Here is a 57,224-nt window from a genome sequence, read left to right on the forward strand (position 1 = left end):
CGCCTTGACATCGGCGACGGGATCGACCTTGTCGGCCGCGACCACGCGCGGAGAGGTGAGGGCGAACGCAACGAGCGCGGCGCTGAGCGAGCCAAGCAGGAGGGCAGATCGGGTCTTCATCAGGAAATCTTCGCGGTGGTCGTATCCGACGCACCCTTGTTGTCGGTCCAGGAGATCTTGAGCTCGTCGCCCTTCTTGGCGCCCTTGAAGCTGAATTTGACGTAAGGATCCTTGGAGACCGCAGTGCCCCAATTGGCGACGAAGACGTCCTTGCCGTTACATTCGAACTTCAGCTCCTGGATGAAGTGCGCCGGGATCAGCTCGCCCTTGGGATCCTTGACCAGGCCGGTATCCATGGGGTGCTGGATCAGCGCCTGCACCTCGGTGAGGTCGCCGTTGGCGGTGGCGCGTACGCGAATGCTGGATGCCATCTCGGTTCTCCTTAGCCGCCGCAGCCGCCGACGGTGACCTTCACTTCCTTGGTCGCGCTGTAGAGCTTGCCGTCGGCCTCGACGATGGCGACCAATTTGGTGGTCTTGGCCATTTTCAGCCGGTTGGCGACGCCAGGAATCGTGCCGTCGGCGATCTTGTAGGACGCTGCGAGCGCAAACGGGTTCTCGGCCACGAAGAACGAGATCGAGGTGACCTTGTCGAGCGTCGTCGTCACCGAGACCGGCACCACGCCGCCGTTCTCGGCGATCTCCGGCGCATCCAGCTTGACCTTGTCGGACGGCTCGGCCGCCTTGCCGTAGAGCGCCTTGATCGCGTCGGCCTCGCTCTTCTGCTTGAAGGCCTCTTCCGGATATTTGTCGTTCGCCGCCGCGCGCGCAGGGCTGGCTGCGAACGGCAGGTTGCCAAGGCCGATCAGCGCGACAGAGCCCGCGCCCTGAAGGATCAGGCGCCGCGTCGGATGAGGGCCGGTGGTCGTGGTCATCAGAGGTCTCCTGGCGTGCCGGCCGTTACAGCGTTTGCAGGAAATCAACGATCGCGTTGATCTCCTGCTCGGTCAAAATCCGGTTCCGGCCGAACGGCGGCATCATGGTTTGCGGATTGCGCTTGGTTTCGTCGAAGATGATCGCGGCCAGTTCGTTGCGCTCGGGGTACTTTGCCTTGATGTCCTTCAGCTCCGGCCCGATCGTTCCCGGCAGGTCGCCGCCCTTGATCACGTGGCAGGTCAGGCAATTGCCCTTGCCGCGCTCGAAGGCGAGCTTCCGGCCCTCGGCCACGGCGGACTGCGCCCGCGCCGGGCTGGCGAGGCCGGCGGCAATGGCCAGCAGGAGGAACAGGACGGACGTCCGGGACAAGGCAGTCAAGGCGGTATTCCGAGGCGTTATGGCGATGATCTGATCGCGGAAATAAAGGCGTTCCAAAGCATAAAGGGCATCGCCTGACAATCGAGACTATGCACCGGGGAAAATGGAGTTAATATCTTCCGCATTGTAATTAAAGAGATTATTGGTTCGGCCGATTTGGCCCCAACAATTAGGACAATGGGCGCGGGCCGGCTTTTTCCAGGGCGCTTTGGTGCCCATCCTGTTTTCAACGCGTTCTCGTGTTTTCAAGGGGACCTCACTTGACCGAATATCTCGTCGAATTTGGCAGGGACGGCGGACGGGTCGAGCCGGATGGCCGGCTCGATGCGCCGGCGTTCCATCGCAATCACGAGCCGATCTGGGCGGCGCTGGAGAAACATCTCGCCGGCTTGACCGGCAACGTGGTCGAGCTCGGCAGCGGAACCGGACAGCACGTGGTTCATTTCGCCCGTCACACGCCCGGTCTGATCTGGTGGCCGAGCGACCTCAACCAGCGCCATCTCAAGAGTATCGAGGCCTGGCGCGTTCATTCGGGCCTCGCAAACATCGGCTCGCCCTTACGGATCGATCTGACCGATCCCGACTGGTGCCTGGAGATGAAAAGCGGTCAGGGGCCGACCAGCCTCGCCGCCGTGTTCTGCGCCAACGTCATTCACATTGCGCCATGGAGCGTCGCCGAGGGCCTCTTCGCCGGCGCCGGCCGCTATCTGCGGGCCGACGGCAAACTGTTCCTCTACGGCCCGTTCAAGCGCCACGGCAAGCACACCGCGCTCAGCAACGCCGTGTTCGACACGTCCTTGCGCGAGGGCAATCCCGAATGGGGTGTGCGCGACATCGGTGACGTCGAGACGCTGGCGCAAGGCGCAGGCCTCCGCCTCGTCGACACCATCGAGATGCCCGCGAACAATCTCACGCTGGTGTTTTCGCGGGGCTGAGCGCGAGGCCGTCAGGCCTCCCCATCTTTCCACCCGATCTTGTCCTTCAAGAACCGGAAGCCGAGCACCTCGAAGCCGGCGCGCTCCTTGTTGTCCTTGCCGTAGCCGTGGCCGCCTGCCGCGGGCTCGTACAACCAGGCCTCATAGCCCATCGCCTGAAGCTTGGCGGCCATCTTGCGCGCGTGGCCGGGATGGACGCGGTCGTCGCGCCGCGTGGTGGCGATCAGGATCGGCGGATAGGCCTGGCCGTCCCTCACATTGTGATAGGCCGAATAGGTCTTCAGCCACGCCCATTCCTCCACCTTGTCGGGGTCGCCATATTCCGCGATCCAGCTCGCGCCCGCGAGCAACTTCGTGTAGCGGCGCATATCGATCAGCGGAATGGTGCAGAACAGCGCGCCGAAACGCTCGGGGTAGCGCACCAGCATGTTGGTGATGAGGATGCCGCCGTTCGATCCACCCTGTGCGGCGATGCGCTTTGCTGTCGTCACGCCGCGGCGGACGAGATCGGCGGCGACGGCGGCGAAATCGTCATGCGACAGTTTCTTGCCGGCGAGCCGGCCGGCATCGTGCCAGCGCGTGCCGAACTCGCCGCCGCCGCGCAAATTCGCCTGCACCGTCGTGCCGCCGCGCTCCAGCCACAGCTTGCCGAGCGAAGGGTTGTAATACGGCTTCACCGAATGGGCGAAGCCGCCATAGGCGCTCATATAGACCGGCGCATCGCCGGCCTCGTTGGCGGGGCCGGTTTGCACGTAGGGAATGCGCTCGCCGTCGATCGAGATGGCCTCGTGCTGCGTCACGACGAGACCATCGGCGGTGAACGTCCTCGGCGCTTGCTTCAGCACGGTCGGGCTTGCGACGCCGCGTGCGATCAGCAGCAGCGACGGCGGCGTCAGCGGATCCTGCACATTGGCGAGCAGGTCGCCATTGCTTTCGGACGGGTGGCGATCGAGCGGCCAGATGTCGACGACGCCGATCTGCGGCAGGCCGGGAAGCGTGTCGCGACTCCAGCCGGCGGCGGATGGCGTGCAGATCTCGAAGCGCGGGCGCAGCTCGTCGAGGATTGACAGCACGAGCTTGCCCGCCGCCCAGAACAGACCTTGCAACGCGCGCCGCGGCGCCGGCTCGAACAGCACCGAAAAATCGCGGCTGCCGGCGAGAAACGCCGACAGCGCGATGCCGAGCACCGTGTCAGCGGTATAGGTCCGGCCTTCGATCGACCAGTCCTTGCGCAGCTTGATCGCGAACCAGTCGCCATGCGCCTGCATCCAGATGCCGGTCGGCAGGTCGAGCTTCGTCGTCGCACCAGTCGCATCGCGCAGCCAGATGGCGTGATTGAAGAAGTCGATCTGATCGACGAGCCAGACCCGCGGCTCCGCGCCGGTGTCATCGGCGCTGCCATAGATCATCATGTGATCGGCGGCGGTCTCGATGATTGTTTGCGCCTGATCGACAGGCTGGCCGCGACGCCACAGCCGCACGGTCCGTGCATATCCCGAGCTCGTGGCCATGCCTTCGCCATGGGCGCTCGACAGCAGCAGCGTGTCCGCATCGAGCCAATCCACGCCGCCCTTCGCTTCCGGCAGCGTGAACCCGCCGGCCACGAAGCTCCTGGTGTCCATGTCGAACTCGCGCAACGTCACGGCATCACTGCCGCCGCGCGACAGGCTCAGTATCGCCCGCGAGTGTCCCGGCATCGTGACGATCTGGCTCAGCAGCCAGTCCTCGCCTTCGCCCGCCGCAAGCTGGTCGATATCCAGCATGGTCTCCCACGCCGGATTGGCTTTGCGAAACTCCGCCAGCGTCGTCCGTCGCCACAGGCCGCGCGGATTGGTGGCGTCCTTCCAGAGATTGTGCAGATCGCTGCCGCGCCGGCTGACATAGGGAATGTTGTCGGGCCGATCGTAGATCGCCGCGAGGATGTCGCGGTCGTGCTCGAAGGCTTTGCCGCCGAACGCTTTGAGCGTCAATTCATTCTGCCGCTCGACGAAATCGAGCGCCTGCGTGCCCTCGATCTCCTCCAGCCACAGCCAGGGATCGTCGTCGGGAGCGCTGAGCGTAGGCCTGTCGTCGACGGTCATGAGCAAAACTCCAGGAAGATCGCGGCGGATAGGATTTGATCGAGCGCAAGCCGTCAAGGGCGCGGCCCGCTATCATCCGTCCGATTGCGTCAGAGGCATGGCCCGCGTCCGTTTGCGCCGGTTGTCCGCCCATCAGCGCCCCTCCATAGTGCCGGGAATCAACGAGAGCCCTTTGGGGCGGAAATACCGATGTTAGATGTGACCGCGACTGCCGAAATCGCTGACGACACGCGCGCGCGTGCCAATGTGGTGCGCCTTGCCGCCGCGCAGGCGCTGACCGGCGCCAATTCGGCGGTGATCTTCGCCACCGGCTCGATCGTCGGCGCCACGCTCGCGCCCGACATGTCGCTCGCGACCGTGCCGCTGTCGATGTACGTGCTCGGGCTCGCCGCCGGCACGCTGCCGACCGGCGCGATCTCGCGCCGCTTCGGTCGACGCGCCGCCTTCGTCATCGGCACGGGCCTCGGCACGCTCACCGGCCTCACCGGCTGTTTCGCGATCCTGCACGCCTCCTTCGCGCTGTTCTGCATCGCGACCTTCCTCGGCGGCCTCTATGGCGCGGTGGCGCAATCCTATCGCTTCGCCGCCGCCGACGGCGCCAGCGCGGCGTACCGGCCCAAGGCGGTGTCCTGGGTGATGGCGGGCGGCGTGTTCGCCGGCGTGCTCGGTCCGCAGCTCGTGCAGTGGACCATGGACGTCTGGCAGCCTTATCTGTTCGCCTTCAGCTTCCTGGTGCAGGCGGCGGTGGCGCTGGTCGCGATGGGCATCGTCGCCGGCGTCGACATGCCCAAGCCCGCGGCGGCCGATCTGCATGGCGGACGGCCGCTGCTCGACATCGTGACCCAGCCGCGCTTCATCGCGGCCGCTTTGTGCGGCGTCATCGCCTATCCCATGATGAACCTGGTGATGACCTCGGCGCCGCTCGCCATGAAGATCTGCGGCCTCAGCGTGTCCGATTCCAATTTCGGCATTCAATGGCACATCGTCGCCATGTACGGGCCGAGCTTCTTCACGGGTGCGCTGATCGCGCGCTTCGGTGCTCCGAAGGTGGTCGCTGCCGGTCTGCTGCTGGAGGCAGGCGCCGCCGGCATCGGGCTTTCCGGGATCACAGCAATGCATTTCTGGGCGACGCTGATCGTGCTCGGCGTCGGCTGGAATTTCTCCTTCATCGGCGCCTCCGCGCTGGTGCTGGAGACACACCGTCCGCAGGAGCGCAACAAGGTGCAGGCGTTCAACGATTTCCTGGTGTTCGGGATGATGGCGATCGGCTCGTTCTCCTCCGGCCAGCTGCTCGCCAATTACGGCTGGTCCGCGGTGAACATGGTGGTGTTCCCGCCGGTGGTGCTCGGCCTCGCCGTGCTGTCGCTGGCGTCCTGGGCGCGTCGCCGCAAGGCGCGTCTGGACGCTGCGATGGGCGAGTTCCCGGATGCGATCTGAGTTGGCAGGAGGCTGTCAGCAGCGTTGATGCTTCGATCGCCGTCGAAGTGATTTTCGGATGGGATTTATTAGATGCGTCATGGCCGGGCTTGTCCCGGCCATCCACGTCTTAGGCGCGCGGATCGAAGAACGTGGATGCCCGGGACAAGCCCGGGCATGACGGAGTAGGTAGCATGCTCGACAACCCTCGGACTCCGGCGATCGACGAATCCACCCTCCGCTACGAAGGCTGGCGTATCGTCGCGGTCTGCTTCCTGCTCGCGACCTTCGGCTGGGGACTCGGCTTCTATGGCCAGAGCGTCTATGTCGCCGAGCTCCAACGCGCGCACGGCTGGTCGGCCTCACTGATCTCGTCGGGCACGACCTTCTTCTACCTGTTCGGCGCGCTGCTGGTCGTCTTCGTCGGCGAGGCCGTCCACAATTACGGTCCGCGGCTCTGCCTGATCGCGGGCACGCTGGCGATGGCAGCGGCCGCTATCACGATCGGCGCGGTGCGCGAACCCTGGCAGCTCTATCTCGCCAATGCGGTGCTCGCCTTCGGCTGGGCCGGCACCAGTCTCGCCATGATCACCAACACGATCAGCCTGTGGTTCGATGCCAAGCGCGGCATGGCGATCAGCCTCGCGCTGAACGGTGCCAGTTTTGGCGGCATCGTCGGCGTGCCGCTGCTGGTGGCGTTGATCGGCCATGTCGGCTTCGCCAGCGCGATGTACGCCACTGCCGGCGCCATGCTGGTGCTGCTCCTGCCGGTGATTCTCGTTCTCGTCGGCCGCTCGCCCGATCTTCACGGCTGGCATGCGGCGGCGAAGCCGAAGCTGCAATCGTCGACGCAGATCCGCGCGCAGGCGCTGCGTGACGTCGGCTTCCTCTCGGTGACGATTGCCTTCGCGCTGGTGCTGTTCGCGCAGGTCGGCTTCATCGTGCACCTGATCTCGTTCCTCGATCCCGTGATCGGCCGCGAGCGCGCGGCTGTCGCCGTCGCCGTGCTGACGGCGATGGCCGTGGTCGGCCGCGTGCTGTTCTCGCTGGTGATCGACCGCCTCAACCAGCGGCTGGCCTCGGCGCTATCGTTCCTCAGCCAGGCCGCGGCGTTGTGTGTCGTCATCAACCTGCACAACGACTATGTGCTGATAGCGGCCTGCGCGGTGTTCGGCTTCTCCGTCGGCAACCTCATCACGCTGCCGTCGCTGATCGTGCAGCAGGAGTTCGATTCCGCCTCGTTCGGCGTGCTGATCAGCCTCAACACCGCGATCAATCAGGTGACCTATGCGTTCGGCCCGGGCGTCGTCGGCTTCCTGCGCGATCTCTCCGGAGGGTACGCGCTGCCGTTCTATCTCTGCATCGCGCTGGAGGTGGCGGCAGCAGCGCTGATCATGGTGCGTGGTAGCCGCGCGAAGACTGCGTAGGGTGGGTTAGCCGGAGGCGTAACCCACCATGCTTCAGCGAATGCGGAGCGAAGTTGGTGGGTTACGGCTTTGCCTAACCCACCCTACGGCATCACGTTTGGCGCTGCCGCAGCAGCGCATCCACGTCCAGCCGTTTCGTGAACATCGCGAGCTTCCCGTCCGGCCCGAACGGCCATTGCTCCCTCGGCTTGTCCCAATACAGCTCGACGCCGTTCTGGTCGGGGTCGCGCAAATACAGCGCCTCGCTGACGCCGTGGTCGCTGGCACCATCCAGCGCAATGCCGGCCGTGAGCACCCGGTGCAGCGCATCCGCCAGCGCCGGCCTGGTCGGATACAGGATCGCGGTGTGATAGAGCCCAGTCGTGCCCGGCGGCGGCGGCGAGCCGCCCTTGCTCTCCCAGGTGTTGAGCCCGATGTGGTGATGATAGCCGCCGGCTGAGATGAAGGCCGCGCCGGAGCCCATGCGTTGCATCAGCTCGAAGCCGAGCACGCCGCAATAGAAGCCGAGCGCACGATCGAGATCGGCGACCTTGAGGTGAACGTGGCCGATCCTGGTGCCGGCGGCGACGGCTTGGTTCTGCGACATGTGGCTGCTCCGTTGATGGACTCCACATAAGGCGAGCCTCGGGACAGTGCTACCGGCTCACCCTGAAACTCTTCGTTTCCGAATGGGAAACTAAGCCAGCTCCGAGACCTCGCCCTCCGGCAGGCCAAACTCGAACGTGTTCAGCGTCATCGACACCAGCGTGTAATAGCCGCACAGCCCGATGATCTCGACGACGCCGCGTTCGCTGAGCAGCTTGACCGCCGCATCATAGAGGCCCTTCTCGACGCTGTGGCCCTCATGCAGCGATTTCGCGACGTCGTAGATCATCTTGCCCTTGGGATCGTCAAACTCAGGCGTGCGGCGGTCGCGGATCGCCTCGATGATCTCAAGCTTCATGCCGCCCGCAAGCGCCAGGCGCTTATGCGCATACCATTCGTAATGCGCGGTCCAGTGCCGCGCCGTGACCAGGATCGCGATCTCCGAGAGCTTGGCCGGGAAGATCGTGTCGAAGCGCAGCACTTCGCCGAGCCGCGTGGCGTGACGCGCCATCTCCGGGCTGTTGAGCCAGGCCATCATCGGCGCCGGCGGTTTGCCGCGCTTGCCGGCAATCGACTCGTCATAGGTCTGGCGCTGGCTCTCGTTCATTTCGCCAGGCGAAAGAAGCTTTAGGCGCATTGTTGTTTCCTCTTTGTTTTCAAGGCTCGCCGTGGCGGCGACTATAGCCGAATGCGGGCTGCGGAAGTGGTTGAATTCCACGAGGCGATGGCTCAGAGTCGGCGCAAACAAGTCGATTTTGATTGATGGAAACGACCCATGACAGATTCTGAGACTGCCGATCTCGAAACATTCCGCAACGAGACGCGCGCCTGGCTGGAAGCCAATTGCCCGCCGGAGATGCGCAAGCCCGCGACGTCGGACGCCGATGTGTTCTGGGGCGGGCGCAACGCAAAATTCTCGTCCGAGCCGCAGCGCATCTGGTTCGAACGCATGCGCGACAAGGGCTGGACGGTGCCTGATTGGCCGAAGGAGTATGGCGGCGGTGGCCTCAGTGCTGCCGAGCACAAGGTGCTGCGCGCGGAGATGGCCAGAATCGGCGCGCGTCCGCCGCTGTCGAGCTTCGGCATCTGGATGCTCGGGCCGGCGCTGCTGAAATACGGCAATGAGGCGCAGAAGAAGGAACATCTGCCGAAGATCGCCGCGGGCGAGATTCGCTGGTGCCAGGGCTATTCCGAGCCGAATGCCGGTTCCGATCTCGCCTCGCTGCAGACCCGTGCCGAGAGCGACGGCGACGACTTCATCATCACCGGCCAGAAGATCTGGACGTCCTATGCCAATTACGCCGACTGGATCTTCTGCCTGGTCCGCACCGATCCCACTGCCAAGAAGCACGACGGCATCAGTTTCATTCTGTTCGACATGACCTCGAAGGGCGTCTCGACCAAGCCGATCCTGTTGATCTCCGGCTACTCGCCGTTCTGCGAAACCTTTTTCGACGGCGTCCGCGTGCCGAAGTCGCATGTGGTCGGCACCGTCAACCGCGGCTGGGACGTCGCAAAGTATCTGCTCCAGCACGAGCGCGCGATGATCTCGGGCATGGGCGAGCGCGGCGTCGGCCGTCCGCTCGGCCAGATCGCGGCGGATTCGGTCGGCACCGATGCGCTGGGGCGGCTCGACGATGCCATGCTGCGTGGCCAGATTGCGCGCTTCGATGTGGATGAGGCTGCGCTTGCGGCCTGTGCCGAGCGTGCGGTCGATCTCGCCAAGGCGGGGCAAGCGCATCCGGCATTCTCCTCCGCGATGAAGTACTACGGCACCGAGCTCAACAAGCGCCGCTACGAGATCTTGATGTCGGCCGGCGGCGTCGATGCGCTGGAATGGGAGAGCGAGCGCTCCAAGCAGGGCGCCCGCCCGCGCGCCTGGTTGCGCACCAAGGCCAACTCGATCGAAGGCGGCACGTCCGAGGTCATGCTCGGCATCGTCGCCAAGCGCATCCTGGATCTGCCGGGGGCGTGAGGCACACTGTCACCACGCGTCATTCCGGGGCGCGCAACGCGCGAGCTACGATGGGCAATTGCGCATCTGAGAATCCATCTCGCGGCCTACGTGCCGCCTGATGGATTCCGGGCCTGGCCCTTCGGGCCATCCCGGAATGACAAACATAGATAGATTTCGAATTCGGAAACAAGAACATGGCCCTCGTCCTCACTGAAGAACAATCGATGCTCCGCGACAGCGCGCGCGGGCTGATCAGCGACAAGGCGCCGGTGTCGCACCTGCGTCACTTGCGCGACAGCAAGGATCCCACCGGCTTCTCCAAGGAGTTTTGGCATTCCTTCGCCGAGATGGGCTTTGCCGGCCTGCTGGTGCCGGAAGAGTTCGGCGGCTCTGGTCTCGGCCACGTCGAAGCCGGTGTTGTCATGGAGGAGATCGGCCGCTCCTTGATGCCCTCGCCCTTCCTCGCCACCAGCGTGGTCGGGGCCTCCGCGCTGAACCGTGGCGGCAACGCGGCGCAGAAATCGGAATATCTGCCGAAGATCGCGAGCGGCTCGCTGCTTGCGGCGCTCGCGATCGACGAGGGCGCAAAGCATCGCCCGCTCCAGACGAACTTGCAGGCCGTGCGCGCCGGCAACGGCTTCAAGCTCTCCGGCGCCAAGGCGCTGGTTATCGACGGCCACGTCGCCGATCTGCTCATCGTCGCCGCGCGCACCGCGGGTGCTGCCGGCGAGCGTGAAGGCCTGACGCTGTTCCTGGTCGACCCCAAGGCGAAGGGCATCGCGGTCGAGCGCACCATCATGGTCGATGCGCACAACGCGGCGCGGATCGAATTCGCCAATGTCGAGGTCAATGCCGACAGCGTGCTCGGCGAGCTCGATCAGGGCGCAAGCCTGCTCGATGGCGTGCTCGACATCGGCCGGGGCGCGGTGGCTGCCGAAATGGTCGGCCTCAGCGACGAGGTGTTTGGCCGCACCGTCGAGTACCTGAAGAGCCGCAAGCAATTCGGCAAGCTGATCGGCGAATTCCAGGCGCTGCAGCACCGCGCCGCCGAGCTCTATGTCGACATCGAGATCACCCGTGCCGCCGTGATGAAGGCACTCCAGGCGCTGGATGCTGATGTCACCAAGGCTGCATCGAGCGTCGCTGTGGCAAAAGCCCGCGCCGGCACCACCGCGACGCGCGCAGTGCAGGAAGGCGTACAGATGCACGGCGGCATGGGCATGACCGACCAGTTCGACATCGGCTTCTTCATGAAGCGCGCGCGCGTGTGCGAGGAATTGTTCGGCGACGCCAACTATCACACCGAGCAGCTGGCGCGGGCGCGGGGGTATTGAGGCGGGGCAGCCGCCTCGTTCTCCGCTGTCATCGCCCGCGAAGGCGGGCGATCCAGTACGCCGCGGCTTCTCCGCATACGATTGGCGTCTCGGAATACTGGATCGCCCGGTCAAGCCGGGCGATGACAGTTGAGAGTGTGGAGAGCGCCTGCCCCAAGCCCGTCATTGCGAGGAGCCTGCGACAAAATTGCGAAGCAATTTTGCGCTGGCGATGAAGCAATCCAGTCCGTCACCGCGGAGGTAGTCTGGATTGCTTCGCTTCGCTCGCAATGACGGCGGCGAGACCGCCGCCTACCGCATCGGCGGTGCGTACTGCACGCCGCCGGCATTCCACAGCTGGTTCATGCCGCGCGGGATCTTCAGCTTCGACTTCTCGCCGATGTTGCGCTCGTACATCTCGCCGTAATTGCCGACGTGGCGGATGATGCGGACGGCCCAGTCCTTGGTGAGGCCGAGCTGTTCGCCGTAATTGCCCTCGGTGCCGACGAGGCGCATCACTTCCGGCTTCTTCGACTTCAGGGCCTCGTCGATGTTCTCCGAGGTGACGCCGAGCTCCTCGGCGTTGATCATCGCATACAGCGTCCACTTCACGATCATCATCCAGTCGTCGTCGCGCTGGCGCACGACGGGGGCGAGTGGCTCCTTGGAGATCATGTCCGGCAGGATCATTTGGTCGCCGGGTTTTGCGAGGTTCAGCCGCAGCGCATAGAGCTGGGAAACGTCGGCGCTCAGCGTGTCGCACTTGCCGGTGTCGTAGGCTTTCACGACGTCGTCGAGCTTGTCGAACTTCACCTCGTCATACTTCATGTTGTTGGCACGGAAGTAATCGGCGACGTTGAGTGCCGTCGTAGTGCCGGACTGGACGCAGACCTTGCTGCCGGTCAGGTCCAGCGAGGTCTCCTTGTTGCGCGAACGCGGCAGCATGAAACCTGCGCCGTCATAATAGGCGACCGCCGGGAAATAGAGATCGTAGTCGAGCTCGCGCGCCATGCTCCAGGTCGAGTTGCGCGAGAGGATGTCGACCTTGCGGCTCTGCAATTCCTTGAAGCGCTCGCTGGCGTCGAGTGCGACGAACTTCGCCTTGGCCGGATCGTTGAAGATCGCCGCGGCCACCGCGCGGCAGAAATCGACGTCGAATCCGGTCCAGTTGCCCTTGTCGTCGGGGATCGAGAAGCCGGGCAGGCCCTTGTTGACGCCGCACAGCACCTCGCCGCGGCGCACGGTGCGCTTCAGCGTGCGGGTGTCGTAGAATTCATAGACGATGGCCAGAACGGCGACCAGCACGGCGACCGCGAGCCCGATCAGCAGGCCGCCTCGAAAAGTGCGCATCATGTTGCTCTCTCGAAAAATCGGGAAATGGAATATTCGCGAAGGCGAGGAAGATTAGAGTTCGGGCTTCTGCCGGATGACGACCTTGGTCCCGACCGGGACCCGATCGTAGAGATCGGCGACGTCATTGTTGACGAGACGGAAGCAGCCCGAGGACACCTTGGTGCCGATCGTGTCAGGACGGTTGGTGCCGTGGATGCGGTAGACGGTCGTGCCGAGATACATGGCGCGGGCTCCTAACGGATTGCCGGGGCCGCCGGCCATGAAGCGCGGCAGATAGGGCTGGCGCTGGATCATCTCCGGCGGCGGCGTCCAGTCCGGCCACTCCTTCTTGTTGGTGATGTTCACCAGCCCCTGCCACTGAAAACCGTCGCGGCCGACGCCGATGCCGTAGCGGATCGCGCGCCCGCCGGGCTGCACCAGGTAAAGGTGACGTTCGGCAGTCGAGATGATGATGGTGCCGGGCGCCTCGGTGGTGCGGAAGTAGACCACCTGCTTCTGCCATTCCGGATCGAGCTGGTAGGCGTCGTCGGCGATCAGGCCCGGCTCGTCGCCGCGGTCAGGCTGCTGGGCGAAGGCTTGCGGCGTCGACAGGATCAGGCCGATCGCAGCCACGAGCATCCCGGTCAGGCGACGAAAATCCGTCATGTAAAGCTCTCCCCGCTGCCACAGCGCAAATCATTCAGCACCATCAAACCTGAGGGGCAAGTTCATGGCAAGTTGATGGCGCGCCGCCCTGATATGTCACGGCAATGCTTTGGTTTTTTGACGCGCCGGGCAATGCCACAAACAGGGGATGGCGCGAAAAGCAGTGATCGTGGCGCCCTGGCTCGGTGCGCTCCCTCCCACGCTTGCGGGGGAGGGCTGGGGAGAGGGTGTCGCCGCGGTGGGATTCCCCAAGAGGAGAGAGCCCTCACCCGCCGCGCGCGGGACGATGCTGCGCATCGCCCGGGACGCGTCGGCCTCTCCCGCAAGCGGGAGAGGCGGAGCAAACTCGCGGTGAGATCAACTTCGACAATTGGCGCTAGACGCCAATCAGATCCGGTTGCTCTCCGCCGCGATCCCGAGCCGCCGGACGATTTCTGCGCCTACGGCGCGGGCCTCGAGCCGCGATCCGATGCGGGGGCTGCGAAAGCGCCGTCCGGAGTGCAGCCGGATCACCACGATGCAATGCTCGTCCTCGGACCGGCCGCGGCGCTCGACCGTGATCGTCTTCACGTCGTGCCCCGCGATATGGTCGGCGCGCGGCGTGCCGTCGCCCCACAGGCGTTCGATGCGAATGTCCCCTTGCCGGATGATCCAGAAGGCGCCGGTCACGAGGTTGGCATATCTGTGCACGGCGAACGCGGCGATCGCGCCAACCGGCAGCAGCATGATGTCGATCGGGCCGGGCGGCAGGCCGCGCCAGAGCTTGTAGGCGTAGGGAACGGCGCACAGTGCGACGGCGATCAATGCAACGATGCGGATGTCGCGCGTGGGAAACGGCTCGAGAGGTTCGCCGAGATGCATCTCGGGATTGCTGGCATCGAGCGGATTGCGAGGTGCCTCGACGTTGGGAACGCCGAATTGCGCGGCGATCCGGGCGACGGTGTCGCGCACATGCGTGACGTCGGAGATCGGCGGGGACGTCAAGCGTTCCCCGGAGGCCAGCGTGAAGGCCAGCTGGAAACGGGCTTTCGCCCGCTTGCTGCCGGGAACCTGCAATTCCCTGACGTCGTCCTTGGCGACGACCCGCGTGCGGAGCTTTCCGAAGGGACGCTGTTGCCCGATCAGGATCTCGTTCGGGGTGATGATCCACACCACCGCCGGCGCCAGCATGATGCCGCAGACGAATGCCGCGCCCAGGAGGAGAGCGGCCACCGAGATGATCTCTTCCAGTGTGTCGTGCGTGAACAGGCCGGGCGTGAAGCACAGCGCAACCGCGGCCGCAGAGCCGGCCATGATCAGCCGCTGCGCGATCGAGGAGCCTTCACGAAGGCGGATGTCGTTGCTGGTGGTCGCGTCGTCCATCACGGGCGGCTGATTTCGTCGATGCGAAACTCCACGGACGGGTCCGTGGAGTCAAGCAACAAGGACGACAGATAAATCCGGCCGCGCGATGTCGGCGCGGCATCAGCTGTTCACGTTCAGGAGCCGCGCCACCGTACCGTCGATCTGGTCGTAGCTGCCTTCACCTTCGTGCTGGAACACGATCTTGCCGGTCTGGTCGATGATATACTGCGCCGGCCAATATCGATTGCGGTAGGCGTTCCAGGTTTTGGAAGCATTGTCCTGCGCCACCGGATAGGTGATGCCGTGGCGTTTCAGTGCAGCCTGCAAATTGGAGGCGGAACGCTCGAACGGGAATTCCGGCGTGTGCACGCCGACCACGACGAGACCTTTGTCCTTGTACTTGGCGTAGAGGTCGGTGACGTGCGGCAGTGTATTGACGCAGTTGACGCAGCCATAGGTCCAGAAGTCGACCAGCACGACCTTGCCGCGCAGGTCGGCCATGCTCAGCGGTTTCGAGTTGAACCAGTTGTTGATGCCGGTGAAGTCGGGCGCGGTCTGCTGGCTCGCGGCGGCGGTGACGATGGCGGCGGCGCGCGCGGCCTCGTCGCAGATGCCGGGGATGACGGCGCCTGATCCGGCCATGCCGATCAGGGCGGCGGCCACGGTGAGCAATTTGAAAGTCATGGACGAGTCCTCCGGTTGAGATGCGCGATGATCACAGGCCGATCTGGCCGGTGGGATAGAAGCCGGTGAGCCACGCCACGAACAGCGTGTCGTATTGGAAATAGGCGGCGACCGCGAAGGCGATCACAACGATTCCAAAACCCTGCTGCAGCCGCGGCGAGATGCGGGCGAGGCTGCGCACCCGCGTGGTCGCGGCCTGGCCGCCATAGGCGATCGCGAGCATCGGGATCGCCGCGCCGATGGCGTAGGCGACCAGCAGCGTGCCGGCCCAGGCCAAGTTCTTCGAGGTCGCAACCAGCGTCAGGATCGAGCCGAGCACGGGGCCGGCGCAGGGCGTCCAGACCAGGCCGAGCGTGGTGCCGAGCACGAGCCCGCCCAGCGCGCCCTCGCGCTGGGTGGCGCTGGAATTGCCGAGGTCGAGCCAGCCATTGAGCCGGATCGACAGCCATTCGAACGGCGCCGGCCACAGCATCAACAGGCCGAAGCCGAGCAGCAGGATCGACGCCGCCTCGCGCAGCACGTTCGGATCGAAATCGAACAGCCGCGTGATCGCACCGAGCAGCAGCGCGGTCGCCGAGAACGACATGACGAAGCCGAGCGCGATCATCGCCGGCCGCAAGTGCCCCGCGCGCCCGATCGAGGCGCCGAGCAGAATCGGCAGCATCGGCAGCGTGCACGGCGCGGCGATGGTGAGGATGCCGGCAAGGACGGCGAAGAGAAGTTCGAGCATCGGGCACTCGTGGAGGAAGTCACGAGGGCTGTTCGGGATGGATGCGTGGATCGTTACGCGCCGTCACGCGCTCGTGACGAAGCCGCTGTCTTTGTAGGGCAATTGCGTCGGCGACAACGGGGGGAGGGTTGGGGAGAGGGTGTCTCCGCAACGGGACACTCCCCAAGATGGAAAAACCCTCACCCGCCGCACGCGGGACGATGCTTCGCATCGCCCGGGGCGCGGTCGGCCTCTCCCGCACGCGGGAGAGGCGGGAGCCTGCCGCCGCACCTTCCGGCAAACACAAAACGACCCGGAGGGGGGCATCCCGTCCGGGTCGTTGGAGGTCCTTGGGAGGTTTAACCAAAACCGTATGTGAGCTTTATAGGAGGGAAGTTTTTCCGCCTGATGTTGTGCTTTGTTTCAATTGTTTCGTCGGCGGTAACACTTCCGTGTCCGGGGACAGAGCCAAAGGCGCGGCCCTATCCCATTGAATCCGTTGAGTTTAGGCGGCGAAGCGATCGACGCCGGCGCCCTTAAGCAAATCGGCCAGTTGCTTGCGGGCGTAAAACATCCGCGTTTTCACCGTGCTCTGGGGGATGCCGATGATCTGGCCGACCTCCTCCACCGACTTCTCATGGTAATAGACGAGGTTGATGATCTCGCGATGCGCAGGCGACAGCTTCTGCACGCAGGCGCGCAGGATGGCGCTGGTGTCGCTGCGGTCGAGCGAGGTCTCCGGCGTGTCGGAATCGTCGGGGATCTGACGCACATCCTCCTGGTCGATGTCCTCGAAACGGCGCTGGCGCATCGCTGTCAGCGCCTTGAAGCGGGCGATCGAGAGCAGCCAGGTCGAGACCTGCGAGCGGCCCTGGAATTGGCCGGCGGTCCGCCACACGTCCAAAAACACTTGGCTGACGAGGTCTTCCGCCGTGGTGGCATCGCGCACGATGCGCAGGATGAAACGGTAAACCCGCACATTGTGCCTGCAATAGAGGATATGCATGGCCGTCCGGTTGCCGCCGGCAATGCTTTCGAGAAGCATGTCGTCCGAAGTCGCCTGAACGGCAATGATGCTTTGGCTGGCCTGGGCGTTGATGGCAATGACGTTCGGCATGAAACTAGCTCCCCGTAGCGCCGCGACCGAGCGGCGTTTCCTTGAGGGAAAGTGTTAATCAGCCAACGTTTCGGGACGTCTGCACGAAAAGCGGAAAATGGTTTCGTGCGCTGCCAAATTGTTTCGTCGAAAGGGGTGTGACGAAACATTCGGAGCAAAAAAGCGTGGAATTTCAATGTACGGGAAATACGGGGGTGGGGATTGGCGGAGTGAGGAACGAATTTGGGGGTGTTGCGTTCGCTGCCGCCTCAAGCGTCGTCCTGGCGAAAGCCAGGACCCATAGCCACAGGATTGGGTTTGGCGAAGACTCGTGGTTATCAGCCCACGCGCCCAGAGCCTGTTGGGGTAATGGGTCCCGGCCTTCGCCCTAGGGCATGCACATATCTGGTGCGGCGGATTGACTCGGATCGGCCTGGGAGGATTCCAGAATCAGAGTTCTGTGTGATTCGTATTGCGGCACTCCATGATTTGGACGGGGTGCCGCGATGTTGTCACGGATTGACTGGACGCTGGGCCGGTTCGGGGATCGTCGTCTCGATAAAGGGGGGCGGCGTTCGTCGAACGCATGGTTGTGGGCAAAACTGTCTGCCTTCGGCAGCTCTCCAGGGGGAACCGCGCGCTGGAAGTGCGGTTCAACCGCTTTCTTGGCCATGACAAGGTGACGGTGGAGCGGATCATCGAAAGCTGGAGCGAAAGCACGGTCGCTGCGGTAGAGGGCCGCCACGTGCTGGCCATCCAGGACACCAGCGAGATCCACTTCAACACCACACCGCAACGCCGGCGCGGGCTCGGAGAAATCGGCAAAGGCAATAACCACGGCGTGCTGCTGCATCCGCTGCTGGCTGTGGATGCCGATGACGGCAACTGTCTTGGACTTTTGAGCGGGCAGATATGGACGCGCACAGGTCGCCGCACGACCTCGCACGACGATCGGGAGTTATCGGACAAGGAATCGCAGCGCTGGATATCCACTGCCATGGCGGCCAAGCCGCTCCTCACCAAGGCCACAGCGGTGACGGTGCTGGGTGACCGCGAGAGCGATATTTTTGCCCTTTATGCCAGCTCGGCCGAGCAACACTTCCACGTCATCGCGCGCAGCATGCATGATCGCAAGCTTGCCGACCGCAGCGGCTTGTATGAGGTCAGCGATGCCATGGCCGCGGTGGATCGGCGTGCGATCCAATTGCCTGCGCGCGCCGCGCGGCCCGCCCGCCTGGCTCACCTCGAACTTCGCTTTGGCGCAATCGAGCTCGCCCGCCCACAGAGTAAGTTCCTGCGCCATCTGCCGGAAAGCTTGCCATTGGCGGTGGTCGATGTGCGCGAGATCAATGCCGAAACCGGGGTAGAGCCGCTGCACTGGCGGCTTCTCACCTCTCACGAGGTTACCGGCATCGAGGACGCCTGGCGCATCGTCCAATGGTACAAGCAACGCTGGATCATCGAGCAGTTCTTCCGCATCCTGAAGACACAAGGCTTCAAGCTCGAAGACAGCCAGATCGGAACCGCCGATCGCCTTCTCAAGCTGGTCGCGATTGCCGCTAAGGCGGCCGTCATCACAATCCAACTTCTGCAGGCCCGCAATGGCAGTCGCCAACCCATTCTCGCTGCCTTCGACAACGGCCAAATTAACGTGCTCACCGCCCTCAACCGTCAACTCGAAGCCGGGAGCAAGCGATTAAAGAACCCACATCCGCCCGATAGCCTCGCTTGGGCCGCCTGGATCATTGGTCGCCTCGGCGGCTGGGACGGCTACCCATCGTCCAAGCCGCCGGGCCCGATCACCTTCAAGAACGGCCTCGAATACTTCCACGCCGTCGCAGCAGGATGGAGCCTCAGAGATATGTGCATGCCCTAGGGCCTTCGCCGGGACGACCCCGCGGGGGATGCCGCCCTACGCCTTCTCGCCGGCCGGCGAGAACAGATAGCCGCCGCCGCGGATGGTGCGGATCACGGCGGGCTTGGCGGGATCGGGCTCGATCTTGCGGCGGATGCGCATGATGCGGAGGTCGACGGCGCGGTCGAAGGCTTCGGCGTCGCGCGCATTGGCGAGCTCCAGCAGGCGCTCGCGCGACAGCACGCGCTTCGGATTGGCGGCGAACACCTTGAGCAGACCGAACTCGGACGCGGTCAGCGGATGCTCGTTGCCCTCGTCGTCGCGCAAGGCCTGCGCTTCGAGATCGAGCCATTTGGTGCCGAAGCGCACCAATTGATCCTTGTCGGATTTCGCAGCGCCGGCGTCCGGCGCAGCAGCCTTGGCCGGCCCGCTCCGCCGCAGCACAGAGCGGATGCGCGCCATCAGCTCGCGCAGCTCGCAGGGCTTTGCCACGTAATCATCGGCGCCGAGCTCGAGCCCGACGACGCGGTCGATCGGGCTCGCGGTCGCCGTCAGCATGATCACGGGCACGTTGATGCGGCTCTTGAGGTCGCGGATGATCGAGAGCCCATCTTCCTCGGGCATGTTGAGATCGAGCACGACGAGGTCGGGCATGCTGCCCTGGATCGCGGCGCGCAAGGACTTGCCGCCGTCGCACAGCGTCACGGTGAAGCCGTGCATCTTGAGATAATCGCCGACCATCTCCCGGGCCGGGGCCTCGTCGTCGACGATCATGATGTGCTGGCTTTGGGTCATGGTCTTGAGATCACGGCATTTCAGTCGCGGGAAGCGTGATGGTGAAGGTCGAGCCCGTGCCGGGCCCGTCGCTGTCGGCCGTCACCTCGCCGCCATGCATGTCGATAATACGCTTCACGATGGATAACCCAAGCCCTGTCGAGCTCTCGCCGGCGGTCGGCTTTGCCGACAGCCGCTGGAACCGGCCGAACAGGCGGCCGAGATCCTCCGGCGACAGGCCGGCCCCCTCGTCGCTGACGCGGACGATGGTTTCGCTGCCCTCATGGGTCACGGCCACGGCGATCTTGCCGCCGATCGGCGAGTATTTGATGGCGTTGCTGATGAGATTGTCGATCGCCTCGCGGATGCGGTCGGTGTCGCACATGGTGACGATGTTGGGCGGCGCGGCGACGCTGATCGTTTGCTGCTTGTTGACGGCGAGCGGCTGGTTGGCCTCGGCGACCTCCTTGACTAGGCCCGCGACGTCGACCGGCTCGCGGCGGATGGTGATGTCGAAGGCATCGGCCATCGCGTCCGAGATCAAATGATCGACCATCGTGGTCAGCCGCTTGGTGGCGTCGCGGATGTGATCGACCTGGGCGACCACGCCGCTTTGCGAGGCGCCAGTCGAGATCAGCTCCTTCAGCATCTCGGTGCGGCCGAGGATGACGCCGAGCGGATTCTTCAGATCGTGCGCGACGGTGCCCAAAATCTCGTTCTTGAAGCCGTTGGCGCGCTGCAGCCGCAGCCATTGCGCGGACAGGCGGCGGTTGGCCTGCATCAGCGCGCGGGTGCGCTGGGCGACACGGTCCTCCAGCTGCGTGTTGGCGTCCTGGAGCTGCTGGTAGAGGATCACGTTGTCGAAGGCAATCGAGAGCCGGCTGGAGAAGATCTCGACCAGCGAGCGGTCGGTCTCCGACAGCTCGCGCTCGGCCTGCAGCAGCACCACCACCTCGCGGCCGCTTCCGGTGCGCAAATAGATCACGCTGCGGTGGTCGGCGAATTCGTTCTTGCGGCGCTGGAACGCGGCCTCCACCATCTCGCGCAATTCGGGGTCGAGTGCCTTCGACGAGGTGGTGCCGATGAAGCGGCTGTAGCAGCCGCTGCCGGCGAGCACCGAGAGCTCGGGGTCGACGCCGCCATTGTCGCGCAGGACCAGGATGCCGGCGCAGTCGACGTTGAGCAGCGAGGCGAGCTGGGTCAGCACGCCCTCGGCGAGCCGCTGCATCGACTTGAAGTCGTACAGCGTCGAGGCCGCGTCGATGATGATCTCGAGCCCGCGCCGCGTCTGCACCATGCGCTCGAGCTGCTGATAGGAGCGCAGCGCGGCGGTCAGCGAGGTGAACAGCTTGTCGGCGGTGAGCTCGGTCTTGGCCTTGTAGTCGTTGATGTCGTACTGCACGATCACGCGCCGCTCCGGCGCCTGGCCGGGCTGGCCGGTGCGCAGGATGATGCGGACGGTCTCGTTCTTGATCTCGTTGCGGATGAATTCGACGAGCTCGAGGCCGGCGACGTCGGTCTCCATGATGACGTCGAGCAGCACGGCGGCGATGTCGCCGTGCTCGGCCATCAGCTTGCGACCTTCCGCCGCCGAATAGGCCGACAGGATCTCCAGGCTCTGGCCGTTGAGGCTGTAGTCGGACAGCGCGAAGCGGGTGCCGTCATGCACGGCCGGATCGTCGTCGATGACGGCGATCTTCCATTTTCGGGCGTTGGCATCCTCCGACGCGGTACCGGTGTCGTCGATCAGGTGGAGGACATCGTCCTGTTCGGCCATTGAGAAGTCCCGTCACTTTCTGTGCTTTGTGCGCCCTTGGCGATGCGGGGCATGATAATGCGAAAAGTAGTGCCTTGTCCCAGCTTGGATTCCAGCATCATGCGGCCGCCGAGCTGCTGGGTGACGAGGTTATAGACGATATGCAGGCCAAGTCCCGTGCCACCTTCATTGCGCCGGGTGGTAAAGAAAGGGTCAAAGGCCTGGCGCTGCACGTCCGGGGTCATACCGGCCCCGTCATCGGCGAAGCTGATCTCGATGTCGTCGGCCCCGCGCGGCCGCGCCGAGATCGCGATCGTGCCGGCGCGGCCGTCGGCGAAGGCGTGGTTGGCGGCGTTGAGGAAGAGATTGGTCAGGATCTGGCCGTAGGAGCCGGGATAGCCGTCGAGCAGCAGCCCCTCGGGCACGTCGACCTGAAGCGTGATCGGCGAGCGCTTCAGCACCGGGCGCAGGCTGGCGATGATCTGGTCGGTGGCTTCGCTTAAGCTGAACTGCCGCCGTTCGGCATGGGAGCGGTCGACCGCGACCTGCTTGAACGACTGGATCAGCTCGCCGGCGCGCTGCAGGTTGGCCACGAGCTGCTGCGAGGCGTCGCGCGAGGACTGCACGAACTCCTCGAGCTGCGAGCGGCGCAAGCCCCCGTCGCCCTTGAGCTGGGCCTCGAAGATCTCGCTACGTCTGGCAAAGCTCGACGCGACGGTCAGGCTGATGCCGATCGGGTTATTGACCTCGTGGGCGACGCCGGCAACGAGGCCGCCGAGCGCGGCGAGCCGCTCGGCGTCGATCAGATTCTGCTGCGCGGTGTTGAGCTCGAGCAGCGCGCTCTCGGCCTTCTCCTTCGACGCGCGCAGCTCGTCCTCGGTCTGGCGCTTGGCGATCGCGTTCTCGCGGAACACTTCCACGGCGCGCGCCATGGCGCCGACCTCGTCGCGTGCCTTGGTGCCCTGCACCTCGCGGTCGAGGTCGCCGAGCGTGATCGCGCGCATCGCCGCCATCAGCTGCTGGAGCGGCAGGCGGATCGATAGTGCGATCATCACGCCGGCGGTGAGGATGACGCCGAGGAAGATCACCGCGATCGACAGCACGCGGCGGGAAATGTCGGCCAGCGTGCGATCAAAAGTCGCCTGCGCCTTCTGCTCGCGCCGGCGCATCTTGGTCGAGAGGTCGTCGATGGCGCCGATCGCTTCGGCCTGACTGGCGTCGATGGTGTTGCGCAACAGATCGGTGCGGCTCGCCAGCTGCTCGGAGAGTTTTGCAAAGCCTTCGCGCAAGGATGCGGTGCGGTCCGCGAGCCGCCGCAAGGCCATGCGCTGAAGGTCGTTGTCGGCGAGGTCGATCATGACCGGGATGGTCTTCTCGATCGTCTCGGTGTTGCGCCGCGCGTCGTCGGCCGCGCCCGGTGACAGCGACAGATAGTAGGAATTGGCCGCGACCAGCATCGCGGTGAAGGCTTCGCGGGATTTTCCCAGCGAAGGCCAGATCAGCGCGTCGCGATGGCCGGTGGCGCCTTCGATGATGGAATAGAGGCCCGCCATGTCCTTGGCCGGGCCCTGCACCTGCTCCTCATAGGTCTTGGCGATGGTGGCCTGCACGCTGCGCAGCTCGCCAAAGCCGTTGAGGAAGCGGTCGGTGGTGCGCTCGAGCTCCTCGACCGAGCCCGACAACATCGGATCCTTGGTGGCGCGGTTGGCCAGCGTCCCCAGCACTGCCTCACGCAGCAGCAGGATCTCGGCGAACAGGTCCGGGCTCGGCTGGTTGATATAGCGGTGGATCAGGTTTTGCAGCCGCCCGGTCTCGCTTTCGAGCAGTGCCAGGATCCGGTCGGACTCGCGCACCTGGCGCACGTCGTCCCAGGCCGAGCCCAGCACCTGCGCGCCGTTCCAGATCATCGCGACCAGCACCACCACGACGGCGGAGTTCAGCGCCGCGATCGAGAGGATGCGCCAGCGGATCGGCACCGCCCGCAGCGCGCCGACCAGACGCGCGCGCAGGCGCCCGATCGGGCCGGGCGGCCTGTCTGTGGTCTCGCTGTGTCCAAGCCCGGCCAAGAGGCTCTACTCCACCTTGCGAATGCGTTCGATCAGCGCGGCCGCGGCCGGATCGCGCCCGGCCTTGGCATAGATTGGAGCCATCGCCTCCTCGAATGGCTTGCGGTCGATGTCGTTGATGATGGTGACGCCGGCGTCCTGGGCCTTGCGCTGCGACTGCTCCTCGAGGTCGCGCCATTTCTCGCGCATGAACCGGCTGGAGCGCTGCGCGGCCTCCTTGAAGATCGTCTGCTCCTCCGCCGAGAGGCTTTTCCAGGCCTTCAGCGAGATCACCAGCACTTCCGGGCTCATCGTGTGCTCGGTGAGTGCGTAGTGGCCGGCAAGTTTGTAATGGTCTGTCGTCACGAAGGATGGCCAGTTGTTTTCGGCGCCGTCGATCAGGTGGTTGGCAAGCCCGGTGAGCACCTGCCCGTAAGGCAGCTCGACCGGTTCGGCGCCGAGCGCACGCATCATCTGGCTCATCAACTCCGACTGCTGTACCCGGATCCGCAATCCCCTGAGATCCGCGACGCTCCTCACGGGCCGGACGCTGTTGTAGATCGACCGCGCGCCGGAATCGTAGAAGGCGAGCCCGACGAAGCCATAGGGCTCGAAGCTGTTCAAGATCTCGCTGCCGATCGGCCCGTCCAGCACCTTCTGCATGTGCTCGATGGACCGGAACAGGAACGGCATCGCCAGCACGTTCATCGCCGGGACGAAATTGCCGATCAGGGCGACGTTGGTCCGGTTGAGGTCGATGGCGCCGGCCCGGGTCTGCTCGATCGTCTCCTTCTCCTCACCGAGCTGGCGGGAGTGGAACACCTTGATCTCGTGCCGGCCGCCGGTGCGCTCGGCGATCAAGGCGCCCATGTAGCGCAGCGCCTGGACGGTCGGGTAATCCTCGGTCTGGGTGTCGGCGGCGCGAAATTCGCGTGCGACCGCGTCCGTCGTACAGACGGCAAGCAGAAGCGCGACGAAGATCACCCCGGTCCGCGAGAGTTCGGCACGGCTCAACACTGGCACACTCAACCCCTCAGTGGTGGAGTCTATGGCGGAAGGAAAAGGTTCAACGCAATCTAGCAAATGGTAAAGGGAAGGCCATCCCGCTCCGGGCGTTGGGCCGATTGTGCGGCGCGGCCGCCGCTCATTCCCGGTTGAAACTGCCAATGCCGCGCCTTAAGCAGGGCAGCCGACTTTTGTCGTGCGACACGGGAAGAGCCATCGTGATTTCAGCATTGCGCTTTTTGCAGGTCGTCGCCGTCCTTGCGGCTGTCACCATGGCCGCGCCAGTGCGTGCCGCCACCGACATTGCGCTATGGCACGCCATGTCCGGCGAGCTCGGCCGGCAGCTCGACAAGCTCGCCGCCGACTTCAACGCCTCGCAGTCCGACTACCGCATCGTGCCTGCTTACAAGGGCAATTACACCGAGACGGTGACGGCAGCGATCTTCGCCTTCCGCTCGCGCAGCCAGCCTGCCATCGTCCAGGTCAACGAGGTCGCCACCGCCACGATGACCGCGGCCAAGGGTGCGATCTATCCCGTGTTCAGCCTGATGCGGGACCAGGGCGAGCCGTTCTCGCTCGGCGATTACCTACCCGCCGTCTCCGGCTACTACACCGATGCGGCCGGCAACCTGTTGTCGTTCCCGTTCAATTCCTCGACGCCGATCCTGTACTACAACAAGACCATGTTCCGCGATGCCGGCCTCGATCCGGAGACGCCGCCGAAGACCTGGCCGGAATTGGGACTAGCGGCCAAGCGCCTGCGCGAACGCGGTGCGGTCTGCGGCTTCACCACCTCCTGGCCGTCCTGGATTCATGTCGAAAATTTCTCCGCCTTCCACAATCTACCGCTGGCGACGCGGGCGAACGGCTTTGCCGGGCTGGACGCGGAATTGACCATCAACAATCCGGTTCTCGTCAAACACATCGCTCAGCTCAGCGAGTGGCAAAAGACAAAACTGTTCGACTATAGCGGCCGCGGACAAGCGGCCGAGCCGCGTTTCCAGAAAGGCGAATGCGGCATCTTCATCGGCTCCTCGGCGACGCGGGCCGACATCAAGGCGAATTCGAAATTCGAGATCGGCTACGGCTTGATGCCGTACTGGCCCGACGTGAAGGGCGCGCCGCAGAATTCGATCATCGGCGGCGCCACGTTGTGGGTGCTGCGCGACCGGCCGCGCGAGGAGTACAAGGGCGTGGCGCGGTTCTTCGCCTATCTGTCGCAGCCGGGCGTGCAGGCCGCCTGGCACCAGAACACCGGCTATCTGCCTGTTACCCGCGCCGCCTTTGAGCTGACGCGGTCGCAGGGATTCTACGAGCGCAATCCTGGTTCGGCGATCTCCTTCGAGGAGATCACACTGCATCCGCCGACGGAGAACTCCAAGGGCGTCCGGCTCGGCTCCTTCGTGCTGATCCGCGGCGCGATCGAGGACGAGCTGGAGCAGGCCTTCGCCGGCCACAAAAGCGCGCAAGCAGCGCTGGATTCCGCCGTCGAGCGCGGCAACAAGCTGCTGCGCCAGTTCGAGCGCGCCAGTCCCGAGCGGTAGAATGTCGCGATTAGACATCGCTGCGACCGCGCGTGAGGTGCCTTCCCTCCCCCGCGTGCGGGGGAGGGTTGGGGAGAGGGTGCCTCCGCATCGGGACAATCACCTAGAGGAGAAAGCCCTCACCCGGCACTACGTGCTGACCTCTCCCGCAAGCGGGAGAGGTGCACCGCCTCTTTGGCTTGCACAGAGCCAACCAAAGTTGACCCTGCTTTCGATACGCGAATGCAGATGACCATCACGCCGTCGCAACAACTGCCTCACTTCGCCGACGCTAAAAGCTTTCGCGCCTGGCGCTCCGACCCGGCGCAATGGCTGGGAATCGCGCTCGATATCGCGCGCGGCCATGGTCTCGATGTCAGCGCGCCGCACGTGTTCGCGACCGGCACCAATCTCGTCGTGGGGCTCGGCGACAAGCTGATCCTGAAAATCTTCCCGCCGCTGCTGAGTACGCAATTCGTATCCGAGCGTGGCTCGCTGGCGCAACTGAAAGGCCATCTCGATCTACCGATTCCCGAGATCGTCGCCGAAGGGGGGCGCGACGGCTGGCCCTATCTGATCATCACGCGCCTTGGCGGCGCGCTCGGCGCGGAGGTGTGGCCGCGCCTGCCGGAAGACCAGAAGGAGCGCGTGCTGCGCCAGATCGGCGAGACCATCGCCGCCGTGCAGCGCGCGCCGCTCGGAGAGCTCGCGCACATCGAGCCGCGCTGGGACGACTTCATGCGCCAGCAGATGCAGGGGTGCCGTGCCAGGCACGAGCGTCTCGGCCTCGCGCCGAAATTCCTGGCCGGCCTCGATGATCTCCTGCGCGACGCCGCAAAGCTCATTCCGATGAACGCGCCGCCGGTGATCCTGATCGGCGAATACATTCCCGAGAATTTTCTGCTCGCCTGCGATGACGGCCAGTGGGCGCTCGCCGGGCTGTTCGATTTCGGCGACGTGCTGGCGGGATGGCGCGACTACGATCTGCTCGGCCCCAGCGCCTTCATGGCGGCGGGCCGGCCGGGCAGGGTGCGCAGCCTGCTCGAAGGCTTCGGCTATGCGAAGCCGGATTTCGAGTTGAAGCGCCGCCTGATGGCCCTGATGCTGCTGCACCGCGCCAGCGACCTCAACAGCCACATCTGCATCGAGGGCTGGCAGGACAGGGCGGCGGATCTGGTCGAGCTGCAGGACTTGATCTGGGCGAGCTGACAGCCCAGCCGTCATTGCGAGCGCAGCGAAGCAATCCAGACTGCCTCCGCGGAAAGACTCTGGATTGCTTCGCTACGCTCGCAATGACGAGTTTGATGCGCGAGCCCCGATCCTCTCGACCAAAGCCCCGACGCGAGACTCCAAGGGGAGGTGGCGACAAATCGGGCGTCCGACAAAATCTGCATATTTTGTAATCAAAATCGTGTCTTTGTATGCAATTCAAAGGCTTGATCAAAAGCCGGCGGCGGCCTGAATCGCGCTACTACCGTTATATATCAATGACTTGCGCGAAGTGTAAGCTTCCATTCACCCTTGGCACGAACCTTGCGAATCCGGTTCCAACCAAAAACTTTGTGTTGGAGCGATTTCATGAAGCGCCGCGATTTCCTCAAGTCCGTTTCCGGATTGGCCGCCGGCGCGGCGCTTCCGGTCTTGCCGCAGGTCGTCTCCTCGGCCAAGGCAGATGCGCGTTCGGAGACGCTGCTGATCGTCTCGGAGGGCGGCCCGAACAATCTCGACATCCACGGCGTCGGCACCAACGTGCCCGGCTATGAGGTGTCCTGGAATTGCTACGACCGCCTGATCAGCCACGAGATGAAGAGCGGTCCCGGTGGCGTGCCCTATTACGACCGCGACAAGTTCAAGGGCGAGCTCGCCGAGGACTTTAGGATCGACGACATGTCGGTCACCTTCAAGCTGAAGAAGAACGCCAAATTCCACGACGGTGCGCCGGTCACGGCGAAGGACGTGAAATGGTCGCTCGACCGCGCCGTCAGCGTCGGCGGCTTTCCGACCTTCCAGATGAGTGCGGGCTCGCTGACCAAGCCCGAGCAGTTCGTCGTGCTCGACGACCACACCGTGCGCGTCGATTTCCTGAAGAAGGACAGACTGACGATCCCTGATCTCGCGGTGATCGTGCCCTGCATCGTCAATTCCGAGCTGGTGAAGAAGAACGCCAGCGAGAAGGATCCATGGGGCCTCGAATTCACCAAGCAGCAGACCGCGGGCTCCGGCGCCTACAAGGTGACGAAGTGGACCGCCGGCACCGAAGTGGTGATGGAGCGCAACGAGGATTGGGTCGGCGGTCCCCTGCCCAAGATCAAGCGGGTGATCTGGCGCATGGTGCCGCAGGCCGGCAACCGCCGCGCGCTCTTGGAACGCGGCGATGCCGACATCTCCTATGAGCTGCCGTTCAGGGATTTCCAGGAGATGAAGGCGAACGGCAAGCTCAACGTGGTGTCGCTGCCGTTCTCCAACGGCATCCAGTATATCGGCATGAACGTGACCAAGCCGCCGTTCGACAATCCGAAGGTGCGGCAGGCCATCGCCTACGCGATGCCGTACCAGAAGATCATGGACGCCGTGCTGTTCGGCCTCGGCAATCCCATGTTCGGCGCTGCCAAAGACAAGCCGACCGAAGTCGCCTGGCCGCAGCCGCACAAATACAACACCGACATGGAGAAGGCGAAGGCGCTGCTCACTGAGGCCGGCTATGCCAACGGCTTCGAGACCACGATCTCGTTCGACCTCAATTTTGCCGGCGTCAACGAGCCGCTCTGCGTGCTGGTGCAGGAGAGCCTCGCGCAGCTCGGCATCAAGACCACCATCAACAAGGTACCCGGCGCCAACTGGCGCACCGAGCTCAACAAGAAGGAGATGCCGCTCTTCACCAACGTGTTCTCGGGCTGGCTCGATTACCCCGAATACTTCTTCTACTGGTGCTATCACGGCAACAATTCCGTCTTCAACACCATGAGCTACAAGTCGGCGGAGATGGACAAGCTGATCGACGGCGCGCGCACCGCCGCCGCGACCGGCGACAAGGCGGCGTACGATGCCGACGTCAAAAGCTTCGTCGATCTCGCCTACGCCGACATCCCGCGCATCCCGCTGTACCAGCCCTTCGTCAACGTCGCGATGCAGAAGAACATCAGCGGCTACCAATATTGGTTCCACCGCCGCCTCGATTATCGCGCGATGGCGAAGGGGTGAGTCATGATTGGCGCGAGCGACATGTCCACGTCTTTCGATACCGCCTGCTCAAGTGAGATGGGCACTACTCTCTCATTCCCTCTCCCCTTGTGGGAGAGGGGCAGGGTGAGGGGTAGCCGCGAACTCCGACCTCGCTTGTGGCGACCCCTCACCCCAACCCTCTCCCACAAGGGGAGAGGGGGCGCAGCGGTGTGCGCGGCGAGAGCGTCCCTTTGTTCACTCAAAAGGAGCGCGCCATGCTCACCATGATCGGCAAGCGCCTGATGTTCGCGATTCCCTCGCTGATAGGCGTCGTCATCGTGACCTTCCTGTTGACGCGCGCGCTGCCAGGTGATCCCGCGGCGTACTTCGCCGGTCCCGCCGCGACCAAGGAAGCCGTCGAGCAGATCCGGAAAAAACTCGGCCTCGACCGGCCGCTGATCGAGCAGTTCTTCCGCTATACCAACGACCTCGCCCATGGCGATTTCGGCAACTCGCTGACCACGGGCCAGCCGGTCGCGACCGAAATCCGCAATCGCCTGCCGGCCTCCGCCGAGCTGACGCTGCTCGGCCTCTTGGTCTCGGTCGTGATCGCCATCCCGCTCGGCGTGCTGGCGGCGACGCGGCCGGGATCATGGATCGATCATCTCTGCCGCGTCACGACCACGGCCGGCGTGTCGCTGCCGGTGTTCTTCACCGGCCTCGTGCTGGTCTATGTCTTCTATTTCCGGCTCGGCTGGTCGCCGGCACCGCTCGGCCGGCTCGACGTGTTCTACAGCGCGCCGCCGACGGTGACAGGTTTCTATCTGATCGACACCCTGCTCGCGCGGGACGTCGAGGCGTTCCGCTCGGCGCTGAGCCAGCTGATCCTGCCGGCGACCACGCTTGCGATCTTCTCGCTGGCGCCGATCGCGCGCATGACGCGCGCCTCGATGCTGGCGGTGCTCGCCTCCGAGTTCGTCCGCACCGCGCGCGCCAGCGGCCTGTCGCCGTCGACCGTCATCGTCACCTACGCCTTCCGCAATGCCATGCTGCCCGTCATCACCACGCTCAGCATGGTGTTCTCGTTCCTTCTGGGCGCCAACGTGCTGGTGGAGAAAGTGTTCGCCTGGCCCGGCATCGGTTCCTATGCGGTGGAAGCGCTGATCTCGTCCGACTTCGCGCCGGTGCAGGGCTTCGTGCTGACCATGGCTGTCATGTACGTGCTGCTCAACCTGATCATCGACATTCTCTACGGCGTGATCGATCCGCGCGTCAGGCTGGAGGGCTAACCCGATGAGCACGGTCGCGCCCACAATTGAGCCCGTCGATCCCGCGCGCACCTCGGGGCTATCGGCAATCCTCGAACAGACGCGCTATGTCCTCAGCGAAAACAAGGTCACGGGCTTTGCCTTTGCGCTGCTGATCCTGATCCTGGCCGCCGCGGTCTTCGGTCCCTATGTGGTGCCCTACGATCCACTGGCCTCCGACACCGCGGCGACGTTGCAGCCGCCGTCCGCGGCGCACTGGTTCGGCACCGATCAGTTGGGCCGCGACATTTTCAGCCGCGTCATCGTCGCGAGCCGGCTCGACACCTTCATCGCGATTGCCTCCGTCGCGCTGGTGTTCCTGATGGGCGGCCTCGCCGGCATCGCGGCCGGCTATTTCGGCGGCTGGACCGACCGCATCGTCGGCCGCATCGCCGATACCATCATGGCCTTCCCGCTGTTCGTGCTGGCGATGGGCATCGTCGCCGCGCTCGGCAACACCGTGCAGAACATCATCCTCGCCACCGCCATCGTGAACTTCCCGCTCTATGCCCGCGTCGCGCGCGCCGAGGCCAATGTCCGCCGCAACGCCGGCTTCGTGCAGGCCGCGCGCCTGTCCGGCAACGGCGAATTCCGCATCCTCTTGGTGCACATCCTGCCCAACATCATGCCGATCATGATCGTGCAGATGTCGCTGACCATGGGCTACGCCATCCTCAATGCTGCCGGTCTGTCCTTCATCGGTCTCGGCGTACGCCCGCCGACCGCCGAATGGGGCATCATGGTCGCCGAAGGCGCGGGCTTCATGGTCTCAGGCGAATGGTGGATCGCGCTATTCCCCGGCCTCGCGCTGATGATCGCCGTGTTCTGCTTCAACCTTCTCGGCGACGGCCTGCGCGACATCGTCGATCCCCAGCGGAGGACGTGATGGCTAGCGTAGGTCCAAGTTTGCCGCAGAAATTCTCCAATGATTTCAATCCCGTTCTACTGTGCATGGGGTTGTTTTTGCCATTTTTGTTTGGGAGGCCCTCATGACCGCCCAGCCCCTGCTCGACGTCCAGGACCTCACCGTCGAATTCACCACCCGCCGCGGCATCGTGAAGGCGGTGCAGCACGTCAATATCGCCGTCGCAAAGGGTGAGACGCTGGCGATCGTCGGCGAGTCCGGCTCCGGCAAATCGGTGACCTCCTATGCGGTGATGCGCATCCTCGACCGCGCGGGGCGGATCGCCGAGGGCTCGGTGATGTTCTCCGGCATCGACGTCAAGGCCGCGACCGAGGACCAGATGCGCGATCTGCGCGGGCGCGAAGTCTCGATGATCTTCCAGAACCCGCGCGCCGCGCTCAATCCGATCCGCAAGGTCGGCGACCAGATCGAGGACGTCTTGCGCACCCATGTGCAGCAGGCTCAGGTCGCCGATCACGGCGAGAAGGCGATCGAGGCGCTGGAGCAGGTCAAGATCGCCCGCCCGCGCGAGCGCTACCACGCCTATCCGTTCGAGCTGTCAGGCGGCATGTGCCAGCGCGTCGTCATCGCGCTGGCACTGGCCTGCAACCCGCAGCTGCTGATCGCGGACGAGCCGACGACCGGATTGGACGTCACCACGCAGAAGGCGGTGATGGATCTGATCGTCGAGCTTACAAAACGCCGCGCGATGTCGACCATCCTGATCACGCACGATCTCGGCCTCGCCGCAGCCTATTGCGATCGCGTCGTGGTGATGGAGAAGGGTCGCGTGGTCGAGACCGCGAAAGCTGCCGACATCTTCGCAAGCCCCCAGCACCCCTACACCAAGAAGCTGATGCGCGCGACGCCGCGGCTCGGTGTGTCCTTGCGCGATCTCTTGCCGGAAGAAGAGGGCGTGTCCTTCGCCTCTCCCCGCGTGCGGGGAGAGGCCGACGCACGAAGTGCGGCGGGTGAGGGGGACTCTCCCAGCACCGCGGTCGTGGAAGCAGCCCCTCACCCCAACGCTCTCAGCGCGAGCGAAGCTCGTCGCGACCCCGTGAAGAACGGGGAGAGGGAGCACACCAGTGCAAGCGGGGAGAAGATGCCTCTCCTCCGCATCGAAAAGCTCGTGAAAGAGTATCCCCGCCAGGGCGCGACCGCCGTGCTCGGAAAACTGTTCGGTCGCAAACCGCCGGTGGAGCCGGACGTGTTCCGCGCCGTCGACGGCATCAGCTTCTCGATTGGCGTTGGCGAGAGCGTCGGCCTCGTCGGCGAGTCCGGCTGCGGCAAATCGACGACGTCGATGATGGTGATGCGCCTGCTGGACCAGACCTCTGGCCTGATCCAGTTCGACGGCGAGGACATCGGCAGCATCGCGCCTGCCAGCTTCGCCCGGCTGCCGCAGCGCAGCCGGATCCAGATGGTGTTCCAAGACCCGACCGACAGCCTCAACCCGCGCTTCACCGCCGCGCGCGCCATCGTCGATCCCATTCTGCAGCTCGGCGACATCAGGGGCCGCGACGCGCTCCGCGCCCGCTGCGAGGAGCTGGCGACCATGGCCGGCCTGCCGCACAACCTGCTCGACCGCTTCCCGCACCAACTGTCCGGCGGCCAGAAAGCCCGAATCGGCATCGCCCGTGCCATCGCGCTGCATCCCAAGCTCGTCATCCTCGACGAGCCGACGGCAGCGCTGGACGTCTCGGTGCAGGCCGTCGTGCTGAACCTGCTTCAGGACCTCAAGGCGCGGCTAGGTATGAGCTATCTGTTCGTCTCGCATGATTTGAATGTGGTGCGCTTGTTGTGCGATCGTGTCATTGTGATGCGGACGGGTCGGATCGTCGAAGAGGGCTCTTCCGAGCAGGTCTTGAGCGATCCGCAGGACGACTACACCAAAGAGCTGCTGACGGCGATCCCGCATCCGCCGTTGCAGATACACTAAGAGTGCACTGATTGTTCGAGAGAGCGATGGCCGAACCGCTGGACGACTATATCGACGCCGTATCGAAAGCGCTGGCACTGCCGGTCGAGGGGGCCTGGAGGCCTGCGGTGCGCGCCAACCTCGAAGTCTCGCTGCGGCTTGGCCGCCTCGTCGACGAATTCGCGCTGCCGGACGAGACCGAGCCGGCGCCGATTTTCACGGCCTGACATCGCCATGACCACCAAGCCAGAGATGACGGCCTCCGAGATCGCGACCGCGGTTGCAGGCGGCAGCATGTCGGCGCTCGCTGCGACGGATGCAGCTCTCGCGCGCATCAAGCAGCACGACACCATCCTCAATTCGTTCACCGACGTCACCGCCGACCGCGCCCGTGCCAAGGCGCGCGCGATCGATGCCGATATCGCCGCGGGCAAGAAAGTCGGCCCGCTCGCCGGCGTGCCCTTCGCGGTGAAGAACCTGTTCGATGTCGCGGGCGTCGTCACGCGCGCCGGCTCGAAGATCAACCGCGACCTTACGCCCGCCAAACGCGACGCGACGCTGATCGAGCGGATGGAAGCGGCCGGCGCCGTGCTGGTCGGCGCGCTCAACATGGGCGAATACGCCTATGACTTCACCGGCGAGAACATCCATGACGGTCCATCGCGCAACCCACATGACACTACGCGGATGACCGGCGGCTCGTCGGGCGGTTCCGGTAGCGCCGTCGGCGGCGCGCTGGTGCCGATCGCGCTCGGCTCCGACACCAACGGCTCGATCCGCGTGCCGTCCTCGTTCTGCGGCATCTTTGGCCTGAAGCCGACCTATGGCCGGCTGTCGCGCGCGCGCTCGTTCCCGTTTGTCGCGAGCCTCGATCACCTCGGCCCTCTCGCACGCTCGGTCGCCGACCTCGCACTCGCCTACGACGTCATGCAGGGACCGGATGCCGACGATGGCGCCTGCACCACGCGTGGCGTCGAACAGGTGGCGCCGCTGCTCGGCGAGTCCATCTCAGGCCTGCGCATCGCGATCGCAGGCGGGCACTTTCAGAAGAACGTGTTTCCCGAAGCTGTCGAAGCCGTCAGCCGCATTGCCAAGGCGCTCGGCGCGACTGAGGTCGTCGATGTCCCCGAAGCCTCGCGCGCCCGTGCGGCGGCCTATGTCATCACCACCACCGAGGGCGCTTCGCTGCATCTCGACCGCCTGCGCAAGCGCCCGAATGACTTCGATCCGGCCGTGCGCGACCGCTTGATCGCCGGCGCCATGGTGCCGGCGCCGCTGGTCGACCGCGCGCAAAAATTCCGTCGCTGGTATCGCACTCAGCTCGCCGAGATCTTCAAGTCTGTCGACGTGCTGCTTGCGCCGGCAACGCCGTGCACCGCGCCGAAGCTTGGCCAGGTGAATTTCACGCTCGACGGCGTCGAGCTGCCGGTGCGCGCCAATATCGGCATCCACACCCAGCCGATCTCCTTCATCGGCCTGCCGGTCGTCGCCGTGCCGGTGCCGCTCGAGCCGTTGCCGATCGGCGTGCAGATCATCGCCGCGCCCTGGCGCGAGGACATCGCGCTCCGCGTCGCGCACGCATTGGAGAAGATGGGCGTGGCATCGGCGCTGTCGCCAAGGGGACTTTAAGAGGAATTTGAGATGGAGATCGATCTCCCCGACGTGATCGCGGAAGTCAAAGCCGCATTCGAGCGCTATGAGCAGGCCCTCGTCAGCAACGACGTCGTCGTGCTCGGCGAGCTCTTCCGCAACGATCCCCGCACGCTGCGCTACGGCATCGGCGAGAACCTCTATGGCTATGAGGCGATCTCGGGCTTCCGCGCCGGCCGCTCGCCGGTCGGTCTGAACCGGCGGACTGCGAAGACCGTAATTACGAGCTATGGCCGCGACACGGCCGTGGCCTCCACCTTGTTCTATCGCGACACGGCTCCCGGCAAGGTCGGCCGGCAGATGCAGACGTGGATTCGTTTCCCCGAGGGCTGGCGCGTCGTCGCCGCTCATGTCAGCATCATCGACGAGCCGAAAGAGACCGTATGACGCTTGACGACTTTCCGCAGGGCACGCTGCCGGCCGAGCCGGTGGTGCCGCGCGTCGACCGTCCTTCGCCGTCGGTGCACAAGGTCACGCGCGCCGAGGAACTGCGACTTCAGCTCGCCGATGAGATCGTGCGCGGAACACTGGCTCCCGGTGCACCGCTGGACGAAACCGACATTGCGCGGCGGTTCAGCGTCTCGCGCACGCCGGTGCGCGAGGCGTTGCGCCAGCTGGTGGCGAGCGGCCTCGTCGAAGCGCGCGCCCATCGTGGCGCGGTGGTGGCGCAGCCCTCGATCGAGCGTCTCAAGAGCATGTTCGAGGCGATGGCCGAGCTCGAGGCGCTGTGCGCCGGCCTTGCCGCCGAGCGCATGTCCGCCGCCGAGCGACATGGATTGGAAGCGATCCACGAAGAGCTGCGGGTGCTGAGCTATGCCGGCAATCCCGAGCGTTTCCACGAGGTCAACGAGCGCTTCCACAACGCGATCTATGCGGGATCGCAGAACGGCTACATCGCCGAGATCACGCTCGCCACGCGCGTGCGTGTGCAGCCGTTCCGCCGCGCCCAGTTCCGCAATCTCGGTCGCCTCGCCAAATCGCAAGCCGAGCATGACCGCGTCGTCGTCGCCATCATGCGCGGCGACAAGCAGGGGGCAGCGGCAGCCATGCGCGCGCACATCGAATTGGTGCGCGGCGAGTATGAGATCTACGCGGTGTCGGTGTAGGGCGGCGCGCGCGGTGCCGTAGGGTGGGCAAAGGCGCAAAGCGCCGTGCCCACCGTCTTTCCTATTTGATGGTGATGGTGGGCACGCTTCGCTTTGCCCACCCTACGGCACCTAAGCCGTCGCGGCTTCCTTCATATACTTCCGCCAGCCACCATACGCCGTGATATCGCGCGCCTCGCCCAGCACCTCAGGCTCGACGAGAAAGCCCTTCACGCTGCGGCCATCGGCGAGCCGGATCGTGCCGATCGCCATCGGCGCGGGAATCGCATTGACGAACTTGCCGAAGGCGGACGACGACAGCGACCAGATCTCCAGCTCGATCGCGGCGCCCTTGCCGGCTTCGACGCGGAGCAGGCCCGGCTTCGGCGGTGTGGTCTTGAGCGCGTAGAGCTTGTAGTCGGGCGCTGTCTTGGTCGCCTCGATCAGGCGCCCGCTCAGGGTCTTCAATTCGCCGTTCAGCGCCATGCCGGAGAGATGCGCCCCGACCACTGCGATCGGAATCTCGTCGCCGCTGCTTGCGGGAAGCGGCGCGAGCGGTGCTTGCGCCACGCGCTGTGCGCCGAGACTCAGCTTCGTATCCGCATGGAACACACGGCCGATGCTCGCGAGCAGCGCGTCGCATCCTGCGGGGGCGAGCAGCGTGATGCCGAATGGAATGCCGTCCGCGCGCATCGAAGCCGGCACGGCAAGACCGCAGAGATCGAGCAGGTTCACGAAGTTGGTGTAGGTGCCGAGCCGGCTGTTGAGCTCGATCGGATTGGCCAGCACCTGCGCGGTCGTATAAGCGGTCGGCGCCGTCGGCAGCACCAGCGCGTGGACATGCGCAAAAGTGCGCTCGGCGACCTTGCGCAGGCCCTGCAGGCGGTAGAGCGCGGAGAAGGTCTCCGCCGCGTTCAGCCGCGCGCCGGCCGCCGTGATCTCGCGCGTCACCGGATGGATTGCATCGGGTGCGGACGCGAGCAGATCCTTGATCACGAGGTAGCGCTCGGCGACCCATGGTCCTTCATAGAGCAGCCGCGCGGTCTCGTAGAATGGCTCGAGGTCGAACTCAGTCAGTGTCGCGCCAAGGGCGGTCCAGCGCTTCAGCGCATCGCTGTAAGCGGCTTCCACTTTCTTGTCGCCGAAGAAGATCAGCTGTCCGTTGCGCGGCACACCCAGGCGCAAATTCGCCGGGAACGGCGTGATCGGCCCCAGCGGCCGGTCGCGCGAGAACGGATCGGCCTGGTCCGGCCCCGCGATTACGGAGAGCGCCAGCGCTGCGTCGTCGACCGTCAAGGCGAATATCGAGATGCAGTCGAGCGTGCGGCAGGCGGGCACCAGGCCCGCGGTCGAGATCATGCCGAGGCTCGGCTTCAGCCCGACGATGTTGTTGAGCATCGCCGGCACGCGGCCGCTGCCGGCGGTGTCGGTGCCGAGCGACAGCGGCACCAGCCCCGCGCCGACGGCGACCGCCGATCCCGAGCTCGAGCCGCCGGGAACGAGATCCTCGCGGATCGCATTCCTGGGAATGCCGTAGGGCGAGCGCACGCCGACGAGGCCGGTCGCGAACTGGTCGAGATTGGTCTTGCCGATGATGATGGCGCCGGCGGCGCGCAGGCGCTCGACCGCGGTGGAGTCGCGCGTCGGCGTGTAGGAGAAGGCCGAGCAGGCTGCGGTGGTCGGAAATCCCAGCGCGTCGATATTGTCCTTCACCGCAACCGGCACGCCATAGAGCGGCAGGCTCGCGGCATCCTTCGTGGCAAGTCTCTCGGCTTCCGCGACTGCGTCCTTTTCGTCGCGCAGGCTGATGAACACGGCGGGATCGTTATGGTCGCGGATGCGCTGATAGGTCCGTGCGACCGTCTGCGCCGGCGTCAGGGTGCCCGCGCGATGCGCGGCCACAATCGCGGCGATCGTTTCAGGCTGCTCAGCCCCCATGGCGACAAAACTCCGGCAACTGGTTTACCCGGCTTGAAGCAAGCGATGTGCCATTGTGTACAGCGTCAGGGCAGGGCGGGTGCTCCGGATATTATCGTGAGATCAGTGGCTTGCGGAGAGCTGGAGGCCGAGCTCAAGCGCTCGGTTGCAGGCATCTGCTTAAATTGTGGGCAGCCGAGATCAGGTAAAGTCGGCGAGGATCCGGAGCAGGTGCTGCCTATTCTCCCTGCCGAGCTTCGCCTCGACATGCCGCTCGTGTTCGGCCGCGAGGCGCTTGAACTTGGCCAGCGCCGCCGCGCCCGGCGCGGTGAGGTGCAGCGCGTGCGAGCGCCGGTCCGTCTTCGACTTGATCCGCTTCACGTATCTGCGCCGTTCGAGGCTGTCGAGCAGATGCACCAGCCGGGCGCGCTCGATGCCGAGGCGCTTGGCCACCGCCATCTGCGACAGGCCCGGATTGGCGCCGATCACCGTCAGCACCGAATATTGCGTCGGCCTAATGTCGACCTCGCCGAGCGTCTTGATGAAGTCCTGGAAGATCCAGATCTGGAAGCGCCGCACCGCATAGCCGGCGTGGCCGACCAGTGCGTCGAGGCCGATCTCGTCGGCGTCGTTCCGCTGCGCAGCGCCGTTGCCGGCGCGTTTGCGTGGGGACGTCTGGGCCGCGCTGGTTGTCACATTGTGTCTCCCTCCGCCCGACCTTAGCGCTTCGACGCTCGGGGTGAAAGATTGTTGTTGACGACAACAATTGTCGTGCCCAACATTATGGCCGAAGCAGCCCGGAACGAGGCTGCGGCCGATCCCGGATCCGGGGCGAGGAGGAAACCCGATGACAGTCGCCTCACGCGGTGATGCTGCGAGCCTGTTCGCAACACCCCGAACCGTCGCCGAGCATCGCGCCGACGGCAGCATCGTGCTGCGTTCACCCGAGCCGCTTGGCGAGAGCGCGCGCTGCACCGGCGACTGGCTGGAGCAATGGGCGCGGCAAACGCCTGATACCATCTTCCTCGCCGAGCGCGGCAGCGCCGAAGCGCCCTGGACCACCGTCACCTATGCGCAGGCGCTGCAGCAGGTGCGGGCGGCCGCGTCCTGGATCCTGGCGCAGGGCCTCAGTGCCGAGCGCCCGCTCGCCATCCTCTCCGACAACAGCATCGATCATGCGCTGCTCGCGCTTGCCGCGCAGCATGTCGGCGTGCCCACGGCGGCGATCTCGCCCGCCTATTCGCTGATGTCGAAAGACTTTGACAAGCTTAGGAGCATGATCGCGCTGCTCGAGCCAGGCGCGATCTATGTCTCCGCGATGAAGCCATTTGCCGCGGCGCTAGATGCGATCAGGCCGCTGCACACGGCGCAGATCATCAGCGGCAATGCCGACGATGCCGACGCGCTGTCGTTCCGCACCATTGCGGCGACGCCTGAAACGGCCGACGTCGCAAAAGCCTTCGCCGCGGTGACGCCGGACACGATCGCAAAATTGCTGTTCACTTCGGGCTCGACCGGTACGCCCAAGGCGGTCATCAACACCCAGCGCATGCTGACCTCGAGCCAGCAGGCCAAGGCGCAGACCTGGACGTTCCTCGAACCGGGCCGCGGCGATCTCGTGATCCTCGATTGGCTGCCCTGGAGCCACACCTTCGGCGCCAATCACAATTTCAACCTCGTGCTGCGCAATGGCGGCTCGCTCTATATCGACGGCGGCAAACCGGCTCCGGGCCTGTTTGCGACCTCACTCGCCAATCTAAGAAGCGTGATGCCGACGGTCTATTTCAACGTGCCACGCGGCTTCGACATGCTGATCGCGGCCCTCCGCGGCGACGAGGAGCTGCGCCGCCGCTTCTTCGGCGAGGTGAAGTTCGCGTTCTATGCCGGCGCCGCGCTGCCGCAGAATCTGTGGGATGCGCTGGAGCAGCTTTCCATCGAGACCGTCGGCCGTGCGTTGCCGATGGTCTCGGCCTGGGGCTCGACCGAAACTTCCCCGCTCGCGACCGATTGCCATTTCCTCGCACAACGCTCGGGCAATATCGGCGTGCCTATTCCCGGCACCGAGCTCAAGCTCGTCACTTCCGCTGACAAGCTGGAGGTGCGCGTGCGCGGTCCCAACGTCACGCCGGGCTATTGGAAGGCGCCGGAGCTGACGAAGCAGGCGTTCGACGAAGAAGGCTTCTATCTCATCGGCGACGCCGTGAAGTTTGCCGACGCAAAGCGGCCCGAGCGCGGCCTGTTCTTCGATGGTCGCGTCGCGGAAGATTTCAAGCTCAATTCCGGCACCTGGGTCAGCGTCGGCACGCTGCGCGTCGCCGGCATAGCCGCGCTGGCGCCGCTCGCGCAGGACATCGTCGTCACCGGCCATGGCGGCGATGAGGTGCGCTTCCTGGTGTTCCCGAATATCGCTGCCTGCCGCGCCCATGCCGGGCTGGACGAGACGGCAACTGTGAACGACGTGCTGGCACATGACAAGGTCAGGACCGCGATCGCGCAGGGTCTGGCACGGCTGAAACAGCAGAGCGGCAACTCCTCCGGCCATGCCACGCGCGCGCTACTGCTCGCCGAACCGCCGTCGGTCGACGGCGGCGAGATCACCGACAAGGGCTACATCAACCAGCGCGCCGTGCTGACGCGCCGCGCCGATGCGGTGGCGCGGTTGAATGATGATGAACCGGCGGAGTGGGTTGGCTGTGCTTGACCGGGCGCTCTCCTCACACCTTCTTCGCTTCCACCGCCATCCGCACCGCGAGCCCGGCCAGCACCGTGCCCATCAGCCAGCGCTGCACCAGCATCCAGCTCGGCCGGCTCGCCAGGAACAGCGCGATCGATCCGGCCGCGAGCGCGATCATCGCATTGACGCTGACGCTGATCGCGATCTGGATCGCCCCTAACACCACCGACTGTGTCAGCACGCTGCCGGCGGTGGGATCGATGAACTGCGGCAGCAGCGCCAGATACAGCATCGCGATCTTCGGATTGAGCAGGTTGGTGACGAAGCCCATCGCGAACAATTTGCGCGGGCTGTCGATCGCGAGCTTCCTGACCTGGAACGGCGAGCGCCCGCCCGGCTTCACCGCCTGCCAGGCGAGCCACAGCAGATAGCCGGCGCCAGCGAAGCGCAGCGCGTCATAGGCGAAGGGAATGGCGAGCAGCAGCGCCGTGATGCCGAACGCCGCGCACAGCATGTAGAACACGAAGCCCAGCGCCACGCCGCCGAGCGAGACGATGCCCGCCGCCGGCCCCTGCGTGATCGAGCGCGAGATCAGGTAGATCATGTTCGGCCCGGGCGTGAGCACGAGGCCGAGGCAGACGAGGGCAAAGCCGAGCAGGGCGGGGGTGTGGGGCATGGGTGAACCGGTGCGGAGAACGCGATGGTTCTAATATGCGAGACGCGGTGAGGCCATCGCGCAATTGCACGGAGGACAATTAGGTTCTCGCTGCGCACACGGTGCGCTCCCTCGCCCCGTTCTTACGGGGAGAGGGTTGGGGTGAGGGGCCTCTCTCCACGGATGAGGTCGCCGAGAGGCCTATACCCCCTCACCCGGATCGCGCGGGACGATGCTCCGCATCGCCGGGGGCGACCCGACCTCTCCCCGCAAGCGGGGAGAGGTGAAGAAAGAGCTTAATGCGCCTCGTCCCAGTTCGTCGCGGCACGCGCGTCGACATGCAGCGGCACCGACAGCAGCACGGCCGGGAACGGGGCGTCCTGCATCACGTGCTGCACGACGGGCAGCGTCGCCTCGACCTCGGCGTCGGGCACCTCGAAGATCAATTCGTCATGCACCTGGAGCAGCATCTGCGCCGACAGCTTCTTCTTGGCCAGCGCATCCTCCACCCGCGTCATGGCGCGGCGGATGATGTCGGCGGCAGTGCCCTGGAGCCGCGCGTTGATCGCGGCGCGCTCGTTGAAGGCGCGCACCGAGGCATTGGAGGCCTTGATGTCAGGGTAGTGGCATTTGCGGCCGAATAGCGTGGTGACGTAGCCGTGGTTGCGGCAGAAGTCGCGCGTCTCGTCCATATAGGCGCGGATGCCGGGGAAGCGCTCGAAGTATTTCTTGATGTAGGCCGAGGCCTCCTCGCGCGCGATACCGAGCTGGTTGGCGAGGCCGAACGCCGAGATGCCGTAGATGATACCGAAATTGATCGCTTTGGCGCGGCGACGGATTTCGCTGGGCATGCCCTTGATCGGGACGCCGAACATTTCCGACGCCGTCATGGCGTGAATGTCGAGTCCGTCGCGGAACGCCTGCTTCAGCACGGGAATGTCGGCGATCTCCGCCAGCAGCCGCAGCTCGATCTGCGAATAGTCGGCGGAGACCAGCTTGTGCCCGGGCGTTGCGACGAAGGCGCGGCGGATCTTGCGGCCGTCCTCGGTGCGCACCGGGATGTTCTGCAAGTTCGGCTCGTTCGACGACAGCCGGCCGGTCGTGGTCGCGGCCAGCGCGTAGGTGGTGTGGACGCGATGGGTCTGTGGATTGACGTAAGTCGGCAGCGCGTCGGTATAGGTCGATTTCAGCTTCGAGACCTGGCGCCACTCCAAAATCTTCTTCGGGAAGTCGTGGCCCTGCTCGGCGAGCTCATCGAGCACCTGCGCGGTGGTCGACCATGCGCCGGTTTTTGTCTTGCTGCCCCCTGGCAGTCCCATCTTGCCGAACAGGATGTCGCCGATCTGCTTGGGGCTGCCGACATTGACCGGCTCGCCTGCGATCTCCTGAATCTCCGCTTCGACCCGTGCTGCGGTCTGGGCGAATTCGCCCGACAACCGCGATAGCACCTGACGGTCGATCGAGATGCCGCGCCGCTCCATGCGTGCGAGCACGGATACCAGCGGCCGTTCCAGCGTCTCGTAGATGGTGGTCATGTGCTCGGCGACGAGGCGCGGCTTCAGCACGCGCCAGACGCGCAGGGCTATGTCGGCGCCTTCCGCCGACAGCGGCGCGGCCTTGTCGATCGGCACCTGGTCGAAGGTGATCCTGCCCTTGCCGCTGCCGAGCAGCTCGTTCTCCTTCAGCATGGCATGGCCGAACCAGCGCTCGGACAGCGATTCGATCGCATGCGAGCCGCGGCCGGCATCGAGCACGTAGGAGATCAGTTGCGCGTCGTCGATGTTGCGCAAGGTGATACCGTGCTGTGCCAGCATCACCGCGGTGAACTTGACGTCGAAGCCGATCTTGAGGATGCCTGACGATTCCAGCACCGGCCGCAGCGCTTGGATCGCGTCGTCGTGCTTGACCTGGTCGGGTGCCAGGCCCGCGTCGAACAGGCCGGCGCCGCCGCCGGATTGCTTGTGCGCGAGCGGCACGTAGCAGGCCTCGTTTGGCGCTACCGCCAGTGCGATGCCGCAGAGATCGGCCTGCATCGGATTGATGGAGTTCGCTCTCGTCTCGATCGCGACATGGCCGACGTCATGGATGCGGGCGATGAAGGCGTTGAGCTCATTAGGCGTCTTGATCGCCTGATACTTGCCGCGCTCGACTGGAAGCTTGCGCAGCGCCTCTTCGCGCGCGGCGGCCAGCGAGATCGGCGCACCCTTCGGGCTCGCGGCTTTGTCCTCCTTGCTCGCCGATTTGTTGCGCTCGCGCGGAGCAGCTTGCGCCGGCGTGCCGGTTCCCGGCGCGGGCACGACATCCGAGGGCGGCAGCGGCGAGAATACGCTGGCGCCCTTGGCATAGCCGGGATCGGCATCGACGTTGGCGGGATCGATCTGCGAATAGTCGGCGACGCGCCGAGTCAGCGTCGTGAATTCCATCGCCTTGAGGAAGGCGATCAGCTTGCGTGCATCCGGCTCGTGGACGGCGAGGTCATCGAGGGGTACCTCGAGCTCGACCTTGTCGTCGAGCAGCACGAGCTGCCGCGAGATCCGTGCCTTCTCCGCGTTCTCGAGCAGCGCCTCGCGCCGCTTCGGCTGTTTGATCTCGCCGGCGCGGAACAACAATTGGTCGAGGTCTCCATATTCGGTAATCAGCTGTGCCGCGGTCTTGACGCCGATACCGGGCACGCCAGGCACGTTGTCGGTGGAATCGCCGGCGAGCGCCTGCACCTCCACCACCTTCTCCGGAGGCACGCCGAATTTCTCGATCACCTCGGGGATGCCGATGCGGCGGTCCTTCATGGTGTCGTACATGGTGACGCAATCGGTGACGAGCTGCATCAGGTCCTTGTCGGAGGACACGATGGTCGTGCTCGCGCCGCGCTCGCAGGCCTGCCGCACATAGGTCGCGATCAGATCGTCCGCCTCGAACCCGACCTGTTCCAGGCAGGGTAGGTCGAAGGCGCGCACGGCCTCGCGGATCAGCGCGAATTGCGGGATCAGATCGTCAGGCGCCGGTGGCCGGTGCGCCTTGTACTCGGGATAGATCTTGTTGCGGAAAGTGATTTCCGACTTGTCGAAGATGATCGCCAGATGCGTCGGCCGGTTGTCCTCGGGCATGTCGCGCAACAGCTTCCACAGCATGTTGCAGAAGCCGAGCACGGCGTTGACCTGGAGGCCGTCGGACTTGCGGTTCAGCGGCGGCAGCGCGTGATAGGCGCGGAAGATGTAGGAGGAACCGTCGACCAGGAAGACATGGTCGCCCTTGCCGGCCGCCTTCGCCGCGACCGGCTTGGCAGCAGCTTTGGCAGCAGCGGATTTGCTCTCGGCGGCCGCCTTGGCCGCGGCAGCCTTGGTTTCAGCTTTGGCGGTGGTCTTCGGGGACGTTTTGGGTGCGGTTTTGGGCATGGCCGCAATGTATGAATTTTTGCGGGCTTTGACAGCCTTGGAAGGCGGATTTTTGGCTCGCTGGCGCCACTATCCCCACTGTCATTCCCCGCGAATGCGGGGAATCCAGTACGCCGCGGCCTATCGGTCGATGACGACTGTCTCTGGGATGCTGGGTCGCCCGGTCAAGCCGGGGCGACGACAGCGATCTCGATTACTCCGCCGCCTGCAACACCGCCCCAGTCGTTTTCCTCGGCGCGATCCAGAACGCGTCCGGGCGCTCGAACAGGAAGTGTGCATTGAGCCGCAGCGCGACCTGCCAGATCGCGAGCGCCCCGAGCACGCCGAGAACCGTGACGACCAGCGACACCGTGCCGATATCGGCAATGATGCCCGTGCGCAGCAGCAGCGTCCGCGTCGCCGCCATCGGCAGGAAGAAGGCGAGATAGATCACGATCGAATGCTCGCCGCAGAAGCGGAGGAAATTCAGCCACTGCGCGCGCGCGAGCAGCGTGCCCATCGTGATGATGGCGCAGGCGCCGGCGAAGCCCAGCACGAGCGAGACGATCTTCCATTCGCTGGCGCCGAATGTGACCAGCCCGGCATTGACCAGCGCCCAGGTCGCGAGCGCTGCAAGCGCAAGGACCGGATGCTTCCGTGCGCGATCCGACAGGGCGAACACGTAAGGCGCGAACAGATAGCCTGAATAGAAATAAACGAAGCGCGCGCAGAACTCGTCGATGACGGTCCAGCCGGTCGTGACGCGTGCCGTCTCCAGCGCGGCGGCTATGATCCAGATCGCGAGCGGCGGGATTTTGCGTGTCAGTTTTGTGACGACGAAGAAGATCGGCAGCAGATAGATGAACCACAGCGTGCCGAACGGCTCGATGAAGGATTCGAGGTACAAGAGGCCAACCTCGCGCCAGCTCGTTTCTGCCGCGAAGGCCGGCGCCTTGAAGCCGAATTGGATTGTCACCCAGACGACATAGAAATAGGCGAAATGCACCACCTTGCGGTCGAGATAGGTTCGCCAGTCTCGGTCGATCACCAGGGACAGGAACAGGCCCGAAATCAGGAAGAAATCCGGCATCCGGAACGGCTTTGCGAAGGCCACGGCGACATGCATGAAGCCGGTCTGTCCGGCGGCGAGTTCGACCCCGAGCACCGAATGCATCATCACGACCATGACGATGCAGATGCCCTTGGCGTAGTCGACCCAGTCGACACGCACGGCAGAAGGGGCCTTGGAACGCCCGCCCGCAGCGATTGTGCCTGATCGTGCCATGATGTCCCTTTTTGAGGCGTGTTCCGCCAGTCCCTGTCCGTCAGCGGGGCAGTGTGGCGCCTTGCGGTTTCAGACTTCTTTACCGGTTCAATTTCCGGACCGCTTTTTTGTATGCGCCACTGTTCCCTCCCCTCAGGAAAATGCTAAACCGCCCCAGCGTCGGGGGTTCATTAACCAATCTAAAACAGGGATTTTCATGCGCATCGCGATGATCGGCACGGGCTATGTGGGACTGGTGTCCGGGGCCTGCTTTGCGGATTTCGGTCACGACGTCACCTGCGTCGACAAGGACGAGAAGAAGATCGCTGGCCTTCATCGCGGCGAAATCCCGATTTACGAGCCCGGGCTGGACGAGCTGGTGGCGAACAATGTGAAAGCCAAGCGGCTGGATTTCACCACCGACCTGTCCAAGCCGGTCGCGGAGGCCGATGCCGTCTTCATCGCGGTCGGCACGCCCTCGCGCCGCGGCGATGGTCACGCCGATTTGTCCTATGTCTACGCCGCCGCCCGTGAGATCGCGCAATCGCTCACCGGCTTCACCATCGTGGTGACGAAGTCGACCGTGCCGGTCGGCACCGGCGACGAGGTCGAGCGCATCATCCGCGAGACCAATCCGTCGGCCGACGTCGTCGTCGCCTCCAACCCCGAATTCCTGCGCGAAGGCGCCGCGATCCGCGACTTCAAATTCCCCGACCGCATCGTGGTCGGCACCTCCGACGAGCGCGGCCGCAAGGTGATGGGCGACATCTATCGTCCGTTGTCGCTGAACCAGGCGCCGCTGATGTTCACGGCGCGCCGCACCGCCGAGATGATCAAATACGCCGCCAACGCGTTCCTGGCGACCAAGATCACCTTCATCAACGAGATCGCCGATCTCTCGGAAAAAGCCGGCGCCAACGTCCAGGAGGTCGCGCGCGGCATTGGCCTCGACAACCGCATCGGCACCAAATTCCTGCATGCGGGTCCCGGCTTCGGTGGCTCGTGCTTCCCGAAGGACACCAAGGCGCTGATCAAGATCGCGCAGGACTACGACGTGTCCCTGCGCATCGTCGAATCCGTGCTCGCGGTCAACGAGAACCGCAAGCGCGCGATGGCGCGCAAAGTGAGCCAGGCGCTCGGCGGCTCGCTGCGCGGCAAGACCATCGCGGTGCTCGGCCTCACCTTCAAGCCCGATACCGACGACATGCGCGATGCGCCGTCGATCCCGCTGGTGACCGGCCTGATCGACATGGGCGCAACCGTGAAGGCGTTCGATCCCGTCGGCATGGAGCAGGCCCAGAGCGAGCTGCCCAACATCACCTATTGCGAGGATGCCTATACCTGCGCGCAAGGTGCCGAAGCGCTCGTCATCGTCACCGAATGGGTGCAGTTCCGCGCGCTCGATCTCGGCCGGCTGAAAGCGACCATGGCAAAGCCCGTCGTCGTCGACCTCCGCAATATCTACCGCCCCGAGGACATGGAAGCCGCCGGCTTCGTCTACGAGAGCATCGGCCGCCCGTCGGTGCAGGGCTGATGGCGGACTAGTTATCCGCTAAATCCGTCATGGCCGGGCTTGTCCCGGCCATCCACGTCTGTTTTCTAGGCTGGCGAGACCACGTGGATGCCCGGGACAAGCCCGGGCATGACGACGGGATGATTTCTTGCCCCGCAGCTTCGACACGCCCCTTCCAATCGATGCCGTGCTCGACGATTTGTCGGGCACGCTGGAAGCGCACAACGCGGCCGTGCTGGTGGCGCCGCCGGGCGCCGGCAAGACCACGCGGGTGCCGTTGGCGCTGTTGGATGCGCCCTGGGCCACGGGTAAGAAGATCATCGTGCTGGAGCCGCGCCGCATCGCGGCGCGCGCCAGTGCCGATCGCATGGCAAAATCGCTCGGCGAGCGTACTGGCGAGACCGTCGGCTATCGCGTCCGCTTCGGCTCCAAGATCTCGCGCGCGACGCGCATCGAAGTGGTGACCGAAGGCATTTTCACCCGCCAGATCCTCGACGATCCCGAACTCTCCGGCATCGCTGCCGTTCTGTTCGACGAATTCCACGAGCGCTCGCTCGATGCCGACATGGGGTTGGCGCTGGCGCGCGACGCGCAAACCGGCCTGCGCGAGGATCTCCGCATCCTCGTGATGTCGGCCACGCTCGATGGCGCGCGCGTGGCAAGATTGCTCGGCGAGGCGCCCGTCGTCGAGAGCGAGGGCCGCGCCTTTCCGGTCGAGACGCGCTATCTCGGCCGCAAGGCGGATGCGCCGGTGGAGCGGCAGATGGCGGATGCGATCGCATCGGCGTTGCGCGCCGATAGCGGCTCGGTGCTGGCGTTCCTCCCCGGCGCCGCCGAGATCCGCCGTACCCAGAACTTCCTCGGCGAACGCGTCCACGACGCTTCCATCGAGATCGTGCCGCTGTTCGGCGCGCTCGATGCCGCCGTGCAGGACCGCGCCATCGCGCCGGCGCCCAAGGGCACACGCAAGGTGGTGCTGGCGACATCGATCGCCGAGACCTCGCTCACCATCGAAGGCGTGCGTATCGTCGTCGATTCCGGTCTTGCCCGCGTGCCGCGCTACGAGCCCGACATCGGGCTGACCCGGCTCGAGACCGTGCGCGCCTCGCGCGCGGCGGTGGACCAGCGCCGCGGCCGCGCCGGCCGCACCGAGCCTGGTGTCTGCTACCGGCTCTGGGACGAGCCACAGACGGTGTCGCTCACGCCTTACACCCAGCCGGAAATCCTCAGCGCCGATCTGTCGTCGCTGGTGCTCGATCTCGCGCAATGGGGCGTCGCCGATCCCACTGCGCTGTCGTTCCTCGATCCGCCGCCGCAGCCGGCCTGGAAGGAAGCCAAGAGCCTGCTTGCCGAGCTCAACGCCCTCGATGGCGACGGCCGCATCACCGCGGAGGGCAAGAGCCTGCGCGCGCTGGCGCTGCCGCCGCGGCTGGCGCGCATGATCGTGGATTCGCATCGTGCAGGCAGCGGCGAGGCCGCGGCCGAGATCGCGGCGATCATCACCGAGCGTGGGCTCGGCGGCGACAGTGTCGATCTCGAACATCGGCGCGATCAGTTCCGCCGCGATCGCTCGCCGCGCGCGGCGAGCGCGCGCGACCTGGCGCGGCGCTGGGCCTCGCAGGTGGCTGCCTCGGAGACGGCGGGGCAGCAGGAGGATCTCTCCACCGGCCTGATGCTCGCCTATGCCTTTCCGGATCGCGTCGCGCGCAACCGCGGCAATGGCGGTTTCGTGCTGGCCAGTGGCCGTGGCGCTTCCGTCGAGCAGACCTCTTCACTTGCCCGCGCGCCCTACATCGCGATCGGCGAAATGACGGGAACGGCGGCGAGCGGACGCATCCTGCTCGCCGCGCAAATCACGCAGGACGAGATCGAGCGCCATTTCGCCGAGCATATCGAGAGTGCCGACGAGATCTCCTTCGATCGTGGCGCCATGGCACTGCGGGCGCGGCGCAAGCGCGCGCTCCATGCGATCACGCTCTCCGAGGCGACACTTGCCGTGTCGCCCTCGGAGGATACCGCGCGCATCTTCGCGGATGGCCTGATCGCCGCGGGCCTCGACCGGCTGCCCTGGTCGAAGGCCGCCAAGCAATGGCGCGACCGCGTGATGTTCCTGCGCAAGGCCGAGGGCGACAGCTGGCCGGATCTCTCCGATGACGGACTGATCGCGCGCCGCGACGACTGGCTGGTCCCCGCGCTCTACGACAAGATCGCGCTGAAGGACATCTCCGCCGGCGATCTCTCCGACGCGCTGATGGCGCTGCTGCCGTGGGAGATGCGTGCGCGCCTCGACCGCGAGGCGCCGACGCATTTCGAGGCGCCCACCGGCACCATGCTCGCGATCGACTACGAAGCCGAGCAGGGGCCAACCATCGCGGTGCGGCTGCAGGAGTTGTTCGGCCTCAACACCCATCCCTCGATCGCCGCCGGCAAGGTGCCGCTGGTGCTGGAATTGCTGTCGCCGGCGCAGCGCCCGGTGCAGGTGACGCGAGATCTCCCCGGCTTCTGGCGCGGCAGCTACAGCGCGGTACGCTCTGACCTGCGCGGCCGTTATCCGCGCCATCCCTGGCCGGACGATCCGGCCAGCGCGCTGCCGACCCGGCGAGCGAAGCCGCGGGGGACGTAAGAGGTCCTCTCCCCCTGCCGCAGGCGGGCAGAAGTTCAAGCGACCGCATTAACCGTCCGCTCATCCTTTTCGTCAAAATGACACGCGCCCCGGCGTGCCTTCGCTCGCGGACGGGCGCGCCGCGTGGTGAAATCGAGCTTTCGGCTCGGAAGTAGTGTGATGCGCAACATAGTGATCTTCGCGGCCGTCATGATCGGCCTCGGCACCTTTATGGCCCAGATGGCGGACAAGATGAGCTCCGCCTCCGCCACCTCGGTGCCGCGCACGGCGGTGGCAGTCGCCTCCACCGCGCCCGCCGGCGGCCGCAGCCTGGCCATTTCCCGCGACGGCCGCGGCCATTTCCAGACCGAGGGCCGGATCGAGGGCCAGCGCATCGGCTTCATGGTCGACACCGGCGCCTCCGTCGTTGCGCTGAACGAGACCTCGGCCGCACGCTTTGGCCTGCGTCCCTCGCGCAGCGAGTACAACGCCACCGTCTCGACCGCCAACGGCACCGTCAAGGCCGCGCGCACCCGCATCGCCATGTTAGAGGTCGGCGGCCTTATCGTGCGTGACGTCGATGCCATGGTGCTGCCGGACGCAGCGCTGTCGGAGAACCTGCTCGGCCTCTCGTTCCTGTCTCGCCTCAAGCGCTTCGAATACGCCAACGGCCAGATGGTGCTCGAGCAGTAAGTTCGCTTTAACAGCCCGAGGAGGGCCTCCCGCCGGGGCAGGCGGAGTGCTATATTCCATTCATGAACGGCCCCGATGCGATAGCGATTCTGCGACAGTTCGAGCCTGCCCTGCGCGAGCGGGGCGTTTTGCACGCCGCGTTGTTCGGCTCCGTGGCGAGGGGCGAAAATCATTCCGGCAGCGATGTCGATATCATGGTCGAGATCGATCCGGATGCCCGGATCACGGTGTTCGATTACGTCGAGCTCAAGGAATATATTGCCAAGCTCTTTGATGAACCCGTTGACGTCGTCAACCGCGACGGTCTGAAATCATACGTCGCTCCCGCCGCAACGGCCGACGCTGTCTATGCCTTCTGATCGCATCCTCTCCGCGGGCACGTCCTTCGTTACCAAACTGCCGCAATTATCGGCCATAAGCCTTCATTCCCGCCTTCCGCTGCGGCCCGGCATTCGCTAAGGCTGCAGCAAATCCTGCCTCCCTTTTCACGAGACCATCTTAATGTTCCCGAAGCCGAAATCCGTATTGTTGCCCAACACCTATGCCTTCGAATCCGAGCCGATGGTGAAGCCGACGGGGTTTCGCGAGTATGACGCGCGCTGGTTGTTCCAGAAGGAAATCAACCTGATGGGTGTGCAGGCGCTCGGCATGGGGCTGGGTGCGTTGATCGCCGAGCTCGGCGTCAAACAGGAGATCGTCACCGGCCACGATTTCCGCGGCTATTCGGCCTCGATCAAATACGCGCTGATCTCCGGCCTGATGGCCGCCGGCTGCAAGGTGCACGACATCGGGCTTGCGGTGACACCGATGGCCTATTTCGCACAGTTCGATCTCGACGTGCCCTGCGTCGCCATGGTCACGGCCTCGCACAACGACAATGGCTGGACCGGCGTGAAGATGGGCGCCAATCGCCCGCTGACTTTCGGCCCCGACGAGATGACGCGGCTCAAGGAGATCGTTCTGGGCGCCGAGTTCAAGAACAAGGCCGGCGGCTCCTATCAATTCCACGAAAATTATCCGGCGCGTTACATCGCCGATCTCACCTCTCGTCCGAAGCTGACGCGCAAGCTGAAGGTCGTCGCAGCCTGCGGCAACGGCACCGCCGGCGCGTTCGCGCCGCAGGTGCTGGAGGCGATCGGCTGCGAGGTGATCCCGCTCGACACCGAGCTCGATCACACCTTCCCGAAATACAATCCGAACCCTGAGGACATGGAGATGCTGCACGCGATCCGCGATGCGGTGCTGCATCACAACGCCGATGTCGGCCTCGGCTTCGACGGCGACGGCGACCGCTGCGGCGTCGTCGACAACACCGGCGAGGAGATCTTTGCCGACAAGGTCGGCGTGATGCTGGCGCGCGACATGTCGGCGATCCACAAGAAGGCGCAGTTCGTCGTCGATGTAAAGTCGACCGGCCTGTTCGTCACCGATCCCGTGCTGCAGAAGCAGGGAGCGAAGGTCGCCTATTGGAAGACCGGTCATTCCTACATGAAGCGCCGCACCAACGAGATGGGCGCGCTGGCGGGCTTCGAGAAGTCGGGTCACTTCTTCTTCAACAAGCCGTTCGGACGCGGCTATGACGACGGCCTGGTCTCGGCGATCGCGATCTGCGACATGCTCGACCGCGCGCCCGGCAAGTCGATGGCCGACCTGAAGAACGCGCTGCCGAAGACCTGGTCGTCGCCGACCATGTCGCCGCATTGTGCCGACGAGGTCAAATACGGCGTCATCGACAAGGTGGTGAAGCATTTCGAAGGCTTGCAGGCGAAGGGCGCCAAGATCGGCGGCCAGTCGATCCGCGATCTCGTCACTGTCAACGGCGTGCGCGTCACGGTCGAAGACGGCAGCTGGGGCCTGATGCGCGCCTCCTCCAACAAGCCCGAGCTCGTCGTCGTGGTCGAGAGCCCGGTCTCCGAGCAGCGCATGCACGACATGTTCGAGATGGTGAACAGCGTGCTGCGCACCCATCCCGAAGTCGGCGAGTACAACCAGAAGATCTAAGGGGCGTCAGAGGAGCACAACACGCGCCGTAAATCTCCGCTGTCATGCCCCGGCTTGACCGGGGCATCCAGTACGCCGCAGCTTCTCGATTCAATCGCAGGCGTCACGGACTACTGGATCGCCCGGTCAAGCCGGGCGATGACAGCTGTCGTTTGGTGAAAGAGCTAAGCCGCCACCACCGCCGGGATCGGCAGCGCGGTGACCGACTTGATCTTCTCCATCGCGAAGCGCGAGGTGACGTTCTTCAGCGGCACGGCGCTGATCAGCTTCTTGTAGAACACGTCATAGGCCTGCATGTCCGCCACCACGACGCGCAGCATGTAGTCGACGTCGCCGGCCATGCGATAGAACTCCATCACCTCCGGCATGGCGCTGACGGCTTCGGCGAACCGCTTCAGCCAGGCGTCGGAATGGTCGGAGCTCTCCACCGAGACGAACACGGAGATGCCGAGCCCGATCTTGTTCTGGTCGACGAGGGCCACGCGCTTGATGATCACGCCATCGGCCTCCAGCCGCTGGATGCGCTTCCAGCAGGGGGTCGAGGACAGGCCGACGCGATCGCCGATCTCGGCGACGGACAGGGAGGCATCCTCCTGGAGGACCATCAGGATCTTGCGGTCGATGGCATCGAGGCGGCGGCTGGTCTCGGGGATCTGGACGGCAAGGTCGGTCATTTGAAGAACTTTGTTCCATTTCAGGGGCAGATTTCCCTGATATAGAGAAAATCATTCTATAGCAAGTCTATAATGTTTGCGGCCGGTCGGGCATCGCCGCCGGCTGCTCGCTCAAAAACTCTTCAACTTCAACGCGTTGTGGTGCGGCCAGGCCACCACCATGACGGCAGCATTTCAGCGCTGCGGCGGCCGCGGCGAATCGCAGCGCCTGCCGCGCCCCCTTGCCCTCGGCGAGGCGAAGTGTGAAGGCGCCATGGAAGACGTCGCCGGCGCCGAGCGTATCCACCGCCTGGATCGGGAAGGCTGGCGTCTCCTCCAACTCGCCCACCTCGTTCAGCCAGATCGTGCCGAGGGGGCCGCGGGTGGCGGCGAGGAAGCCTGGCGTCAGCCCGGCCAGGCGTTTCAAGGCCTCGCCGTCGTCGGCGACGCCGGCGGTCTCCTGCGCCTGTTCGCTGGCGAACAGCAGATGCGAGGCTGTCGTGAGCAGGCCGTCCTGCAACGACATCGCGCGGTCGACGCCGACGATGACGGGAATGCCGCGCCGGCGCGCCTCAGTGCAGAGCGAGGTCGCGAACGAAGCGCAGCGGCTTTCGACGAGGACCGCACGGCAATCGGCGAGCAATTCGTCCGCGTCCGCCAGCTTCACGCTCCACAAAGCGGGATCACGATAGATCGTGAGGGTCCGCTCGCCGGAGGGCTCGATCATGATCGCCGAGACCGGCGTGGCCAGGCCCGGCATGCGCACGATGTGCGTGGTTTCGATGCCCTCCTGCGCCATCCGTTCGAGGATGAAGCTGCTCGACGTCTCGCCGGCATCGCCCATCGGTCCGGCGAACGCGACGCGGCCGCCGAGACGGGCGATGGCGATCGCGGCATTGAGCGCGTTGCCGCCGCAGATCTCCGCAAGCTGGCTCGCGTTGGCCTTGCTGCCGCGTTCGGGCACGGCCTCGACGCGAAAGGTGAGGTCTCGCACGGGAATGCCGATGCAGAGGATGCGCCGCGCGAGTCCCGCTGCGGTCATCGGCGCTCTCAGCTCAAGCGCCGCTCTTATCGTGCACCCAGCGGCCAAGCAGATGATGGGCGATCGCAAACGGATGCGGGCCGGCGAGCCCGTCCGGATGCGTCCGCGTCAACATCAGCGCAGCCTCCTCGCGCGTGAACCAGCGCGCGTCTTCCAGCTCCATCCGATCGACGACGATGTCCTCGTTCAGCGCCCGCGCGCTGCAGCCGATCATCAACGACGACGGATAGGGCCAGGGCTGTGTCATGTAATACTTCACGTCGGTGCAGCGGATCCCGGACTCCTCCAGGATCTCGCGGTGCACCGCGTCCTCGATGGTCTCGGCCGCCTCGACGAAGCCGGCGAGGCACGAATACATGCCGGGCGGAAACTGCTTCTGGCGGCCGAGCAGGCATTTGTCGCCGGAGGCGACCAGCATGATCACGACGGGATCGGTGCGCGGAAAATGCTCGGCCTTGCAGGCGGGGCAGTCGCGCTTCCAGCCGCCTTCCTTCATGCTGGTGCGTGCGCCGCAATTGGCGCAATAGCCGTGGCGCTGATGCCAGCCCACCATCGACTTGGCCATCGCAATCGCGGACAGCTCCTGCGGTGGGACCGCGCCCTGCATCGCCATGCCGCGCAGCTCGGTCACGGTGTAGTGGTCGCGGCCGACCAGTTTCTCGGCCGCCGCCTGCGACATTCCCATGCCGAACATCGCCGCGCCGTCACGCAGCCCCAAGAAGACCGTGCCGGGATTGGCGCCGCATTTCAGCGCCTCGTCGATTCCCAGCAGCGCCCGCACTCTATCGCCCTCGCGCTTCACCAGCAGCGAGTCGCGATAGACGACATAGGCGCGCGATGACGGTTTCTGCTCCATCGCGAACAGCTTTTCGTCGTCGCGGCGCAGATGCGCGGCGCGGTCGAGGACGTTGGTGACGAAGGCCGGCTGTCCCAGCGGAAACGAGTCGAATGCTGACATTATGATTCTTTCAACCCAACCAGATCTTGCGGCGGAGCGCGCTGATGAAATTCTGCACTTCAGTGGCGTCGTGCGCCAGCGGCGGCATCACGCCCCACACCGGCCGCGGCCAGGCCGCGTCACTGGTCCGGCGCGCGATGACGTGAACGTGAAGCTGCGGCACGAGATTGCCGAGCGCGGCGATGTTGAGCTTGTCGCATTTGGTGATCTCCTTCAGCGCGCGCGAGACGCGGGAGATCTCGGTCATCAACTGCGCCTGCTGCACCTCGTCGAGATCGATGATCTCGACCGCATCCACCCGCCGCGGCACCAGCAGCAGCCAGGGATAATGCGCGTCCTTGATGACCAGCACCTTCGACAGCGGCAAATCGCCGATGTCGATGGTGTCCTCTTTCAGGCGGGAGTGCAGCGACCAGGCGGGTTCGGGCATATGTCTTTCCGGATAGCCGGGGGGCGGGCGTGTTGGGGGCGACCATACGATACGCGGTTAGCGAGGGGAAGGATCGGGCTCCGCAGGGGCCGCATGCACGGTCGTCGTCCTGGACAAGCGAAGCGCAGATCCAGGACCCATTACCCCAGGAAGTAGTTTGGCGAAGATTTGTGGTGACCAGCTCGGACCACAACTGCTCCCTGGGGTAATGGGTCCTGGCTTTCGCCAGGACGACAGCGAGTTACGCCTCCGCCAGCACGCGCGCATTGGCGCGGATCGACGCCTCGCTCACACGAATCCCGAGGCCGGGGCCGTCGGGCACCACGACATGGCCGCCGCGGTTGGCGATGCGCTCCTCCAGCACGTCCTCGGTCAGCACGTGATGCGGCATGTAGAACTCGCAGCCGAGCGAGATGCCCGGCGTCGCCGCGATCAGCTGCGTGCCGGCGGCGAGCCCAATGCCGCCCTCCCACAGCGTGCCGCCATAGCCGGGCAGGCCGGCGATGTCGGCGATTGCCATGATCGCCTGCGCCTCGAACAGGCCGCCGGCCTTCATCAGCTTGATCGAGACGGCATCGGCCGCCTCGCGGCGCACCACCTCCATCATGTCGCGGCGATCGAAACAACTCTCGTCGGCGAGCACAGGCGTTTCCAGCGCCGCAGTGAGCTGCGCCATCACGTCCAGATATTTGCGCGGCACCGGCTGCTCGATGAAGGTCGGCGCAAATTGCTCGACGTCGCGCAAAATCTTGATGGCGCCGAACGGCGCCAGGGCCTGGTTGTAGTCGACGCGCAAATCGACGTTATCGCCGAATTCTTTCCGGATCGCCTCGAGGTGGTCGAGGTCCTCGCGATGCGGCTTCACGCCGGTCTTGACCTTGTAGATGACATTGCCGTCCGGAACCATGTTTCGCATGCGGTCGAGATCGGCGGCGAAATCCGGATCGGCGATCGAGAAGGAAAGGGGAATCGTGTCGCGCACCCGGCCGCCGAGGAGGTCGGCGACCGACAAGCCGGACGACTTGCCGACGATGTCGAGCAGCGCCATCTCGATGGCGACCTTGGCCTCGGCATGTCCGACCAGCGCACGGTCGAGCTCCGCCATCAGCGCGCGGATACGGCGCACCGGCTTGCCGAGCACGATTGGCCTTAAGTAAATGTCGAGCGCTGAGAACGCCGCTTCCGGCGTTCCCGTGAACACCTCCCACGGCGCCGCCTCGCCCCAGCCGATCACCCCGTCGCTCGCGGTGAGCTCGATCAGCACGCGCTTCACCGTGCCCTTGACGTTGCCGACGCCCTGGAGGCGCGCCATCTTGATCGGGCTCTCGATCAGGAACAGCCTGAGACGTTCGATGGTCGCTTCGGTCATGTCAGGCCTCCATTGACGTGCCAGATCTGGCCGGTGACGTAAGACGCCCTTGGTGACGCCAGGAAAGCGATGATCTCGGCGACCTCCTCCGGTTGCCCGCGGCGCCGCATCGGGATCAGCGCCTCGGTCGCAGCGATCTGCTCGGGCGACAGCCGGCTCTCACTCGGCTTGTCCTTGACGATGAGGCCCGGCGCAACCGCGTTGACAGTGATGCCATCTTTCGCGAGCTCGATCGCAGTC

At 65.0% G+C, this 57,224-nt stretch carries 49 protein-coding genes and 1 pseudogene (2 of these 50 running past the window's edge); 22 read left to right on the forward strand and 28 right to left on the reverse strand.

Annotation, left to right across the window (positions count from 1 at the left end; genetic code table 11):
• The 4 genes in view from soxA to soxX are tightly spaced (at most 25 nt apart) and all read right to left on the reverse strand, a layout consistent with a single transcriptional unit that may run on beyond the window.
• Positions 1–120, reverse strand: the beginning of a protein-coding gene (gene soxA / locus ACR9YP_RS07325; RefSeq protein ID WP_438103444.1) for a sulfur oxidation c-type cytochrome SoxA. It extends 744 nt beyond the left edge of the window; the window shows 120 of its 864 coding nt (coding positions 1–120); the start codon lies at positions 118–120; its stop codon lies off the left edge, out of view.
• The gene (gene soxZ / locus ACR9YP_RS07330) at positions 120–431 is read right to left on the reverse strand and encodes a thiosulfate oxidation carrier complex protein SoxZ (RefSeq protein WP_370990400.1); all 312 of its coding nucleotides are present in this window, start codon (positions 429–431) and stop codon (positions 120–122) included. The genes soxA and soxZ overlap by 1 nt, the downstream gene beginning before the upstream one ends.
• Before the next feature lie 11 nt (positions 432–442).
• Positions 443–934 carry a thiosulfate oxidation carrier protein SoxY gene (soxY, locus tag ACR9YP_RS07335; protein ID WP_438103443.1) on the reverse strand — a complete coding sequence of 164 codons (492 nt, stop codon included), beginning with the start codon at positions 932–934 and terminating at the stop codon, positions 443–445.
• Positions 935–959: 25 nt separating this feature from the next.
• Positions 960–1,313, reverse strand: a complete 354-nt coding sequence (gene soxX, locus ACR9YP_RS07340) for a sulfur oxidation c-type cytochrome SoxX (protein ID WP_438110446.1) — start codon at positions 1,311–1,313, stop codon at positions 960–962.
• 260 nt (positions 1,314–1,573) lie between these two features.
• On the opposite strand from soxX, the gene ACR9YP_RS07345 reads away from it, so the two are divergent.
• On the forward strand, positions 1,574–2,248 hold the full coding sequence (locus tag ACR9YP_RS07345; RefSeq protein WP_438103442.1) for a DUF938 domain-containing protein: 675 nt from the start codon (positions 1,574–1,576) through the stop codon (positions 2,246–2,248).
• An 11-nt stretch (positions 2,249–2,259) separates the two neighbouring features.
• Here ACR9YP_RS07345 and ACR9YP_RS07350 read toward each other — a convergent pair whose 3' ends face one another.
• Entirely contained in the window at positions 2,260–4,329 is a 2,070-nt protein-coding gene (locus tag ACR9YP_RS07350) for a prolyl oligopeptidase family serine peptidase (RefSeq protein ID WP_474219284.1), read from the reverse strand.
• A gap of 189 nt (positions 4,330–4,518) precedes the next feature.
• Between ACR9YP_RS07350 and ACR9YP_RS07355 the strand changes: the two genes are divergently transcribed.
• Entirely contained in the window at positions 4,519–5,766 is a 1,248-nt protein-coding gene (locus ACR9YP_RS07355) for an MFS transporter (protein ID WP_438103441.1), read from the forward strand.
• A 173-nt stretch (positions 5,767–5,939) separates the two neighbouring features.
• Positions 5,940–7,172, forward strand: a complete 1,233-nt coding sequence (locus ACR9YP_RS07360; protein ID WP_438103440.1) for an MFS transporter — start codon at positions 5,940–5,942, stop codon at positions 7,170–7,172.
• 91 nt (positions 7,173–7,263) lie between these two features.
• Here the strand turns inward: ACR9YP_RS07360 and ACR9YP_RS07365 are convergent, their stop codons facing one another.
• The gene (locus ACR9YP_RS07365) at positions 7,264–7,758 is read right to left on the reverse strand and encodes a VOC family protein (protein ID WP_438103439.1); all 495 of its coding nucleotides are present in this window, start codon (positions 7,756–7,758) and stop codon (positions 7,264–7,266) included.
• Positions 7,759–7,848: 90 nt separating this feature from the next.
• Positions 7,849–8,394 carry a carboxymuconolactone decarboxylase family protein gene (locus ACR9YP_RS07370; protein WP_438103438.1) on the reverse strand — a complete coding sequence of 182 codons (546 nt, stop codon included), beginning with the start codon at positions 8,392–8,394 and terminating at the stop codon, positions 7,849–7,851.
• 138 nt (positions 8,395–8,532) lie between these two features.
• Between ACR9YP_RS07370 and ACR9YP_RS07375 the strand changes: the two genes are divergently transcribed.
• Positions 8,533–9,732 (forward strand): acyl-CoA dehydrogenase family protein, encoded by a 1,200-nt coding sequence (locus tag ACR9YP_RS07375; protein ID WP_438103437.1) that lies wholly within the window; start codon positions 8,533–8,535, stop codon positions 9,730–9,732.
• Between the two features lie 176 nt (positions 9,733–9,908).
• A complete protein-coding gene (locus ACR9YP_RS07380; protein ID WP_474219285.1) occupies positions 9,909–11,048 on the forward strand; it encodes an acyl-CoA dehydrogenase family protein in 1,140 nt (379 codons plus the stop codon).
• Positions 11,049–11,339: 291 nt separating this feature from the next.
• Here the strand turns inward: ACR9YP_RS07380 and ACR9YP_RS07385 are convergent, their stop codons facing one another.
• From ACR9YP_RS07385 to ACR9YP_RS07410, 6 genes are all read right to left on the reverse strand, one after another.
• The gene (locus tag ACR9YP_RS07385; RefSeq protein WP_128937084.1) at positions 11,340–12,377 is read right to left on the reverse strand and encodes an amino acid ABC transporter substrate-binding protein; all 1,038 of its coding nucleotides are present in this window, start codon (positions 12,375–12,377) and stop codon (positions 11,340–11,342) included.
• A 54-nt stretch (positions 12,378–12,431) separates the two neighbouring features.
• Entirely contained in the window at positions 12,432–13,025 is a 594-nt protein-coding gene (locus ACR9YP_RS07390; RefSeq protein WP_370990390.1) for a L,D-transpeptidase, read from the reverse strand.
• Positions 13,026–13,412: 387 nt separating this feature from the next.
• Positions 13,413–14,387 (reverse strand): hypothetical protein, encoded by a 975-nt coding sequence (locus ACR9YP_RS07395; RefSeq protein WP_438103435.1) that lies wholly within the window; start codon positions 14,385–14,387, stop codon positions 13,413–13,415.
• 102 nt (positions 14,388–14,489) lie between these two features.
• On the reverse strand, positions 14,490–15,053 hold the full coding sequence (locus tag ACR9YP_RS07400) for a thioredoxin family protein (protein ID WP_438103434.1): 564 nt from the start codon (positions 15,051–15,053) through the stop codon (positions 14,490–14,492).
• Positions 15,054–15,084: 31 nt separating this feature from the next.
• Positions 15,085–15,783 carry a cytochrome c biogenesis CcdA family protein gene (locus ACR9YP_RS07405; RefSeq protein ID WP_438103433.1) on the reverse strand — a complete coding sequence of 233 codons (699 nt, stop codon included), beginning with the start codon at positions 15,781–15,783 and terminating at the stop codon, positions 15,085–15,087.
• 484 nt (positions 15,784–16,267) lie between these two features.
• A complete protein-coding gene (locus ACR9YP_RS07410) occupies positions 16,268–16,879 on the reverse strand; it encodes a sigma-70 family RNA polymerase sigma factor (RefSeq protein WP_091887231.1) in 612 nt (203 codons plus the stop codon).
• Positions 16,880–17,444: 565 nt separating this feature from the next.
• Here ACR9YP_RS07410 and ACR9YP_RS07415 point away from each other — a divergent pair.
• The gene (locus ACR9YP_RS07415; protein WP_438103448.1) at positions 17,445–18,734 is read left to right on the forward strand and encodes an IS4 family transposase; all 1,290 of its coding nucleotides are present in this window, start codon (positions 17,445–17,447) and stop codon (positions 18,732–18,734) included.
• Positions 18,735–18,770: 36 nt separating this feature from the next.
• On the opposite strand, the gene ACR9YP_RS07420 is transcribed toward ACR9YP_RS07415, so the two are convergent.
• The 4 genes from ACR9YP_RS07420 to ACR9YP_RS07435 are packed head-to-tail and all read right to left on the reverse strand — an operon-like array spanning position 18,771 to position 24,311.
• Entirely contained in the window at positions 18,771–19,508 is a 738-nt protein-coding gene (locus ACR9YP_RS07420) for a response regulator (RefSeq protein WP_474219287.1), read from the reverse strand.
• Positions 19,509–19,518: 10 nt separating this feature from the next.
• Positions 19,519–21,264 (reverse strand): ATP-binding response regulator, encoded by a 1,746-nt coding sequence (locus ACR9YP_RS07425; RefSeq protein WP_128956082.1) that lies wholly within the window; start codon positions 21,262–21,264, stop codon positions 19,519–19,521.
• Positions 21,234–23,309: a sensor histidine kinase gene (locus tag ACR9YP_RS07430; RefSeq protein ID WP_474219290.1), complete on the reverse strand. Its 2,076-nt coding sequence runs from the start codon at positions 23,307–23,309 to the stop codon at positions 21,234–21,236. Before ACR9YP_RS07430 ends, ACR9YP_RS07425 begins: the two co-directional genes overlap by 31 nt.
• A gap of 6 nt (positions 23,310–23,315) precedes the next feature.
• Complete coding sequence (locus tag ACR9YP_RS07435) at positions 23,316–24,311, reverse strand: TRAP transporter substrate-binding protein (RefSeq protein WP_438103431.1); 996 nt, start codon at positions 24,309–24,311, stop codon at positions 23,316–23,318.
• 143 nt (positions 24,312–24,454) lie between these two features.
• Between ACR9YP_RS07435 and ugpB the strand changes: the two genes are divergently transcribed.
• The 10 genes from ugpB (at position 24,455) to ACR9YP_RS07485 (ending at position 35,863) form a co-directional block, all read left to right on the forward strand.
• Positions 24,455–25,837 carry a sn-glycerol-3-phosphate ABC transporter substrate-binding protein UgpB gene (ugpB, locus tag ACR9YP_RS07440; RefSeq protein WP_438103430.1) on the forward strand — a complete coding sequence of 461 codons (1,383 nt, stop codon included), beginning with the start codon at positions 24,455–24,457 and terminating at the stop codon, positions 25,835–25,837.
• A 228-nt stretch (positions 25,838–26,065) separates the two neighbouring features.
• A complete protein-coding gene (locus ACR9YP_RS07445; RefSeq protein ID WP_438103429.1) occupies positions 26,066–27,025 on the forward strand; it encodes an aminoglycoside phosphotransferase family protein in 960 nt (319 codons plus the stop codon).
• Positions 27,026–27,394: 369 nt separating this feature from the next.
• Positions 27,395–29,017: an ABC transporter substrate-binding protein gene (locus ACR9YP_RS07450; RefSeq protein WP_438103428.1), complete on the forward strand. Its 1,623-nt coding sequence runs from the start codon at positions 27,395–27,397 to the stop codon at positions 29,015–29,017.
• A 236-nt stretch (positions 29,018–29,253) separates the two neighbouring features.
• Positions 29,254–30,267 (forward strand): ABC transporter permease, encoded by a 1,014-nt coding sequence (locus tag ACR9YP_RS07455; RefSeq protein ID WP_438103427.1) that lies wholly within the window; start codon positions 29,254–29,256, stop codon positions 30,265–30,267.
• A 4-nt stretch (positions 30,268–30,271) separates the two neighbouring features.
• On the forward strand, positions 30,272–31,171 hold the full coding sequence (locus ACR9YP_RS07460; protein ID WP_438103426.1) for an ABC transporter permease: 900 nt from the start codon (positions 30,272–30,274) through the stop codon (positions 31,169–31,171).
• Positions 31,172–31,274: 103 nt separating this feature from the next.
• Positions 31,275–33,128: a dipeptide ABC transporter ATP-binding protein gene (locus ACR9YP_RS07465; protein ID WP_438103425.1), complete on the forward strand. Its 1,854-nt coding sequence runs from the start codon at positions 31,275–31,277 to the stop codon at positions 33,126–33,128.
• Between the two features lie 26 nt (positions 33,129–33,154).
• Positions 33,155–33,334, forward strand: a complete 180-nt coding sequence (locus ACR9YP_RS07470; protein ID WP_438103424.1) for a DUF4089 domain-containing protein — start codon at positions 33,155–33,157, stop codon at positions 33,332–33,334.
• 7 nt (positions 33,335–33,341) lie between these two features.
• A complete protein-coding gene (locus ACR9YP_RS07475; protein ID WP_438103423.1) occupies positions 33,342–34,736 on the forward strand; it encodes an AtzE family amidohydrolase in 1,395 nt (464 codons plus the stop codon).
• Between the two features lie 12 nt (positions 34,737–34,748).
• Positions 34,749–35,144 carry an oxalurate catabolism protein HpxZ gene (gene hpxZ, locus ACR9YP_RS07480; RefSeq protein WP_438103422.1) on the forward strand — a complete coding sequence of 132 codons (396 nt, stop codon included), beginning with the start codon at positions 34,749–34,751 and terminating at the stop codon, positions 35,142–35,144.
• A complete protein-coding gene (locus ACR9YP_RS07485) occupies positions 35,141–35,863 on the forward strand; it encodes a GntR family transcriptional regulator (protein ID WP_438103421.1) in 723 nt (240 codons plus the stop codon). Before hpxZ ends, ACR9YP_RS07485 begins: the two co-directional genes overlap by 4 nt.
• A gap of 111 nt (positions 35,864–35,974) precedes the next feature.
• Here ACR9YP_RS07485 and atzF read toward each other — a convergent pair whose 3' ends face one another.
• Positions 35,975–37,780: an allophanate hydrolase gene (gene atzF, locus ACR9YP_RS07490; RefSeq protein WP_474219294.1), complete on the reverse strand. Its 1,806-nt coding sequence runs from the start codon at positions 37,778–37,780 to the stop codon at positions 35,975–35,977.
• A gap of 180 nt (positions 37,781–37,960) precedes the next feature.
• Positions 37,961–38,455: a MarR family winged helix-turn-helix transcriptional regulator gene (locus ACR9YP_RS07495; protein WP_438103420.1), complete on the reverse strand. Its 495-nt coding sequence runs from the start codon at positions 38,453–38,455 to the stop codon at positions 37,961–37,963.
• 151 nt (positions 38,456–38,606) lie between these two features.
• Between ACR9YP_RS07495 and ACR9YP_RS07500 the strand changes: the two genes are divergently transcribed.
• On the forward strand, positions 38,607–40,460 hold the full coding sequence (locus tag ACR9YP_RS07500; RefSeq protein WP_438103419.1) for a feruloyl-CoA synthase: 1,854 nt from the start codon (positions 38,607–38,609) through the stop codon (positions 40,458–40,460).
• Between the two features lie 13 nt (positions 40,461–40,473).
• Here ACR9YP_RS07500 and ACR9YP_RS07505 read toward each other — a convergent pair whose 3' ends face one another.
• The 3 genes from ACR9YP_RS07505 to ACR9YP_RS07515 all read right to left on the reverse strand — a co-directional run bounded on the left by ACR9YP_RS07505 (position 40,474) and on the right by ACR9YP_RS07515 (position 45,744).
• Positions 40,474–41,109: a LysE family translocator gene (locus tag ACR9YP_RS07505; RefSeq protein WP_128940864.1), complete on the reverse strand. Its 636-nt coding sequence runs from the start codon at positions 41,107–41,109 to the stop codon at positions 40,474–40,476.
• A 275-nt stretch (positions 41,110–41,384) separates the two neighbouring features.
• On the reverse strand, positions 41,385–44,480 hold the full coding sequence (gene polA, locus ACR9YP_RS07510) for a DNA polymerase I (protein ID WP_474219296.1): 3,096 nt from the start codon (positions 44,478–44,480) through the stop codon (positions 41,385–41,387).
• Positions 44,481–44,673: 193 nt separating this feature from the next.
• Positions 44,674–45,744 (reverse strand): acyltransferase family protein, encoded by a 1,071-nt coding sequence (locus ACR9YP_RS07515; RefSeq protein WP_474219298.1) that lies wholly within the window; start codon positions 45,742–45,744, stop codon positions 44,674–44,676.
• Positions 45,745–45,940: 196 nt separating this feature from the next.
• Here ACR9YP_RS07515 and ACR9YP_RS07520 point away from each other — a divergent pair, with 196 nt between their 5' ends.
• From ACR9YP_RS07520 to ACR9YP_RS07540, 5 genes are all read left to right on the forward strand, one after another.
• Entirely contained in the window at positions 45,941–47,257 is a 1,317-nt protein-coding gene (locus tag ACR9YP_RS07520) for a UDP-glucose dehydrogenase family protein (RefSeq protein WP_438103416.1), read from the forward strand.
• Between the two features lie 127 nt (positions 47,258–47,384).
• Entirely contained in the window at positions 47,385–49,859 is a 2,475-nt protein-coding gene (gene hrpB / locus ACR9YP_RS07525) for an ATP-dependent helicase HrpB (protein ID WP_474219300.1), read from the forward strand.
• A gap of 159 nt (positions 49,860–50,018) precedes the next feature.
• Positions 50,019–50,531: a TIGR02281 family clan AA aspartic protease gene (locus tag ACR9YP_RS07530; protein ID WP_474219301.1), complete on the forward strand. Its 513-nt coding sequence runs from the start codon at positions 50,019–50,021 to the stop codon at positions 50,529–50,531.
• A gap of 62 nt (positions 50,532–50,593) precedes the next feature.
• The gene (locus ACR9YP_RS07535; RefSeq protein WP_438103414.1) at positions 50,594–50,890 is read left to right on the forward strand and encodes a nucleotidyltransferase family protein; all 297 of its coding nucleotides are present in this window, start codon (positions 50,594–50,596) and stop codon (positions 50,888–50,890) included.
• Positions 50,891–51,032: 142 nt separating this feature from the next.
• Complete coding sequence (locus tag ACR9YP_RS07540; RefSeq protein WP_438103413.1) at positions 51,033–52,532, forward strand: phosphomannomutase/phosphoglucomutase; 1,500 nt, start codon at positions 51,033–51,035, stop codon at positions 52,530–52,532.
• A 164-nt stretch (positions 52,533–52,696) separates the two neighbouring features.
• Here ACR9YP_RS07540 and ACR9YP_RS07545 read toward each other — a convergent pair whose 3' ends face one another.
• From ACR9YP_RS07545 to ACR9YP_RS07570, 6 genes and pseudogenes are all read right to left on the reverse strand, one after another.
• Positions 52,697–53,206, reverse strand: a complete 510-nt coding sequence (locus ACR9YP_RS07545; protein ID WP_008542650.1) for an Lrp/AsnC family transcriptional regulator — start codon at positions 53,204–53,206, stop codon at positions 52,697–52,699.
• A gap of 67 nt (positions 53,207–53,273) precedes the next feature.
• Entirely contained in the window at positions 53,274–54,227 is a 954-nt protein-coding gene (locus tag ACR9YP_RS07550) for a PfkB family carbohydrate kinase (protein ID WP_438103412.1), read from the reverse strand.
• Positions 54,228–54,240: 13 nt separating this feature from the next.
• Complete coding sequence (gene nudC / locus ACR9YP_RS07555) at positions 54,241–55,185, reverse strand: NAD(+) diphosphatase (protein WP_474219302.1); 945 nt, start codon at positions 55,183–55,185, stop codon at positions 54,241–54,243.
• Positions 55,186–55,195: 10 nt separating this feature from the next.
• Positions 55,196–55,615, reverse strand: a complete 420-nt coding sequence (locus ACR9YP_RS07560) for an HIT domain-containing protein (RefSeq protein ID WP_438103410.1) — start codon at positions 55,613–55,615, stop codon at positions 55,196–55,198.
• Positions 55,616–55,856: 241 nt separating this feature from the next.
• Positions 55,857–56,984 carry a muconate cycloisomerase family protein gene (locus ACR9YP_RS07565; RefSeq protein ID WP_438103409.1) on the reverse strand — a complete coding sequence of 376 codons (1,128 nt, stop codon included), beginning with the start codon at positions 56,982–56,984 and terminating at the stop codon, positions 55,857–55,859.
• Positions 56,981–57,224: pseudogene (locus ACR9YP_RS07570) on the reverse strand (SDR family NAD(P)-dependent oxidoreductase); it runs 511 nt beyond the window's last position. The gene ACR9YP_RS07565 and the pseudogene ACR9YP_RS07570 overlap by 4 nt, the downstream one beginning before the upstream one ends.

Source organism: Bradyrhizobium sp. BR14999 (genome assembly GCF_056106085.1).

Coding starts and splice junctions, on each gene's coding strand:
- soxZ (WP_370990400.1), bottom strand. CDS start 431: ATGGCATCCAGCATTCGCGTACGCGCCACCGCCAACGGCGACCTCACC.
- soxY (WP_438103443.1), bottom strand. CDS start 934: ATGACCACGACCACCGGCCCTCATCCGACGCGGCGCCTGATCCTTCAG.
- ACR9YP_RS07350 (WP_474219284.1), bottom strand. CDS start 4,329: ATGACCGTCGACGACAGGCCTACGCTCAGCGCTCCCGACGACGATCCC.
- ACR9YP_RS07355 (WP_438103441.1), top strand. CDS start 4,519: ATGTTAGATGTGACCGCGACTGCCGAAATCGCTGACGACACGCGCGCG.
- ACR9YP_RS07360 (WP_438103440.1), top strand. CDS start 5,940: ATGCTCGACAACCCTCGGACTCCGGCGATCGACGAATCCACCCTCCGC.
- ACR9YP_RS07365 (WP_438103439.1), bottom strand. CDS start 7,758: ATGTCGCAGAACCAAGCCGTCGCCGCCGGCACCAGGATCGGCCACGTT.
- ACR9YP_RS07370 (WP_438103438.1), bottom strand. CDS start 8,394: ATGCGCCTAAAGCTTCTTTCGCCTGGCGAAATGAACGAGAGCCAGCGC.
- ACR9YP_RS07375 (WP_438103437.1), top strand. CDS start 8,533: ATGACAGATTCTGAGACTGCCGATCTCGAAACATTCCGCAACGAGACG.
- ACR9YP_RS07380 (WP_474219285.1), top strand. CDS start 9,909: ATGGCCCTCGTCCTCACTGAAGAACAATCGATGCTCCGCGACAGCGCG.
- ACR9YP_RS07385 (WP_128937084.1), bottom strand. CDS start 12,377: ATGCGCACTTTTCGAGGCGGCCTGCTGATCGGGCTCGCGGTCGCCGTG.
- ACR9YP_RS07390 (WP_370990390.1), bottom strand. CDS start 13,025: ATGACGGATTTTCGTCGCCTGACCGGGATGCTCGTGGCTGCGATCGGC.
- ACR9YP_RS07395 (WP_438103435.1), bottom strand. CDS start 14,387: ATGGACGACGCGACCACCAGCAACGACATCCGCCTTCGTGAAGGCTCC.
- ACR9YP_RS07400 (WP_438103434.1), bottom strand. CDS start 15,053: ATGACTTTCAAATTGCTCACCGTGGCCGCCGCCCTGATCGGCATGGCC.
- ACR9YP_RS07405 (WP_438103433.1), bottom strand. CDS start 15,783: ATGCTCGAACTTCTCTTCGCCGTCCTTGCCGGCATCCTCACCATCGCC.
- ACR9YP_RS07410 (WP_091887231.1), bottom strand. CDS start 16,879: ATGCCGAACGTCATTGCCATCAACGCCCAGGCCAGCCAAAGCATCATT.
- ACR9YP_RS07415 (WP_438103448.1), top strand. CDS start 17,445: ATGGTTGTGGGCAAAACTGTCTGCCTTCGGCAGCTCTCCAGGGGGAAC.
- ACR9YP_RS07420 (WP_474219287.1), bottom strand. CDS start 19,508: ATGACCCAAAGCCAGCACATCATGATCGTCGACGACGAGGCCCCGGCC.
- ACR9YP_RS07425 (WP_128956082.1), bottom strand. CDS start 21,264: ATGGCCGAACAGGACGATGTCCTCCACCTGATCGACGACACCGGTACC.
- ugpB (WP_438103430.1), top strand. CDS start 24,455: ATGCCGCGCCTTAAGCAGGGCAGCCGACTTTTGTCGTGCGACACGGGA.
- ACR9YP_RS07445 (WP_438103429.1), top strand. CDS start 26,066: ATGACCATCACGCCGTCGCAACAACTGCCTCACTTCGCCGACGCTAAA.
- ACR9YP_RS07450 (WP_438103428.1), top strand. CDS start 27,395: ATGAAGCGCCGCGATTTCCTCAAGTCCGTTTCCGGATTGGCCGCCGGC.
- ACR9YP_RS07455 (WP_438103427.1), top strand. CDS start 29,254: ATGCTCACCATGATCGGCAAGCGCCTGATGTTCGCGATTCCCTCGCTG.
- ACR9YP_RS07460 (WP_438103426.1), top strand. CDS start 30,272: ATGAGCACGGTCGCGCCCACAATTGAGCCCGTCGATCCCGCGCGCACC.
- ACR9YP_RS07465 (WP_438103425.1), top strand. CDS start 31,275: ATGACCGCCCAGCCCCTGCTCGACGTCCAGGACCTCACCGTCGAATTC.
- ACR9YP_RS07470 (WP_438103424.1), top strand. CDS start 33,155: ATGGCCGAACCGCTGGACGACTATATCGACGCCGTATCGAAAGCGCTG.
- ACR9YP_RS07475 (WP_438103423.1), top strand. CDS start 33,342: ATGACCACCAAGCCAGAGATGACGGCCTCCGAGATCGCGACCGCGGTT.
- hpxZ (WP_438103422.1), top strand. CDS start 34,749: ATGGAGATCGATCTCCCCGACGTGATCGCGGAAGTCAAAGCCGCATTC.
- ACR9YP_RS07485 (WP_438103421.1), top strand. CDS start 35,141: ATGACGCTTGACGACTTTCCGCAGGGCACGCTGCCGGCCGAGCCGGTG.
- atzF (WP_474219294.1), bottom strand. CDS start 37,780: ATGGGGGCTGAGCAGCCTGAAACGATCGCCGCGATTGTGGCCGCGCAT.
- ACR9YP_RS07500 (WP_438103419.1), top strand. CDS start 38,607: ATGACAGTCGCCTCACGCGGTGATGCTGCGAGCCTGTTCGCAACACCC.
- ACR9YP_RS07505 (WP_128940864.1), bottom strand. CDS start 41,109: ATGCCCCACACCCCCGCCCTGCTCGGCTTTGCCCTCGTCTGCCTCGGC.
- polA (WP_474219296.1), bottom strand. CDS start 44,480: ATGCCCAAAACCGCACCCAAAACGTCCCCGAAGACCACCGCCAAAGCT.
- ACR9YP_RS07515 (WP_474219298.1), bottom strand. CDS start 45,744: ATGGCACGATCAGGCACAATCGCTGCGGGCGGGCGTTCCAAGGCCCCT.
- ACR9YP_RS07520 (WP_438103416.1), top strand. CDS start 45,941: ATGCGCATCGCGATGATCGGCACGGGCTATGTGGGACTGGTGTCCGGG.
- ACR9YP_RS07530 (WP_474219301.1), top strand. CDS start 50,019: ATGCGCAACATAGTGATCTTCGCGGCCGTCATGATCGGCCTCGGCACC.
- ACR9YP_RS07535 (WP_438103414.1), top strand. CDS start 50,594: ATGAACGGCCCCGATGCGATAGCGATTCTGCGACAGTTCGAGCCTGCC.
- ACR9YP_RS07540 (WP_438103413.1), top strand. CDS start 51,033: ATGTTCCCGAAGCCGAAATCCGTATTGTTGCCCAACACCTATGCCTTC.
- ACR9YP_RS07545 (WP_008542650.1), bottom strand. CDS start 53,206: ATGACCGACCTTGCCGTCCAGATCCCCGAGACCAGCCGCCGCCTCGAT.
- ACR9YP_RS07550 (WP_438103412.1), bottom strand. CDS start 54,227: ATGACCGCAGCGGGACTCGCGCGGCGCATCCTCTGCATCGGCATTCCC.
- nudC (WP_474219302.1), bottom strand. CDS start 55,185: ATGTCAGCATTCGACTCGTTTCCGCTGGGACAGCCGGCCTTCGTCACC.
- ACR9YP_RS07560 (WP_438103410.1), bottom strand. CDS start 55,615: ATGCCCGAACCCGCCTGGTCGCTGCACTCCCGCCTGAAAGAGGACACC.
- ACR9YP_RS07565 (WP_438103409.1), bottom strand. CDS start 56,984: ATGACCGAAGCGACCATCGAACGTCTCAGGCTGTTCCTGATCGAGAGC.